Here is a 57,671-nt window from a genome sequence, read left to right on the forward strand (position 1 = left end):
CGCTGAACCGGTGACTCCCGTCGTTCGACGAAGGTAGAGGAAGGCGGCATAAGGTCATGCCAAGAAGACGCCTTCACGCGATCGCACCAGCCATCAGCCATCGCCTCTTTTCGAAAAGTCACGGACCTGCTCGACGGTCCAAAGCGGCTCGTCGGCATCCTGCGTTGCACGCTCACTCGCCCGCACCGCCATCCATCGACCATATTCGGGCTCGGGGTGCTCCTTTTCAAGCGCCTTAATCGCAGCGTAGGCCTCACGTCCGGGCACATCGACCAGCATATTGAACAAGGCGTTGCGACCGTCTTGCGCATTGTCACGAAGCGTCGGCGAATAGACACCCTTGTTAGTGCGATCGAAATCCTCGTCAGCCCGGACGAAGCGGTGCATCAGCAAATAGAGCCGCTTTAGATCGCCAGCGTTCCGATATGCGCCAACGCGCGTGCCCGTGCCGTGCCGATCGCCGACCAAAGCGACGATGAACAACTCAGCAAAGCTTGAAGCATCGGCCTGCGAGAGTACTTCGAGATGACGTTCCAGAGCAGAGATCGCCGCCGCTGAATCGGTATCGACCCAGAGCGCGAACCAACGCGGCCGCTGACCCTCCAGCACAGTATCAGTGGCCTTCCTTGCCGCAAGCGCTGCGAGAACGCCGGGGGCCGCACCGCTCCCCGTCAAGATGTTTAAACAATAGCGCAGCGCATCGTCATTGAGCACATCATGCGTGCTTAGCCAAGCCTGGACCAACGGCGCGACGTCGCTGTGCAGCCATGGCGCGTGATAGAGAATGTCGTGGACGATATAGTGGAGTGGCTGCTCGCCGACGCTATGTTCGAGCTCCCAGACAAGCTCGGTTGCCACGGCTTCAAAGCCGGCCTTCGGGAAGGCGCGATAAAGCGTCTCGAACCACGTTGGAAAGCCGTTCAGCTCCCAAGTGACATAGCGAAAAGCATGTTGCGCTTCCTCTTCGGTCAGCCGCTGCGCAAAGGCGCTGTCCTCTGCTGCCTCGATTGCGAGACCAGTCATCGCAAAGATCAGCGAATAGGGCGTCGAGCCGGTCTCACCGCCCTCCGATCGCAAGGTCGGCCGATAGGCCCGCCAGTGCGCGATCGCCGCATCGCGAAAGGCGCGAGCGACCGGCTCTCCAAACTCGGCGATCAATGTCCTCCACTTCGCCCCGTCCTCACGGCTGGTGGTCACTCCGCCATTCACGACACTCTCAAGCAGATGATAGTGATCGCTAGTGAACTCGCCTGGCTGAAAGCCTGCGGGATGCAAAACCCGATCGGGGTTAGCTATGAGAGCGCGGACCCAATCGCCACGATCCTTCTTCTGCTTACGTTCGCGCGCGTCGCTTTCGCGCTTCCACCGCCGGGTTTCCCTGTCCATCCTGACCATCGCGGGCGATGGCTTCGGATCAAGGTGCGCGTCCAGCGTCGCGGCGAGCACAGTGTCGTCAGCGACCACTGCGTGCAACTGCGCGAGCCAGGCCGACGGTCGATCCGCGTCCACATAGATTCGAAGACAGCGCGACAGCGCCACGGCTCGATCGTCCCCCTCCTTGGAGGTGACCCATTCGAGGCAGCGCTCGAAATCCTCTGCACCAAACCGCCAGAAGTTGCCGAGATAGGCCACTGGCCAGTCGTCGGTCAGCTTCTCGCCTTTGGCGGCCCTATGCGCGCGGCATACTGCGATCGAATTCCAATAGAGGCGATCGTTGAGCTCCGCCCAGCGCGGGACGTTCTTGTTCAGCGCGCTCTTATAGTCGTCGACATCGGCGCCCCGCTGAAACCGCAGGGCCGGCAAATTACGCAGCACCGCAATCGCTGCGGGCGTCAGCGCCTGCGCCGATCGTGCCGCGACCAAGCGATCGACGGCGTGGAGGGCGATCGGCATCAGCCACGCGAACTCTTCCGAGACATGACATTCGCCAAGCCTCACAAAGGGCTCGCGATCGAGGAAACCATTCAGCCCCTCAACCAGGCAGCCGAGTGGATGATCTTCGGCCGCGTCTGCCATTACCGGCAACTCATCGACGAACTGGTGAAGCGAAGAGCTCAGACCTCTATCGTTAAAGCGTTCGTGCGGCGCTGCGTGGGCGAGCATTCGCACCACCAGAGCCACGCTGGCCGTGGTCGGTGCCGCCCAATCGATCAGCTCCGCGAAAACCGCGTGGTCTAGGGCGCCAGGATCTTCGGCCATGGTCTTCCATAGCTTATCCTTCAGCGCTTCGTCCCCTACTGCCATGACGCCCCGGATCGCGGCGATTCGCGCATATTTGCCGCGCGAAGTGTCGGCCGCGACGTCGAACAGCGTCGGCGCACAGCTCGACATCTCACCCTGCCAGACAAGCCGACCCAGAAAGAAGACGACATCATCATTGTCTTGATGCTCGTTCAGCAGCGCCAACGCGTCGGGAGCTAGGTCGGGAGCGGCGATGCGTTCGATCGCACTATTTTGCATGAGACTCATCTTTCCCTTCCGACGGCAATCCGGTTGACGATATTGCGAAGCATGGTTTGACGAATCGTTAGCGGCAGGCGCGACGGATCGCCACCTTCGCTCGCAATCTCCGGCGCCAGGGCGAGGGCTTTGTCGCGCACCGCTTCATCAAACAGGATCAACCAGGCCAAGATCGGGCGCGTCCGCGGCACGATGATTTGCTCGCCATAGCTCTGGCGAAAGAAGAGGTCCTCTACGCGCGCGCGGGCGCCTGGTTGATTCAGCAGATCGTTCGCCCATTCCGCGCTCAGCAGCTCGCGGATCTCGCGGTGGCGAAATCGCACGCTGGTATAAACAATGTCATCGAACAGGCCAGTGCGGAGGAGAGCCTCGATCTCGGCGTCGGCCCAGCCCGTCAGTAAGGTGCGCGGGTCGATGCGATCGGCAGATTGAACACCTGCGGGAAGGCCAATGACGGTCTTGCCAGTCATCGTCACCGCGCCCGCCAAAATGCGGGCGCCATCCCGCATTTTGGCAGCATTGACGCGGACCGGGGCAAATGCGGCCGACCGCGGTTCGATCTGCAGGGCGATCATCCGCTGCAGCACTTCGAAGCGGCTCCCGAGGCGATGATCCGCTATCCAGACACTAATCAATGCCTTCAGGTCGAAGGGACGCTCGGCGAGGCTCAGCAGATTGGCACGCTTCACCGCGTCGACGAAGTCGGTGACGTCGTCCACGCCAGAATGGCCGGCGAACAGCGCGATCTGGTCCTCCGAAAGCACAGCAAGCCGATACAGCTTGAGCGTAGGGTCGCTCTCACGACTCGTGTCGTCATCCTCTTCAGCGGGCGCTGGCTCGCCATAGGGCAGATGCTGTTCGATCAGTGTCTGGTCGGGTAGCGCTCGCCAAGCATCCTCGCGACTGGTGATAAAGATGCGCGCGCGATCCAGCGCGGCGTATATTTTAGCGCCGAAGATGCGAACCGCATCCTCAAGCGCGCGTGGTGTCTCCAATTGGGCTTCGTCGACCGAGTCGAGAAAGAACCAAGCCTCGTCAGTTGAGGCCAGCCAGGCGGCAAACTCGTCCGCCGTGCCAACCTCGAACGACTGGTCGAACGTCGCGTCGATCTTCTCGATCCGGATGAAGAAGGCGTGACGGCCACGCTTCCTGATCCGACGCGCACGCGTCTGGGCTTCGAATGTTTTGCCGGCGCCTGGATCGGCAATTATCAAGACGCGAAACTCGTCCTCGATTTCATGCCACAGCTGAGGCTTACCCGGACCTGGCATGAGAAAATCCCACTTCTTCGAGTGAGGCGACATCGGCGAAAACCGCCGAATGAGCTCGACGATTTGCTCCGTCATGTCCGCGATCCGGCGTTGGCAGGGTAGAGGTTGGGGAACCAGCGCTCGGCCACTTCGACCGGAAAAGCCAGACGCAGGGGCGCACGATGGGTCGCTGCGGTCAGCATTCCCCGGTCGACCAGCCCCGCCGTGACATTGCGCGCGCCGCGCTCCTCGTAGCCGGTGAGCGCGGGAATCTTTGAGCGCTCGACCTCGCCACTCATCACGGCTTCGCGCAGTACGGCAAAGCTGCCACGGAGCAACCGCTTCGCCCTCACCTCCTCCTCGACGTGGATTTCAATGCGCATCAGCAGCGTCGCGGGTTCGAGCAGCTCACTCATGAAACGGATCTGATCAACTGAGCGTTCGAGGAAGAATTTGCAGAACGCGACCAGCCCGCGCTGAGTAAGGTTGCCACGCCCGTCGAGATCACCTTCACGCGGCCCATCTGCCTGCGCGAGCAACGTCTTGTAGCGGTCCTCATTGCGAGCTAAGCCCCGCGCCACTGACCAAAGACTGGTTCCGACCCCGAGCCGCTTGAACAAGGCATGTGACATCAGCCGAGCTACACGGCCATTGCCGTCGAGGAAGGGGTGGATCCAAAGCAGGCGATGGTGGACAGCACCGACAGTCTGAATTTGCCGGGTCCTGGTGAGCCGCGGCGATCCATAGGCCTTATCAAAACTCGACATAAAGCGGGGCAAGTCCTCATGCGGTGGCGGAATGTGTCGACCGACCTGCACGTCTCGCTTGCGCCATTCGCCGGGAACGATCTCGAGCCGCGCCCCCGTCTTCTTGTCGTCAACGAACAGCATCTCGGGCGGCAGCCGCGAACAAAACTCTTCATGCAGCCACGATGCGTAAGCCGCGGAAGCCGGCCAGGCATCGGGATCACGCCCAGTATCGATTAATCGCTGAACGTGGATGTGCGCGACTGCTTCCTGCTGCAGGTCACGCTTTTTGGGTTCGTTCGAAAAATCGTTGGCAAGTGCCCGGTCGATGTCGTGCGGATGAGTATCGTGCCCCTCGATCAGATTCGAGTAATAGCAGTTCATCGAGCGGACGAGATCGCCGATCGAGTCTCGCAAGATGGGATGAATTCGGGCCGCCAGTCCGCTCGCCTCTTCCATAAGCACCAAGATGTCATCATCAAGGAGTCGGACTGCCTCCTCAGGAACCATCGGCCCCATGCTTGTCGTATCCATGAGGGCAGTGTACCGGATCATATGCCGGATCTGCAATGACTTTTATATCAATAAATCAGTAACATATTGCACATTTCCTACTCGGTAGGACCGGATGGGATGCCGGTTTATTTGCCGGTTCGCGGGGGCCAGTCAAGTTCCGCCAGCGCTCTCGACGCCGTAGGGCTTGAAGTGCAATTAGGGGCGGACGGGCTGCGACGCGCGGCTGATCGATCGGCTGGAAGCGACAATTAGATGTCGCCAAGGCGAACGTGCCGGTCTCTGCCAAGTTCAACGATTTTGAGGCGGCTGGAAAGTCGCGATTTGCGCAGGACCAAACCGATAGCAACCGAGAGTGACAAGAAAGGCTGGTGGTGGCCGGTATTGGCACCTTGCTGTTCGTCCGGTCTTTTAGCTTGCGTCGCAGGCGGACCGCGCGTTGCGTTTGGCCGGCAAGGCCTCGCTCGCGACTGATTTTTATATTAGCCGACTGATCGTGAAGGTCGTCAGAAGGACCGTTTCACCCCGAGAGCGGTCGCTGACGTCGGCCGCCGCAGAATGACCGCTCAGGGTCGAGGATGTGTGAAAACGTGAAACTAGCCGGTTTGCGAGTGTCGCCTTACCCTTCGCGAGTTGCCGGCACGCCAATACGCGATCTGAACGTTCGAGTTTTCCGAATAGACGGTCCGACCCGCGTTTTCACACAGCCTCGGTCGTTAACCGCCGCTACGTCTACCCACCCGCGAACCACGAACGCTGGGCTCTCGAACGAGTGACCCAGCTCGCGGACCATAGCCATACTCGCCGGTGACGCATCATTGCTCATCGTCGAGCTACGTTGAACTTCCCAGCACCGATTTTCTCCCGATCTGCGCGTTGCTCATCGGCTCAATGGGGTATGCCTAAACGGACCAGCTTTAAGGAAGCGAAACAATGGCTCAATAACATTGAAGGGTTACGAGCCGTACGATAATATTGATCCATACACTCAAATGAGCCAAAAACCATGCGCAGACTGTACTACGGTCGGATTTCCACTACGGACGGGCAATCGGCGATCAGTCAGTATTCAGACGCCAAAGCACACGGTATCCACGAACAGGATGTGTTCATCGACGAAGGCGTAAGTGGCTATCACGTTGCTCCGTCGGCACGAGAACAGTGGCTTAAGGTGGAGCATGATTTGCGACACGGCGGCATCCTGATCGTTCGTTGGCTCGATCGCATCAGTCGACGATACGACGAACTTCATAGGACCATGCGTCGATTGATGGAGCTTGGCGTTCGTGTCGAATGCACGCTGAACGGCATGGTGTTCGACGGTCAAGCAGCAGATCCCATAGAAAAAGCGACGCGGGACGCCGTGCTCGCCTTCATGGCGGCGCAAGGCGAAGCCGACTATAAGAATCGTGCAGAAATGCAGCGCCGAGGTGTCGCCCTCGCGAAGGCTAACGGGAAGTACAAGGGCCGACCGCGCTCGACCGATTATTCCGCGATAAAGCGATGGCGTGTGGAACATGGAGCAACAATCGACCAAACAGCGCAAAATTTCGACGTTAGTCACGCAACCGTCAAGCGGGCCTGCGCATCCAGTTTTCCGGGATAACCCGTGCTATGCGGGATCTAGCGCATTCGTCTCCTGTGCAGCTCGCATCAAGTTCGGTAGCATAGTGCGAGGCCGTTCTTTAATGCCAAAATGAAAAATCTAGACCGCAATCCACAAGACTTCACCGCTGGCGACGAGCGAAAACGCACGGTCGAAGACATTCGTACGCATCGCGTGGCCGGCAATTTGGCAGGTGCAATACAAATTTGTATTGCCGCGAAAGCAAGATGGCCTCAAGATTTTTTCTTCGCAAAAATACTTGCAGACTTACACTTTCAAGAGGGCGCACACGAAACTGCATTTGTAGCATTGGCGGACTTTCTTGCACTTATTCCTCCGAGCCATCGACTCATCAGTGATTTTGCCACTCGCTATCATAGATTTCGACGGACTCTTCCACGCGACCAAATGTCGAAATATGCGGCGATGCTTTTGGACGCAATCAAGGAAACCAAAATTGACGTATCGGTCGCCCAATCTGCAAAAAAAATTATAAGCCCCGACGCAATTCTTCCCTTGGGCAACATGGAGGATAAGCGTAGTCGCGAATTTATCAAGCTGCTGCGCGATGACTCCAAGTTCGAAAACTTTGTAAAGCTTGAACGCGAATTTGAAGAGCACAACGCCCAACAGCTCGCCTACATTCTTGACGTGCATATCTTAAATCGCACGCGCAGCATCAAAACATACCGAATTGATTTATTTTGTGTTTCGACTTACGAGAAGCTCGGCCTTTTAGACAAAGCACTAAAGGTAACTACCGAACTTTTATCGGTAAAACTTAACTCAATCGCCATCAGATCTCTTTTCCGAATTTGCCGACTAAAAAAACACTATGCGCCTGCTGATGCGTTACTCGAAGAGCATCCCGCGCTCATAAGAGCAAACGATTTCAATGTGCTCTACGAATTCGTTTATTATTTCGAATTCAAGAATGATTTTCACATGGTGCAAAGTGTACTACGCACGCTAGACAAGAGTTTTGCTACGAACATACCGGTACTTCGAACCGTTAGAAATTTTTATATTCGCTTCGGCTTGCTTGATGAGGCGAAACGACTGGAAGGAGCTCTGTATCCTCGCGGCGCAAGAGCGGCCAAGAAGAAATATACAGCGGAAGTAGCCGAAACGGAGTTGGAGCTTTACTCGCAGTTGGAGCATCAGAAACAACTCGCCGCAATCAGTGATCTGACGACAGGCATATCGCACGAATTGGGCCAACCTATAACGAATATCCGATACACAATTCAATACCATAGACGATTATTCGCGAAGGAGCTGTCTATCGACGCCGTATCGAAGGTATTCGATTCCATATTGGAAGAGACCGCACGCATGGGCGGCCTCATCCGCAGACTGGCTCCGCTTACGTCGAGTCGCGGAGTAGTGGAGCAATTTGACGTTATGGATCGAATTCGCAAGCGCGTCGAAGGTGAGGAACCGCGATTACAGGAAGGAAAAATCAAGGTGCATATATCGCCGAAACATCCAATTCAGTTGACCGGCGACCCCGTTAAATTCGATCAACTTGTCAGCAATCTCTTACTGAATTCTATCGATGCCATCAACGAACGAAAGGAAACACGAGACAACAAAATAGACATATTGATTGAAAATAATGCTCAAGAAATTCGAGTCCTCTTCTCCGACTCCGGAATTGGCATTCCGTTCGGCAATCGAAACAAAATATTTGACCCATTTTTCTCCACCAAACCCCCTGGAAAGGGAGAAGGCCTTGGTCTCTTCATCGTGTGGAATTTATTAAAAATGTTGGGGGGACGCATATCTGTCGACTCAAAACACAGTGACGGAGCGAAGTTTATTATCAACATCCCTCATCATCCAGATAATCAAAGCTAGGACTCAATATGAACACCGTACTACTGGTGGAAGACGAAAGCAAAACAGCCGAAGTACTCAAACAAGCCCTTGAAAGTGAGGGCATCGACGTGACCTGGGTGTCCGAGGGAAACGCCGCCCTCGAACTTATGGATAATGGAAAATTTGATCTCATTATTCTAGACCTGAAATTACCGGGGATGACTGGCGATCAAACGTTGGAAGAAATTCGGAAAATCGACCCCTATATTGACGTAGTCGTCTACACAAATTACCAAGATCCCCCAGTTATGCAAAAGCTTATTAATCTTGGTGTAGAAGGTTACATAAGCAAAGGAGCGTCGGCGGATCTATGGGAAACCGTGGATAAGATAAAGGGAATACTCGATCCATTCACAGAAGATGAGCGAGAGAAACTTTTGAATTCCGTCCCGCCGGACACTTTTAAAGATATATAAACGGGTGTCTTATGCAGCGAAAGTACGTGCTGGATACGAATGCGTATGCCATCTTATTTCAAATGCCGCGCGGAGAGTCATTTTTAAGACTTCAAGAAAAAATTAAAATAGATGGCGTTTTGAAATTTTTTCTACCGGAAATAGTTTCAATGGAAATTCATTCCGTGATTGGGAAATATCGACGAGGAAGCGTGAGCGAAGCCAACACATCGTGCGGAAGACTTTTCTCCGGAAACGATGGAATTGCGTCGTGCATCAATATCTGCCATACAGCAAGGCGACCGCGAATGAAGGGCAAAGTGTTTAAGGCTTTGCAGAAAATGATGGACGATATCGAGAATCAAAACGGCGACATCCAGGCGACATTGCTTCCCTTGGGTCAATCTGAGTTGAATCGCGGGAAAGATTTTCTACGACAGCACGCACACCGATATTCGTTTGGATCTCACGATGCACTTGTTGCGGGCACAGTATCAGTAGCCCTGGCTGCAGGTGACTCGCTGACACTTGTCACGTCGGACAGAGGCCTAAAGGCGCTATGCAAAGACAACAATATCGATGTGTTTGATCCGCTTTTAGGTTGATGACTCCGACAAATCATCTGCGCCGGTGAAGCACTTTATTGTCATCTGCTAGCACTTCCGTCGCGCAGACGAAAGGCGGCACGGCGAATTCATTTGCGCGTAGCGTTCCAGACTGGGCCGCTTAGCGACGCTCGGTCGGAACGAGTCGGCCGCCGAACGATGGAGGGCTAGCGGACCGTTCCCAGTTTGTTCCCATATATAGATGTGTTGGGAACAACTTGGGAACAAATTAATCCAGGCAAATCAATCACCTGCCCAACTTGTTCCCAATGTTCCCACCGGTTCACACGCAGCGACACCAGAATGCGTATCGTCGGTGGGTACTTTTCCGGGAACCTTCGCCAATTCAAGGCTCGTAACCCGCTGCGGACAACGGTGTTCGACAGAGCGCGAGGCGGAAACGACATCATCGAACCCCTGAGAGTCTTGCTGGACGAAATGATCTGTTTTTCCGGGTACTTGGTCGGGTACTTTTTTAAAAAATATCCCGGAATATCCCGCCAATAAACGCTGATATACAGACACCGCCTCCGCCAGGACACCCTTCGAAACCCCGTCAGATCTAGCTTCCACCCCTCTCAAAGCCAATACCAGAAAGGGTTTCACGGATTTCAAGTGTTTCATCGTGTACCAAGCTGTAGCAGGCTTTACCACGTTTGGTGTGGGTAACTTTTCGGGGTAACTTGGTTTTTCCAAAAACGAGTTACCCACACGGAGTTACCCATGGCCCGACATCTTCTCTCGGCCTCGACATGCAAGACCGCCACGAACGAGGGCTTGAAGATCCGCAACGTTCATCCGTCTTACCTGCGCCAACAGCGGGAACACTATCGAATCCCGTGATTCCGTTGATTTATCGCATATCGGATCGGTCCAAGTGCGCGACCGCAAGAAGCATCTCGATAAGACCTCTGTTTCAAAATCACCCACAGGTAATTTTCAAAATTACCTACAGGTCATTTCCAATACAGAGGTCACGTGAGGCGACAGTCGGCCAACCGCGGCGCTTAGTGCGAAACGTCGAGGGGCGGCTTCCGCAAGCGATCCGGACACGCGTTTAACACATTTAAATCCTCGAATCTTCGCGCGTGCGCATGGGTCTCGCATCGGGTCGAACACCCCTGCCGAGCTCCCCCCATTGGTGCGTTCCAAACACCCATCCGATTTATTTTGAAAATGCGAGACACCATGTCATGCCGCATTCGAAGGACGGGGAATAATTTCTAGGCGATGACGAGTCCGGCACGCGAAGCCTGCGCAACGTCCCATGCCCTCAACGATCCATCGCATCAAACAAGTCAAATTCAAGACCTATCGGGGAACGTCTATGGGGTATCTGTCGCCAATCGGTTCCAGCTTTGCGAGCGTGAAGCGCATGGCGGACTTGCCCATGACGCTCGCGTCGCTGTGTCTGCTTCTGAGTGCATGCGGGGGCGACTCGCCGCCGACGTCGAGTACATCTGCGAGTACGCCGCCGATAACGTCCTATACGATCGGCGGGACGATCACCGGGTTGGCGACCAGCGAATCGATGACGCTGCTCGACAACGGAGGCGACACGCTGACATTGGCTGCCAATGGCGCTTTCACCTTCGCCACGCCTGTCGCGCCCAACCAAGCCTATGCGGTCACGATCAATACGTCGCCCATGTGGCAAAACTGCGTGATCACAAACGACAACGGTGTGGCCACGGCCAAGGTGACCCAAGTCAAGGTCACCTGCGCGGCCGCGTCAGCGCAGGTGTCGACTTTGGCTGGCCAGCCGCGCACCGCGGGATCGACCAACGGTTCCGGCACGGGCGTCCTGTTCGACTTTCCCAGTGGCGTGGCGGTCGACGCCAGTGGCAATGTCTACGTGGCCGATTCCTTTAGCAATGAGATTCGCCAAATCACTTCGGGCGTCGTGAGCACGCTAGCGGGCTCGCCCGGACCCGGCGCCGCGTTGGACGGCACCGGCTCGAGCGCTTCGTTCTACGATCCCACTGGCGTGGCGGTCGACGTCAGCGGCAATGTCTACGTGGCCGATCACGGTAACAACGAGATTCGCATCGTGACGCCTTTGGGCGTCGTGAGCACGCTGGCGGGCTCGACGACCGGCGGCGCGGCTGACGGCACCGGTGCGCTCGCCAGGTTCGCCGGTCCCAGTGCCGTGGCGGTCGACGTCAGCGGCAATGTCTACGTGGCCGATCACGGTAACAACGAGATTCGCATCGTGACGCCTGCGGGCGTCGTGAGCACACTGGCCCGCTCGTTCAATGGTCCCGAGGGCGTGGCGGTCGACGCCAGTGGCAATGTCTACGTGGCCGATAGCGGAAACAACGAGATTCGCAAAATCACGCCTACGGGCGTTGTGAGCACGTTAGCGGGCTCGACGACCTCGGGCTCGGCTGACGGCACCGGCTCGGGCGCTTCGTTCGACTATCCCGCTGGCGTGGCAGTCGATGCCAGCGGCAACGTCTACGTGGCCGACTACGGTAACAACGAGATTCGCAAAATTACGCCTTTGGGCGTCGTGACCACGCTGGCGGGCTCGACGACCCCCGGCGACGTGGACGGCACGGGCTCCGCCGCCGCGTTCGACGGTCCCTATGGCGTTGCGGTCGACGCCAGCGGCAATGTCTACGTGGCCGAATACGATGGCCAAGAGATTCGCGAAATCACACCGGGTCCGTAAGCAAGCGATGGTCGCGAACGTGCAGGCCGCTGCAACCTTCTTCACAGCGTTGTTAAACGTATCCGCCGCATAAACATTTCCACCGGTATCGACCGCTTCATCGAACACGTCGCCCCCACGAAAATGTATTCGTCGCTGACGCGGAGATCCGGCATTGCTATGCGACCGGTCTCTTTGGGTCATTCACGGCGGATAAAGATATAACACCGCGGTTGGGACATCGCATCGGATAGACGAGGAAGTCAGTATCGCTGAAGCCCAATACCAGCGAGGCGGAGCGGGTGGTTAGCGGAGGCGCCGACACCGACGCCGAACCACCAAGCTGAGGCACCCGCACAAACATACCCGCGTCCATCGACCCAACAATGAACGCAACCGCTCGCACGCCCTCGCAACTCCTCTCGTCCCTAAAACTAAACCGCCAACACCGTCACCGCCTTACTCACCAAATAAGGCTCAAACGCTTCCGGTCCGCCTTCCGATCCATACCCCGAATCCTTGACGCCGCCGAACGGCATCTCCGGCCACGGCGTCGCGCCCTGGTTGATCCAGAGCATGCCGACCTCAAGCGCTTGCGACAGCGCATGAACCGTACGCACCGAGCGCGTGAACGCATATCCCGCAAGGCCAAACGGCAACCGGTTCGCTTCCGCGATCGCGTCCTCGATACGATCAAACGATCGTATCGCCGCAACCGGCCCAAACGGCTCATTGTTGAAGACATCGGCTTCAAGCGGCACGTCCGACAACACCGTCGGCGCGAAGAAATTGCCGTCGCCGCCGAGACGCTCTCCGCCCGTCTCGATCTTCGCGCCCACCGCGCGCGCGTCGTCGATCACCTTGACCATCGCCGACACACGTCGTGCATTCGCGAGCGGACCCAGCGTCGTACCCGGCGTCAGCCCGTCGCCGATCTTGAGACGCTCCGCATGCGCGACCAGCGCACGCGTGAACGTCTCGCGAATGCTCGAATGCACGAGAAAACGCGTCGGCGAAATGCAGACCTGCCCCGCATTGCGATACTTCGCGCCGCCCGCGGCCTGCACGGCAAGCTCGACATCCGCATCCTCGGCCACGATGACCGGTGCATGACCGCCAAGCTCCATCGTGGCCCGCTTCATATGCTGACCGGCCAACGACGCAAGCTGCTTACCCACCGCCGTCGACCCGGTAAACGTGATCTTGCGAATCACCGGATGCGCGACCAGGTACTGCGAAATCTGCGCCGGATCGCCATACACCAACCCCACAACCCCCGCAGGCACGCCCGCATCGGCAAACGCGCGTATCAGCTCCGCCGGTGACGCCGGCGTCTCCTCAGGCGCCTTCACGATAAACGAACACCCCGTCGCCAGCGCCGCCGACAACTTGCGCACGACCTGATTGACCGGGAAATTCCACGGCGTAAACGCCGCCACCGGTCCCACAGGCTCCTTGAGCACCCACTGCTGCGCATTCGGATTGCGCGGCGGCACGATGCGCCCGTACGTACGCCGTCCCTCGTCGGCAAACCACTCGAGCACGTCGGCCGCGGCGCCGACCTCGATACGCGCTTCGGCAAGCGGCTTGCCCTGCTCGCGCGTCATCAACGCCGCAATCTCCTCGATCCGCTCGCGGATCAACCCAGCCGCCTTGCGCATCAACGCCGCGCGCTCGTGCGCCGGCGTCCGACGCCAAATCGCGAAGCCCGCCTGCGCCGCCCGCGCCGCATCCTCCAGATCACGAAGCCCGGCGCGCGCGACCTTGCCAATCACCAGACCGGTCGCGGGATTCACCACATCGAGCGTCGCGCCGCCCTCGGCATCACGCCACTGCCCATCGATAAACAACTGCGTATCGCGATATTGACCTTGACTCATCGTTCTCTCTTCGACTGACTGACTACCCATCGCACGAACGCGCATTACGGCGTCGCGACCAGACGCCCCTTCGCCGTGCCGTTCTTCAGCGCGTCGAGCGCGCCGCTGACCTCGCTCATCGGCATCGTCGTCATCGGGATCGGCGCAATACGACCCGTCTTGAGCAACTCGATCAGTTCGCGCATCTCGTCGATCGTGCCGACATAGGATCCCCGGAGCGTCATCTGACGCATCGGCAACAACGCGGTCGACAACGGCAACGTGCCGCCGAACAGACCGACGACGACAATGCAGCCGCCCTTGCCGATGATCGACGTCGCCGCCTTGAGCGTCGCGCTCGCACCGACGAAATCGACCACGTTCAGCGGCTTTCTCGACGAGATCTGCTTGAGCGCATCGAGATTCGGATCGTTGACGGAATTGATCACCGCATCGGCGCCCATCTCGAGCGCCGCCGACAGCCGCTCGTCGTTGATGTCGACCACGACGATCTTCGACGCAATCAAATGCCGCGCGAGATTCACGGCCGTGAGCCCGACCCCGCCCGCGCCGAAAATCACGAGCACATCGTCGGCGCTCGCCGCGGTCAGCTTGCGAAGCGCGCTATACGCAGTCAAACCCGAACACGCCGAAACCGCCGCGACGTTCGGATCGAGGTCGCCGTAATCGACGAGATAGCGCTCGTGCGGCACGACCACATATTCGCTGAAGCCGCCATGACGCCGCGTGCCGATCGGACGCGGCGTCTCGCAATTGACCTCCTCGCCACCCAGACACCGTACGCACGCACCGCAGCCGATCCACGGAAACACGGCAAAGCGCCGCCCGGACGGCACATGCGCATCCGGTCCCGCTTCCACGACCGTACCCGCGATTTCATGACCGAGCGTGAACGGCAGCTTGAGCCCCAGATCGGCCAGCACGGCGCGCTTGCCGTCGCCGAGATCGAAATAGCCGTCGCGAATGTGAACGTCGCTATGACAGACCCCGCACGCATCGACCTTGAGCAGCACCTCGGTCCCCGTCGGCGTCGGCCGCTCAGCAAGCACCGCCTGAAGCGGTTTGCCCCAATCGACTATCTGATAGCTCTTCATGAATCCGTTTGCTCCTGCCATGAAATGGAAAACCCGACGCGCGCCTCGATGGCGTTCGGCGACGCGTCAGAACATATGAACGATACCGAGCTGCACGCCGCGCACATCGGCGCCCGGCAACGGCGTCGGTCCCGCGGTCGCCGCGCCGTTGAGCGTCTGCGTCGCGATGCCGTCATTCCTCAAGAACGATATCGCAGCATAGACATTCGTCGCACGGCTGAAGTTGTAGACATACAGCGCCGAGAGCTGAAACGCGTCGCTGTTCTTGAGCGTGCGGTCCTGCATATACGCGCCGCCCAGATCGAACGAGCTCGCCGCATTCAGGTCATAGCGCGCCGACAGCGAATACGTCCGCGTATTGATCCCTTCGTCTTCCCAGTTGGCCGTGCTGAATCCGCCAAACACCGTGACGGGCGCGATCTTGTACGAGATCGAACCGAATGAAGAACGCCGCGACGGCATGCCGGCCGTGTTGTAGTAAGCCTGACCGTCATAGCCGGCCGAGAACGGACCGTTGTCGTACATCAGCGCGTATTCGACGCTCGAACCCGGCGACCGATAACCGCCGGCCGTCCCGAGCCCGACATAGACACTCGCGCGAAAACCCATGATGAACGGCGAGATATACGACACCGTATTGCTCGTGCGGATCGTATAGGTGCTCAAGTTGTTGATCCCCGACGCCTGCGTCACGGCGCCGAACGCGTCGCTGCGACCCTCGTAGATAAACAACGGCGAGTTTTGCCGGCCGAGCCGAACCTCGCCGAACGGCCCCGCAAGGCCGACCCACGCCTGCCGATTGAACGCGGCGGTCGGATCGACGGCCGCGCCGCTATTCGTATTGATCCCGTTCTCGAGGTCGAACGTGGCGGCATAGCCGCCGCCGAGATCCTCGTTGCCGCGCAAGCCGATACGGCTCGCCCACTGACCGCTCGATCCCATCGCGGCCGAATATCCGTGACCCGCGTCAACATAATCGACAAACGTATCGACCATGCCATACAACGTGACATCGGCATGCGCCGCCGTCGTAGCCAAACACAACAATGCAGCGCCCGTGAATTGACGACCCAACATTTTTTAACGTCTCCTATTCATGCCGGATTATTGGATTTATATGACGAATACCCCGTATTCGATTGAATCGAAATCACTCGGGAATTCGTAGAGCGCCGTTTTACCGAACTCATGCACAAGCGTCCACTCGCGTTTCCGTGCTTTCCGCTGTGCGAAATCGAGTTTCGAAGGATTGATACGGATGTTTCAAAGCGACGAAATGTCCGGATACGATTGCCTCGACGGTCGCTTGAAAAGGCGCCGCAGCGCCATGCCGCGCGGCTGCGCGACGGTGCGGCGCGGCGCCGGGCATCGCGCGAGATTTCGCTCTGCGAAAAGTGAATGTGAATGCGTTGTGCGCGCACGCCACGCGCCGTAGAGTACGACCCACGCTCGTCACCGCGAAAGGGCGACGGATATTATGGAGACAATATGTATTACCTGGCCCGACGGACGTTTGCGACCGAAAACGACTGGAAGCTTTTTAATAAGGTCGCGCACCGCATTCTTCCGATTATTTTGATCCAGTACATTATTTCGTTTCTGGATCGCATCAATATCGGATTTGCCAAACTCCATATGGCGGCCGATATCGGATTGAGCAATACGGCATTTGGCGTCGGCGCCGGAATATTCTTTGTCGGCTACTGCATTTTCGAGATCCCGAGCAATATGCTGCTCGCCCGACTCGGCGCGAAGCTCTGGTTGTCGGCCATCATGGTCGTATGGGGCGCCATCGAAATCTGCATGTTCGTCGTGCGCGACACCAGCTCGTTCTACACGATGCGCTTTCTGCTCGGCATCGCCGAGGCGGGTTTCTATCCGGGCCTCATCCTCTACCTCACCTACTGGTTTCCGGGCTTCGTGCGAAGCCAGGTGCAATCGTTCCTGAGTCTCGGGATCGCACTCGCCGGTCTCGTCGGCGGTCCGCTTTCGGGCTGGATCATGCAGACCTTCCACAACACGCTCGGTCTCGCCGACTGGCAGTGGCTGTTTATTCTGGAGGGCATTCCGGCCGTGCTGGTCGGCATCTTCTCGTGGTTCTACCTCGACAACGGCCCCTCGGACGTCGCGTGGCTCGATGAATCGGAACGCACGCAACTGATCCGCCAGCTCAAGGACGAGCAGGCCGACAGCCTGCGTCATGGCGCCGTCCACGACTATCGCGGCGCCTTGCTCAGCCCGACGATCTGGTGCTTGATCGGTGCGAATTTCGCCTTGCTGAGCCTCACCTACGGCATCTCGTTCTGGCTACCGCAAATCATCAAGGAACTCGGCGTCGCCGGCATGAAATCGAACGGACTCATGGCCGCGATTCCCTATGCGTTCGCGGGCGTCGTCATGTTCTTCGTCAGCCAGCATTCGGACATGAAACGCGAACGCCGCTGGCACTCGATCATCTCGCTCGTCTGCGCAGCCGCCGGTCTCGTCATGGCCGCGCTGTGCCGCGACGATACGGTGCTGTCGATGATCGGCATCTCGGTCGCGCTCGCCGGCACGCTCTCGGGTTTCAACGTCGTCTGGGCCATGCCGAGCACCTTGCTGTCGGCCGCGGCTGCGCCGGCCGGCATCGCGCTGATGGCGACCGTCGGCAACCTCGGCGGATACGTGAGCCCGTTTGCGATCGGCTGGCTCGCCGATACGACCGGCCAGATCTACACGGGCCTCTATTTCGTCGCGGCGATCGCGATCGCCGGCGCGCTCTGCATCGCGCTGATGCCCCGCGCACGCATCGACGCGACGCGCATGAAGGCATCGACATCGGCCTGATCGCCGAATCGCCGGATCGCCGGATCGCCGGATCGCCGGGGCGCCGGATCGGCTGATCACCAGGCGCCGGATCGTCGGCGCGCAATCGGATCGCCCCTGCGGCGATCCGCGCTCGCATCGCGGCGCTCGACCATCGAACGCAGTACGACCCCTCAGAGTTGCTCGGAGATCTTTCGCGAGACGTCGAGCAATTGGTCCAAATGACGATCGACGATCTGTTCGACGCTGAGCGCCGACGAGAACCACGTGATGCCGATCGATGCCGCGACGAATTCCTTGGCCATGACGGGCACCGCAATCGTGCCCGAAACCGGACGCACCGCGCCGTCTCGCAACGCATACCCGCGCGCGCGCGTCTGTTCGAGCATCGCGAGCACCGCGCCGCGATCCTGCGCGATCTGATCCTCGGGATGCGGACTCTGCCGCACGAGTTCAAGCAGCATCGCCTGCTCCTCGCGCGAACAAAACGCGAGATACGCGCGTCCGAGCGCGCGCGACACGAGGCTCAAACGCATATTGATCGACGAATGCAGCAGCGAGAGCGGCGAATACGGAATCGTGCTGTAGCGCACGACCAGCGCGTCGACATCGAGCATCGCGACCGCGATCGGCCATTTGATCCGCTCGGTCAGCTCGCGCACGAGCGGCGCGGCCACTTCGACCACGCGCGGCACGTGGTGATAGCCCGAGTTCAGCGCGTTGACGCCGTCGAGCAGCCGATATTCGCCCGGACGACCGCCGCGCGCGACGAGACCCAGCTCTTCGAACGTGCGTAGCAAACGCACGAGCGTCGGCTTGGGCAGCGACGTCAGTTGGTGAAGCCCATCGAGTGTCGAAACGGGGAGTTGGTTGAGCGCACGCAGCAAAACGATGGCACGCTCGACGGCCCGGATGGAGGAATCGCGGTCAGGCATCGATGACGGGATGGCGAACGGATCGGGCAGGCCCTTCGGCACCCCATCCGTTGAACGAAATGCCGGAATTATCGCAGCTTTCCGGTCTTCGCCGCGCGAAGACCGGAACGCATCGCAGCTCAGGCGCCCATCAGCGCCAACGCACCCTTGCGCAGCAGCGATTGATCCGAGCCGACGACGAACCACGTCGCACCCATCGCCGTGAATTCATCGATCTCCTTGATATCGCCGAGCGCGACGCCCGCGATCTTGCCCGCTTTGCGCGTCAGATCGAGCACATCGACCGTGGCCGACATCACATCGGGCGCGCGCGCATCGGTCAATCCGAACGACAAGGCCAGATCGGCGCGGCCGACGAACAAGCCGGCGACGCCGTCGACGGCGACGATCTCGCGAGCGGCATCGCATCCCGCGCGGCTTTCGATCTGGCAGATGACGGGGATCCCCTCGCCCGCCTCGACCGCCTTGCGCATGCCGAGCGCGCCATAGCCCGCGAAACGCGGCGAACTCGAAAAGCCCCGTTCGCCGCCGATGAAGCGCGTGCGCGCCACGACGGCCCGCGCTTGCTCGACGGAATCGACATGCGGCACGAGCAGTCCCGAGATGCCGAGATCGAGCGCCGACTGTATCGTCGCCGGCTGGTGGTCCGGAATTCGAATGAACAGCGGCATGCCGACCGAGCGCGCGGCCATGACCATGATGTCGACCAGCGCGCGATCGAACGGCGCATGTTCGGCGTCGATCACGGCGAAGTGCAAGCCCGCGCCACCGAGAATTTCGATGATCTGCGGGGATCCTGTCTTGACGAACGTGCCGATCTGGCACGCGGGGGAATCGAGCGTAACGGTTGACATGGAGTGAGCGGCAGGAGAACCGTCGACGACGGCGAAATAGACCAGGCGTGTTCGCGATATCCGCGTGTCGCGGTCGAAATACTCGCGCATGACGTCGCGCGATCCAAGCGCAATTCGGCCCAATTTCGCAGAGCGGAAAGCGGCGCGCGTGCGCAGGCTCGAACGCGTGCGGCATGCCCTGCGTCTCGCATGTTCCGCCTCGATGCGCCGCGGCGGCATGCTGATCGCGCCTTCGCGCCGTCATCGGCGGCACAGACCGGCCGCGTTCCGATTCCGTACTCGATTCCAAACTCGATTCCGCCTGCCGAAAAGTCCCGCCGAGAGGCTTGGTTGCGGGTCGCGCAACGTGAAATCATGCGAGGCATTCCCCGCCTGTCGGGCTCGCGTCGATCGGCTCGCAGCAACGAGCACACGTCGACGGGCACCCATCGACGGGCCGGCATCGATGAGCCCGCGCGCATGGGCGTGCTCAAGGATTCGTTATTGGAGACCCCTGGTTTTGGCACCCGCTTCCTCATCCCCTCAACGCAGCATCCGGCTGTTCGACTCGCACGCCCACCTCGTCGCCGACGACCAGCAACGCTATCCGCGCAACCCGATGAAACGCGCGGCCAATGCGCCGCCGCGATTGCCCGGCGTCATCGGTCTGCCCGGCGGCGCGCACGGCGCGAATCCGCACAACGAAGTCCCCGACGTCTCGCGCATGCTGCCGTGGATGCGCGACGAAAACGTCGAGGGCGCCGTCGCGGTCCAGAAACGCATGATCTATCGCTACGACAACAGCTATATCCTCGACTCGTCGGATGCCTACCCCGAGATCTTCTCGGCAGTCGTGATTCTCGACGCGGAGGATGCGCAGACGCCGACGCTCGTGCGTTCGTACATCGAAAAGAACGGTCTGTGCGGCGTGCGTCTGTTCGGCGGCCGCGAGCTCGACGGCACGATGCCCTGGCTCAATTCCGAACGCGCGCTCGATACATGGGCCGTCGCGAACGACCACGGCATCGTGATGGATCTCGAAGTGCTCGCGATCGGCGGCGGCGGTCCGTCGGTCCCCACGATCATCGAACTGGCGCGGCGCTACGCGAACGTGCGCGTCGTGCTCGACCATATGCTCGAGCCCGAGGTCGAAGACGAGAACTTCGGCTTTGACGCGCGCTTCGCGCCGCTCGCGGCCGAACCCAATATCTTCTTCAAGTTCACGTCGATCAATCTCGACATCTACCGCGAAACGCACACGCCGGCCGATCAGGCCTTGCGCGCAGCGGTCGACATGTTCGGCGCCGATCGCATCATGTGGGGATCGGACATCGGCACGTCGTCGGGGACCTACAAGGACATGGTTCAACGCATGCTCGACGCCACGCGTCTGCTCGACGAACGCGAACGGCATGCGGTGCTGTACGAGACCGGCAAGAAGGTCTTCGTCAAGGGCGGCGTACGCGCCTGAAGCTCAAGGACAGACACGCGATGTTTCTCGATCCGCTCGCCACGCCCGGCTTCAAACGTACGCTGTTCAACGCGATCGTCGCACCCCGTCCGATCGGCTGGATCAGCACGATCAACGCGCACGGGCAAACCAACCTCGCGCCGTTCTCGCATTTCAACCTGGTGTCGACGGCGCCGGCCGTCGTCATGTTCTCGTGCAACACGCCCGCGGACCGCGCCGAGAAGGACACCATCGCGAACGTGCGCAGCACGGGCGAATTCGTGACGAACCTCGTCACGTGGGAGCTCCGCGAGGCGATGAATCTGAGTTCGTTCAACGCGCCCTACGGCGTCGACGAATTCGAACTCGCGGGACTCGAGAAGGCGCCGAGCCTCAAGGTCCGGCCGCCTCGGGTCAAGGCGTCGCCGGCCTCGATGGAATGCAAGGTCCTGCGCATCATCGAGATCGAACCGATCGTCGAAGGCGACACGACCAGCCACGTCGTGCTCGGACGCGTCGTCGGCGTCCATCTCGACGAACGCCTCGTCGATGCTCACGGACATTTCGACACCCTGCGCGCCGAGCCGTTGACGCGCCTCGACGGCGATCGCTACGCGATATCGGGCCGCACCGACATGCTCGGGCGTCCGAGCCCGCGCCGCGACTGAATTCAATCTGGAGATTTCAATGACTCACCCCACGGATACCGGCGTTCGCGAGACAGCCGTCTACGATCTCGCGAACGGCACGGTCGCACGCGGACAAAACTTCTTCGTGCAATGGCTCGAAGGCGCCGGCACCCCGTTCGTCGCGAAGAGCGCGCATGAAATGATGGTGCTGCTGCCCGACGCCGGCGAAGGCGCCACGCTGCGGCTCGACGACGGGCACGAACACGTGATCCGCGGACGCAGCGTCGTCATCGTGCCGGCCGGACGCGTGACCCTCGACGTCGCGCCAGCCGGCCGCGCCGTGCTGATCGCGTCGTCGCGCCCCGATCTGGGTGACGGCGCCGCATTGAACGACGCCGACTACGCGTCGCCCGATGCGCGCATCATCGGCAGCGAGGCCGGGTATCGGCGCGCCGACGGCGTCGACACCTTGCGTGTGATCGACATCGACGCGATCACGCCGCCCGCCGACAAGCCGCGCCTGAAAATGCTGCAGACGGACACGCTCAGCATCAATTGGGTCGAGTATCACGACGCACGCGATCGCTCGAAGCTCAGCCCGCACAGCCATACGAACTTCGAACAGGGCTCGCTCGCGATCGACGGTCACTTCGTCCACCATCTGCGCGTGCAATGGGGACCGGACGCCAATCAATGGCGCGAGGACGCACATCTCGCGGCCGGTCCGGCCTCGATGATCGCGATTCCGGTCCAACTGATCCACACGACCGAAGGCGTCGGCGCCGGACGTCATCTGTTGATCGATGTGTTCTCGCCGCCGCGCAAGGATTTCATCGAAAAGGGATGGGTGTCGAACGCGGCGGACTATACGGTCGGGTAAGGGCGGCGCCCACGGCCTACGCGATCGTCCCGGCTCCGAGCTTGATATCGCCGCTCGCGGTCGCCACGGTCGCGGCCATCACGCGCAGCGCGGCCGCGAGCGTGTCGAGCGGCAGCGTCGGCTGACCCGGATAGCGCGCCGCCATCTCCGTCGAAAGCGGCACATGGACGAACCCGCCGCGCAAGGCCGGCCGCGCGGTCGCGATGTAGTGCCGCAGCGCATAAAACATCGCGTTGCACACATACGTGCCCGCGGTCTGCGAGATCGAGGCCGGAATACCCGCCTCGCGCAGATCGCGCGCGATCGCCTTGATCGGCAGCGCCGAAAAGTACGCCGCCGGTCCTTCCTCGATGACAGGCTCGTCGATCGGTTGATGTCCCGCGTTATCGGGGATGCGCGCGTCGACGATATTGATCGCGATACGCTCGATCGAGATATCGGCGCGGCCCGCGGCGAGTCCCACGCCGATGACGACGTCCGGATTCGTCTCCTCGATCGCGGCAATCAACGCCGCCTGTACCGTGCCGACCACGCACGGCAATCGGCGCGCGACGATCGTCGCGTCGCCCATGCGCTCGCCGTCGACACGCAGCGCGGCTTCCCAGGAAGGATTGACGGCATCGTCGCCGAACGGCTCGAAGCCCGTGATCAAGATCGTCTTCATCGATTCCCTGCGTGTTCTACGAGCCCCGATACCGCGCTCGGGGAAAGGACGTTTCTTCGATGCGGTGCCGGCCGCCGTGATGCCGTGATGCCGTGATGCCGTGATGCCGTGATGCCGTGATGCGGATGATATCCATGCGACCCACGGCGCCAAAATGTATCAGACGCTCGCACGTTAAAAATCCCAAGCATGTGCGTCCGCGGATCAATCCGAGCGACGGCCCCTGCTCGCACCCGCCTATTGCCCCGACTTCCGATGCTCGCGATATGCGGCGGCAATCGTGCGCAGCGCCTCGCGCGACTTCGGATCCGACAGACTCGAATGCAGCACGATCTCCGATGAAGGCAGCGCGGGCAATCCGAGCTGCGCGCCGACCTCGACGACGCCGAGCGGCGCGACCCGATGCGCGAACGCGCCGACAGCCAGCCCCGCCGACACCGCGGCCGCGACCGCCGCCACGCCCCCGCCGATAAACACCTCGGTCCACGCGAGTCCCGCCGCGTCGAGCTTGCGCGTCGCCATCGCACGGATGCCGCACGCCGCCGACATCGACGCGAGCCGAACCGGCGCCCCCGCCCGATGCACGAACCCCGGCGACGCAAACCAGCCGAGCGGCTCGAGCGCCAGCACCTCGCCACTTCGACGGTCGTCGTCGCGCCGCACGATCACGGCATCCAGCGCGCCGCTCTCGAACGCGTCGAGCAACTGACGCGACGACTCGATCCGCACCTCGATCAGCAGCGACGGATCGAATCCATGCAAGCGCGCGAGCAACACCGGCAGATCCGGCCCGGCCACGTGCTCGCTGATCCCGAGCGCAAACCGCCGCGGACTTCCCGTGAGTTCGGCGACCGCGCGCTCATGCGCCGCGACAAACTCGCGCGCCGCCTCCAGAAACGCCGCACCGCGCGCCGACAAACGCACGCGCCGCGGGGTTCGCTCGATCAGTTTATGACCGAGCCGATCCTCAAGCCGCTTGAGCTTCACGCTGATTGCGGCCTGCGACGTGTCCATCGCCTCCGCCGCGCGCGTGAAGCTCTGAAAGTCCGCCACCAGCGTGAACGCACGCACCGCGTCGACATCGAGCATCACCATCTCGATCATCCCAATGTGTTATCACTGATATATTCAACCATCCGATTGAGTTATGGTCAACGGTCCTTCATAGTGCGCCTCACATGCCGCGCTTTCGCATCGACGGCCACGCGGCCGGACCCGCGATCGGCGGCGCGCTCCATCGAAGGACCCACGATGACCCCGCTCGAAAAAACCTCGCAGGACGGCTTCGCCGACGCGCACGCCACGGCACACGCCAATACGCACGTCGATACGCACGTCGATACGCCCGTCGCCGCACACATCGATATGCACGTCGCTACGCACGTCGCCGACCCCAGGCGATGGATCGCCCTTGCGGTTCTGCTCACGGGCGCCTTTCTGCCGATTCTCGATTTCAACGTGGTCAATCTCGCCTTGCCGGCAATCGGACGCAGTCTCGACGCCACGCCGGGCGAGATCGAATTCATCATCTCGGCCTATGCGGCCACCTATGCCGTGTTCCTGATCACGGGCGGGCGCCTGGGCGATCTATTCGGCCGCAAACGGATGTTCGTCACGGGCGTCGCGGGTTTTACGCTCGCGTCGGTTCTCTGCGGCCTGGCGCCGTCCGCGCGGGCGCTGATCGCCGCGCGCATCCTCCAGGGACTGACGGCAACGATCATGGCGCCGCAGGTGCTCGCATCGATCCGCGTGCTGTTCCCGCCCGCCGAACACACGCGCGCGTTCGCGCTCTACGGCGCGACGTTCGGCCTGGCCAATATCTGCGGGCAGGTGCTCGGCGGCGCGCTCGTCTCGCTCCGCCCATGGGGCCTGAGCTGGCAAGCGATCTTTCTCGTCAACGTGCCGATCGGCCTCGTCGCGTTCGCCGGCGGCCTCGCATTCTTGCGCGACTCGCGCGCGGATCACGCGCAGCGTCTCGACGTCGGCGGCGTGGCGCTGCTCTCGTGCACGCTGGGCCTGCTCGTCTATCCGCTCGTCGAAGGCAGGGAGACCGGCTGGCCGGCATGGCTCGTCGCGATGCTCGTGGCCGCGCCGGGCGCGTTCGCGCTGTTCGTCCGATTCGAACGCCGTCTCGCGGCGCGCGGCGGTTCGCCGCTCGTCGATCTCGCGCTGTTCGGCGAACCCGGCTTCGCGGTCGGCGTCGCCATGGCGTTCGCGCTCTACACGCTGTCGTCGTTCTATCTGACGTTCTCGGTCTATCTGCAGGGTGGCCTGCATCTGACGCCGCTCGACGCCGGTCTGGCGACCTTGCCCTACGCCGTCGGCTATTTCATTGCGTCGCTCGCGTCCGCGAAGGTCATGGATCGGCTCGGCACGCGCGCGCTGACACTGGGCTTCGCGCTTCAGGTCGTCGGCTTCGGCTTGGCCGCCCTCGCCGTCTCGCACCTCGTCGCGGTCCATCTCCAGATCGGCCTCGCCCTCGCCGGACTCGGATTCGGCACCGTCATGCCGTCCGTCATCAAGGCGATCGTCGGCGGCATCGCGCCGAAGCATGCCGGACTGGCCTCGGGAATCGTGATTTCCACGTTTCAAATCGCGTCGGCGCTCGGCGTCGCCGTGGTGGGCACCGTGTTCTATAGCGAACTCGGTGAAAGTCGCGACGCGGCCGCATTCGGCCACGCGTTCAGTGTCGCGCTCGCCTGCAACGTCGGACTGCTCGCCGTGGGCGGCGCGCTCTCGCTGTGCTTGCCCGGACCGAGGGCGAATATCACCGACGCGGCGCGTGCGCGCGCCGGACACCGCTAAACCATCATTTAGCCATCATTTAGCGATCACTCAGCCGCCACTCAGTCACGGCTAAACCGCGGCCGAAGCGCCACGCAACCGCCGATGCGCGAACCGGAGTGGCGTCCATGACCGCCTAACCCGCCTGCGTCTTGTTCAGACCGTAATATCCGCCGATCTCGGTCGTCAGCAGCTCGCTCGCGGCCTCGGGCGAGACCTCCCACGATTCGGTCGAGGCGCGGTGGATCAGCGTGCCGATCCAGCCGGCGACCTTCGGACCGATCGTCCGATGCCGTTCAACGTGCGACGCGTCGTCGTTCATCGCGCGTCGGAGCTCGATCAGTTCCTGTTCGGTCACGCCGACACTCTTCAGCGTATCGACCAAGGTTGCGAAGTCGTGCGTCATACCTGCCTCGTGCGCTAGCCGTCTTTTTTTGATCATACGGCACGAAAATCGCCGCTGCATGCGGCATTCGCAGCGTCGCACCCGCACAACTGGCTTTTCTCCGCCCCCATCGGCCCGAATCAGCCGCCCTTTTCCCCGTCTATTCAACGCCTAGAATCCGTCGCCGATCGCCGATACTGGTGATATCGGATAGTGGGTCCGTGCTGCGCGATGGCGTTCCGGCCCGCGCGCGCGCCCGTTCCGTGCACCCGATGCTCGTCATTCGTACCCTCAAACGGTCCGCCGCATGAAATCGCAACCGACGTCCCTTTATCGCCACGCCCTGCGCGGCGTCCCCGCCCGCCTCGTCGCGGCGCTCGCCCTCACGCTCGCGCTGCCCGCGGGCGCGGTGTTCGCGTCATGGGTCACGATCGCGCAGATTCCCCGACTCAACGTCCGCGTGAGCATGCAGTCCGAGGGTCACGTGCCCCGGCCCGTGCACAAGAACCTCGTCGAGTCGTTCTTCGAAAGCCCGCCGCCGCCGGCCTCGGCCTGGTTCCTGTTCTCGTACCCAACGCCCGTCGCGACGGCCGAATCGTTCACGTTCCGCTCGTACAAGGAACACGTCGTGGCGGACTGCGATCACGGCACGATCGGCATGGATCAGTTCATCGCATTCGGCGGCGCCGAGGGCGACGGCGACGGCGTATCGAGCTGGACCGCGCCCGACGCGCCGCTCGACCTGCGCCCCGTGATGCCCGGCACGGTCGGCTCGATCATGTTCGACGCGATCTGCAACGGCATGCCGCCGTTCCCCTACAAGGACGTGCTGCTCCAGGCCGGGGCCGCCCCGGCACCCGCGGCCACGGCACCCGAAGCCGCTTCGGCGTCGGCCGTCCCGTCGGGACCGTCGCATCCGGCCACGCAGCTCCAGTAACATCCCAGCGACAATGCGGCAGCGCGGACGACGCGCCTGCCGCGCAAGGCGATTCGACGGCGACCGCCGTCGATTGCCGAACGGTCGTTGGTCGTTGGTCGAATCGTCGTTGGGGGCCCGCAGGCTCGGCGTCTTTCGAAGGCCATGACCGGCCGGCGTAGCGCAAACACCGATGCCGACGACACGGCATCGGGCGGCTGCATTGACTATGATCGAAGCACGGTCCCATCCCGGATGCTCACGATGGACATGGCCCGCCGCATCGTCCCGTCTTGCCCGATCGCGATCGCCCTCGCGGCGCTCGCGGTGATCGCGTCGTGCCTCGGCGGATGCACCGAGCCCCCGGCGGCCAAGACGTTTATTCAATCGCTCTATCTCGGCCCCGAAAAAGCCAAGCAGATCCGCGCGGACGACTACAAGACCCAAGTCGCACAGCACATCGAAACGGTCAATGCCGACGAGATCACGCCCGGGCGGCCCCAGGCGATGCTCCGCTCGGTCGTCGTCGTGACGTTCGTCGTCGATCGAAACGGCAAGATCCTGCGTTCGTCGGTCTTCCGCACGAACGGCGACGACGCCGCCGAACACGAGGCGATCACGACGCTGCGCCGCTCGGCGCCGCTGCCGCCTCCGCCGTCCACGGTGCTCAACGCGGCGGGGCAGGTCGAACTCATGGAAGGATGGCTGTTCAACACGGACGGCCATTTCCAGCTCCAGTCGCTCGCCGCGCCACAGCAGGACGGCGGCGACTCGAACTAGCGGCGCGCCTCGCCACGAAGACACGAAGACACGAAGACACAAGGACGCGGCCGCCCGACGCGGCGCACGCAAACCGACGTTTGAACGCGCGCTCAGACCGGCGCTTCGTGGGTCCCGAACAGATCGTCGGTATCCGAATCGAACCAATCGAACAGATCGGTCTGTTCCTCGATCTCGGCCGTCGCGATAAAGCCCCGGATCGGCCCTTCATCGTTCGGCAGCACGATCGTGTTGCGGCCGACATGCTTCGCGCGGAGCACGCGTTCGTCGGCGTCGCGCAGCAGCAAATCGGCGTCTTCGAGCCGGCCGAATGCGAGACCGATGGAGATCGTGATCGACACCGCATCGTCGCCGGCCTCGAACGCTTCGCCGCCGATCGCATGCCTGAGCCGCTTGGCCGCGGCATGGACGTCGTCGATCTCGCGGCACGGCACGACGACGACGAACTCCTCGCCGCCGAAGCGGCACACGAAGTCGCCGGGGCGCACGGTCGCGAGCAAACGCAGCGCGATCTTCTGCAACACCTGATCGCCGATCAGATGACCGAAGCGATCGTTGATCTTCTTGAAGTGATCGACGTCGACGACGAGCACGCCGACGGTCCGATGATGCGTCTGCGCGAGCCGGTCGAGCCGCTGTTCGAGACCGCGGCGATTGATCAGATTGGTCAACGGATCGCGCTCGGCCTGATCGGCGAACGCGCGCGCCTGTTCGAGATAACGGTCGCGAATCGCGCACGTCGCGGCCGCCACGAACACAAACGTCAGCAACGTACCCGTCACGGCCTCGAACACGGCCGCCGAGCCCGGTTGCGTGAGCATCGTCAGCCATCTCGGAGAACGCTCGAACACGTCGAGCATCACGCGCAACGCATGACAGACCGAGCCGCCCGCCGGCAGCAGCGAGGCCACCGCCGCGACACCCGGCAACGCGGGATGCCGCTCGCTGACGCGCCGGAAGAATCGCGCCTGCCACGCGCACAGACTCAGCACGACGACACGCCATGCATCGACGACGAGATCGCGCGCGGCGTGATCGCCGATCCGCGCGAAGAACAGATAGATCGCGACGACGATGAGCGTCGCCATCGGCAGCGGCACGACGGACTCGCTGCGACGCTGGAGTTCGTGCTGTGCGCGATAGAGGAAACAGGGGGCGACGATCAGCGCGAGGCCGCCGACGACCGCCAGCGCCGATTGCCACGCATCGGCGCCCGGGTGCACCGTCACGCGAATCATCGCGCCGGCAAGGGACAACAACGCACTGATCAGAAACGGCTTGAGCCCCGGCAACGCACCGTTCGCCCATCGGTATAGCAAGACGATCAAGACCTGCAAACCCAGCACGATCGCCAGCCAGACCGCCGCATTTGCACCGCCGACGGGATCCCAGTTCATCTGGTTTATTGTCTTATGAATGGTCGTGGCGGGAATCTAACATAATTACATGACTTGTAAATAAACCGCGAATTGTCGTCCCCGCCCTAGCGCTTGAACCGAGGGAAAATCCTTAGGACACACGGGTTTGCCTATATTTTTGATCGGCATTTTGTCCCTCTATACTTGAGACACGAACAGGATCAGGCAAGCGCCGTTCGAACGGCGCATACGCATAACGTGCTTTCGAGAGGGCACCGACATGATGCTTCCCCACCTGACCAATGCCGATATCGTGACGATGATCGCGCTCGCTTTGCTCGGCACGCTTATCGTCGCATTACGCTCTCAGCATTTGACGATCTTCGGCGTATGCGTGCGTGCGCTGCTCGTCGATATCGGCGCCGTGCTGATCGTGCTCGCCGCATTATTCCTGCCGGAACTGGTGCTCTGAAACGGGGGCTCTGAAGAAAGCGTTTAAGGTCGCGCTCTATAATCGGGCTTTGCCAAGACGCATAGACCGATGTTCGAGCGCATTCAGTATTTCCAGGGACGCACCTATCGCCACGCACGCAGGCTGACGCGCAAATACGGCGTGTTCTGGGTCGGCGCGATCGTCGTCGGCCTCGTCGCCGTGCTTTATGCACGCCTCATCGATTTCGGCTTCGATCTGTTCCTGCGCGTCGCACACACGCACTTCTGGCTTCCGCTGCTCATCACGCCCGCGGCATGCGCGGCCTCGGTCTGGCTCACGCGACGCTTCTTCAACGGCGCCGAAGGCAGCGGCATCCCGCAAGTCATCGCGACGCTGCAAGTCGGCGGCCGGACGATGGGAGAACGCCTGCTCTCGCTCTGGATCGCGGCCGGCAAGATCGCGATCTCGTTCATCGCGATCCTCGGCGGCATGACGATCGGCCGTGAAGGACCGACGGTTCAGGTCGGCGCGGCGATCATGTTCAATCTGCGCCGGCTCTATCCGCGCGCGAATCCGCTCATCGATCGGCAACTCGCGCTCGCGGGCGCGGCCGCGGGGCTGTCGGCCGCGTTCAATACGCCGCTCGCGGGCATCGTCTTCGCGATCGAGGAACTGAGCCGCAGCTTCGAGGCGCGCGCAAGCGGCGTGGTCATCACGGCCGTCGTCTTCGCGGGCATCGTCGCGCTCGGTATCAACGGCAATTACACGTACTTCGGCACGCTGAACGTCGCGGGTCCGTTCCCGCGCACGATGGCCGTCGCGGTCGTCGTCACCGCCATCGTGACGGGGATCGCGGGCGGGTTGTTCTGCTGGCTGCTGCTCAACACGCGGCGCTGGATACCCGAGCCGCTTCAGCGCATGCGCGCCGACCAGCCCGTGCGCTTCGCGGCGCTCTGCGGTCTGATCGTCGCGATCGTGGGCATCGTCGCGGGCGGTGCGACGTTCGGCAGCGGGTATACGGAAGCGCGCGACCTGCTCGACGGCGGCCACGCGTTGTCGATGTTCTATCCGGTCCTCAAGTTCGCCTCGATGATCGGCTCGTATCTGCCCGGCATCCCGGGCGGCATCTTCGCGCCGTCGCTGTCGATCGGCGCGGGCATCGGCAACGTGCTGCACACACTGTTCAGCTCGATGTCGTTGCCGATGCTCGTGGGTCTCGCGATGGTCGGCTATCTCGCCGGCGTCACGCAGTCGCCGATCACCGCGTTCGTGATCGTCATGGAAATGATCAACGGTCACGCACTCGTGATTTCGCTGATGGCGACCGCGTTGATCTCGAGCCGGATCTCCCGGTTCTTCGCGCCGCCGCTCTACGAAGCGCTGTCCGAACGCTATGCGGCATCGGCCCACGTCCGCCCCGAGCCCGCACCCGCGCCGGAGCCCGAACCGGAATCCGATCCGCATGCAAGCACGGCGCCCGAACAGCCTCCGCATTGAGGCGCGGCATCACGCTCACCGATAGTAGTAGCCGGGACCGGGGCGATAGTAATACCCGCCGCCGGCCGGCACGACGATGCATCCGCTGAGCAGCGAGGCGAGGACCACGGCAGCCGTCAGCACGATGAGCTTTTTCATGAGCGTTCTCCACTTGGACTTGAATCCGTCTTCGACGGGGGTGTCCATTTAATGTGTGAACGCTCGCGGCGGCCGACAGCCCGACTATTACGCGGGCCCCGGCTTTGTGAGCGATTATTGCGACGCTTGGGCACACAATCCGAAAAATCGTGTGCAAACAATCGCTCGCCGGTCTCGATCGCCGTGATCGGACTAACGTTTCGTTACGAATGCTAGGCCTGCGGAATCTCGATCTTGACTTCGAGCACTTCGAGATTGTCCTGCCGCTCGAGCGACACGCGAATGTCATCGTTCGAGATCTTCACGTACTTCGAGATCACCGCGACGAGCTCGCGCTGCAAGGCCGGCAGATAATCGGCGCTCGTATTGCCCGCGCGTTCGTGCGCGATGATCAATTGCAGACGCTCTTTGGCGACCGTCGCCGACTTCTTTTTCTCGCCCAGCAAAAATGAAAGTATCGACATACGCCCCCCTTACTTGCCGCCGAAGATGCGCGACAGCAACCCGGGCTTCTGATAGTCGGTGAAGCGCATCGGCTTTTGTTCGCCGAGGAAACGCGTCACGACGTCCTTGTACGACTCCGAGACGTCCGAGTTGTCGATATGAATCGCGGGCACACCCTGGTTCGATGCGTGAAGCACCGATTCCGATTCGGGAATCACGCCGATCAGATCGATACGCAGGATCTCCTGGATATCGCCGAGCGAAAGCATCTCGCCTTCGACGACGCGCTTCGGGTTGTAGCGCGTGATCAGCAGGTGTTCCTTGATCGGGTCCTTGCCCTCGATCGCGCGTTTGGTCTTCGACGCGAGGATGCCGAGGATCCGGTCCGAGTCGCGCACCGACGACACTTCGGGGTTCGTCACGATCAGCGCTTCGTCGGCGAAATGCATCGCCATCAGCGCGCCCGATTCGATGCCGGCGGGCGAGTCGCAGACGATGTATTCGAAGCCCATGCCGATCAGGTCTTCGATGATCTTGCCGACGCCGTCGAGCGTCAGCGCATCCTTGTCACGCGTCTGCGACGCGGGAAGGATGTAGAGGTTCTCGCACTTCTTGTCCTTGATCAGCGCCTGGTTCAGGTTCGCTTCGCCCTGGATCACGTTGATCAGGTCGTACACGACCCGGCGCTCGCAGCCCATGATCAGGTCGAGATTGCGCAGGCCGACGTCGAAATCGATGACCGCGGTCTTCGCGCCGCGCAGCGCGAGGCCCGACGCAAAGCTCGCGCTCGTCGTGGTCTTGCCGACACCGCCCTTGCCCGAAGTCACCACAATGATTTTTGCCATTCCTGGTCCTGTTATGGATCGATGATGAGTGTGAAGTCGCGGGGACTCGAATACCCCGCCGACGGTCAATTCAGACGCAGTGTCTCGAACAGCAGCTTCTCCTGATCGAGCCTCACCTGCACGGGCTTGCCGAGTACGTCGGCCGGCAGTGCGTTTTCGGTGGTGCGGTAGATGCCCGCGATCGAGATCAGCTCGGGTTCGAGACACGTGCAGAAAATGCGTGCCTCATGGTTGCCGTGCACGCCGGCCAGCGCGCGCCCGCGCAACGGCGCGTAGATATGGATATTGCCCTCGGCGATCACCTCGGCCCCGTAGCTCACGAGACCCAGCACGACGAGATCGCCCTTCGAGTAGACCTGTTGCCCCGAACGCAGCGGCTTGTCGATCACGAGCGTGGGCCGCACGATGGTCTGCGCGTCCGCGGCCGCGATCGAAGGACTCGCGGCATCCGCGCCGACGGGCGCCGCCGCGGGCTCGCCGATCGGCAACTCGCTCTGCGCCGGGGTGGGCGTCGGAGCCGCCGCATCGGACTCGTGCGCGCCTTTCGGGTCCTTGGCGTCCTTCGCGTCATGAAGCCCGCGCCGGTCGCGCGATTCGACGAGCGGCAGACTGCCCGCCGCGGCCCAGGCACGCTGCGCATCGTGCGCGACGACACCGATCGGCCGCATGCGGACCTGTTCGAGCAGCGCGACGAGCGCCGCCATGTCGATGCGCTGCTCGGCCTCGAGACGCCGCACGTCGATCGCGACGACGTCGTTCGCGAAGAATTCGGGCGTCGCCTCGAAACGGCGCGTGAGCTCCTTGCTCAACGCATCGAGATCGGTCGTCTTGACCGAAAACAGCAGCGTGTCCACCGAGCCGCTGCGCAATTCGAAATACGGCGTCTTTTTCTGCGACATAAGAGGCTTGAAAAAATGTGCGGGTTATTTTACAGGGCTCCGCTCGGAACCAAGAAAAAAAGCAAGCGAGGCGTCGCTCCAGGGGCATTCGGCATCCGTGCGCCGATGCCGCCGATTGACATGTCATGTCACATCTTCGACTTATCCGCACAAACCCTGATACGGCATCCGAAAGCGTGCGCCGTTATGTCAGGGGCGAGCCGGCTCGAACGGCTGCCGGCACGATCGCGCTATACGGGGAATTGAAAGCATGCTGAAAAACATCACTATTCGCGGTGGCCTGACCTTGGTCATCGGGATCTTTGTTGCCTTCCTGGTCGTCGTGATCGGGGTCGGGTTCGCGGGCCTCAAGCTCGCCAACACCGGGCTGCATCAAGTGCAACACAACTCGTCGGCGCTTTCGAGTCTCAAGACCAGTTCCGAAAAGCTGCTCAAGGTCCGCCTCGCGCTCGGCACCTACGAGACGCTGTTCAGCGTCGGCAAGCAGACCGACGATCTGCTGCCCGCCGCGCACAAGGTTCTCGTGGAGTCGAACAACGATTTCGCCCAATACATGAACACGCCGTTCTCCTCGCCCGACGAACAGGCACTGGCCGACACCGTCGCCAAGGCGCGCAAGACGCTCGTCGACGACGCGATCGAGGTCGAATTCAAGGCACTCAACGACAACGACTTCACGACGTTCCGCAATATCCAAGGCCAGACGGCCAACGATCTCTACGCCAAATACGCGACCGCGATCAGCGCGCTCGAAGACTATCAGGTCAGCAACGAGCAGAAGGAAGCCGACGTCGCGGGCAAGCGGTTCACGATCGCGTCGTCGCTGTTTCTCGCGATCGGAGCGATCACGATCCTCGTCGCGCTGATCGCCCGCGTGATGCTCTCGGCCGCGCTCGTCAAACCGGTCCAGCACACGATGGCGCATTTCGACCGCATGGCGGCCGGCGACCTCAGCGTCGACATCCGCGGCGGCGGGCGCAATGAAATGGGACAACTCCTGATCTCGCTGCAGAAGATGCGCGAGGGTCTGATCACGACGGTCTCGCAAGTGCGCGCGAGCACCGATGCGATCCATCTCGGCACGAACGAGATCGCGTCGGGCAATATCGATCTGTCGCGCCGGACCGAACAGCAAGCCGCCGCGCTCGAAGAAACGGCGGCGAGCATGGAAGAGCTCTCGGCCACGGTCAAGCAGAACGCCGATAACGCGAAGCAAGCGAGCCGCCTGGCCCACAATGCGTCGGATACCGTGACACGCGGCGGCAACGTCGTGGGCCGCGTGATCGAAACGATGAACGGCATTTCGGAGGCGTCGCGCAAAGTCGCGGAAATCATCGGCGTCATCGAGGGCATCGCGTTCCAGACCAACATCCTCGCGTTGAACGCCGCGGTCGAAGCGGCGCGCGCGGGCGAACAGGGCCGCGGCTTCGCGGTCGTCGCGTCCGAAGTGCGCAGCCTCGCCCAACGTTCGGGCACGGCCGCGAAGGAAATCAAGGACCTCATCGGCGCATCGGTCGCGCGCGTCGAGCAAGGATCGGCGCTCGTCAGCGAAGCCGGTTCGACGATGAAGGAAGCGATGACCTCGGTCGGACGCGTGACCGACATCATGGGCGAGATCGAAGCCGCCGCGCGCGAGCAAAGCGACGGCATCGAACAGGTCAACAAGGCGATCACGCAGATCGACGAAGTCACCCAACACAATGCGGCGCTCGTCGAAGAAGCAGCCGCGTCGGCGAAGTCGCTCGAGGAACAAGCCGCGATCCTGCGCGAAGCGGTCGCCGTGTTCCGCGTCCGCGCGAGCGATCGCGACGGCCTCGCATCATCGGGCGGATCGAGCGGCGCCGCCGCGCGTGAAGGCGGCTTCGCGAAGCGTGAACTGAGTCCTGCCTGATCGGAATCGCGCGCGTGGCGGCACGTCACCGCGCCGTATCGAACGCAATGGACACGGTGCACGCGACACACGCAGCGCGCGGCGCCCGGCCGATCCGACTTGTCCCCAGTTCATGTTGAAAGGCTTGTGGACAAGCGCAGGGATAAGTCTTCAAGTCCTTGATCGCGCGCATGAAACATGGCGCGATTCAAATTCGTGCGGCGTGCGCGGCGTGCGCTCCGCGCGGAGTTGTCCCCAGGAAATGTTGACAGCGTTGTGGACAACCGCTCGCATAACTTCCCAAGCCCCTGATCCGGCACGCGAAATCTGACGCGGCGCGAAAGCGTGCGCGCGCATCGGGGAGGCACGCACGCGGTCGCCAGCAGGCGGACATGACTTGCGCGGCGCGCGCCCGTCGCGGCTCGTGCAAAAGACGTTTCGGCGGACTACTATCTGCGTCTCGCCTTCTCGTTCGATCGATCCGTCATGTCCGATTCGCGCGCCGCCAATCCCCTGCTGCAACCCTGGAACACGCCGTACGATCTCCCGCCGTTCGTCGACGTCAAGCCCGCGCATTTCGCGCCCGCCTTCGAGGTCGCGATGGCCGAGCATCTCGCCGAACTCGATGCCATTGCATCGAATGCGACGGCGCCCGACTTCGCGAACACGGTCCAGGCCTTCGACGAAGCGGGCCGTCTCTATACGCGGATCGCGCATCTGTTTTCGAACCTGACGTCGAGCGAGACCTCGCCCGAACTGCAAAGCGTCGAAATGGCGCTCGCGCCGCGGATCGCCGCGCACGAGAACGCGATCTACATGCACGCGGGCATCTTCGAGCGCCTCGCGACGCTCCATGCGAAGCGCGACGCGCTCGGACTCGACGCCGAACAGCACCGCCTGCTCGAACGCAAGCATCTCGAGTTCGTCCGCGCGGGCGCGCGGCTGTCGAACGATGATCGCGCGCGCTACGCGCAATTGACCGAAACGCTCGCGACGCTCTCGACGCAGTTCGCGCAGAACGTCCTCGCCGATGAGGCGGCGTTCGCGCTCCCGCTCGTCGGTGACGCCGATCTCGCGGGCCTGCCCGCGTCCGTACGCGCGGCTGCGCGTGCGGCCGCGGCCGAACGCGGTCTGCCGGAAGGCAGCCATGTGATCACGCTGTCGCCGTCGATCGCCGAGCCGTTCATGACGTTCTCGACGCGCCGCGATCTGCGCGAAACGATCTGGCGCGCGCGCGTCGCACGCGGCGCGCAGGCGGGCGCACACGACAATCGCGCGATCGCCGCGCAGATCGTGGCGCTGCGTCAGCAACAAGCGTCGATGCACGGCTTCGCGACGTATGCGGCATTCAAACTCGACGACAGCATGGCGCGCACGCCCGAAGCGGTGAACGATCTGCTGATGCGCGCATGGCGTCCCGCGCTCGAAAAGGCCGACGCCGATCGCCAACGCCTCACGCAGATGGCCGTCGAACTCGGCGAGCCGACGCCGATCGCGGCATGGGACTGGCGCTATCTCGCCGAACGCGTGCGCCAGACGCGCTACGACCTCGACGATGCCGAACTCAAGCCGTACTTCTCGCTCGACAATATGATCGCGGCGATGTTCGACTGCGCGAACCGGCTCTTCGGCCTGCAGTTCATCGAACGCCAGGGTGTCGCCTTGTATCACCCCGATGCGCGGCTCTGGGAGGTCCACGATCGCGCGGGCCGGCAGATCGGCACGTTCATCGGCGACAACTTCGCGCGCCAGACCAAGCGCGGCGGCGCGTGGATGAGCGTGTTCCAGAGTCAGTCGGGCATCGGCGGCGGGACGTTGCCGATCGTGATCAACAACAATAATTTCGCGAAGGCCGAACGCACGCTGCTGAGCTTCGACGACGTGCGCACGCTGTTCCACGAGTTCGGCCACGGCCTGCACGGCCTGCTCTCGAACGTGCGCTACGAAGGCCTCGCGGGCACCCAGGTGCTGCGCGATTTCGTCGAACTGCCGTCGCAGATCTTCGAGAACTGGGCCGAGGAACCCGAGGTGCTCCGCCGCCACGCGCGGCACGTCGAGACGGGCGAACCGATCCCGCTCGCGCTGCTCGACAAGCTCAAGCGCGCGCGTCAGTTCGATCAGGCATGGGCGTCGATCCAGTATGTCGGTCCCGCGCTCATCGATATGGCGCTGCATGCGCTGCCCAACGGCACGCCCGTCGATCTCGCGGCATTCGAAGCCGAACAGTGCGCGAAACTCGGCGTGCCCGCCGATATCGGCCAACGTCACTATTTGCCGCACTTCCAGCATCTCTTCGCGGGCGCGGGCTATGCGGCCGGCTACTACGTCTATATGTGGGCCGAAGTGCTCGACGCCGACGGCTACGATGCGTTCGTCGAACAGGGCGATCCGTTCGACGCGGCGACCGCGCAGCGCCTCCATCGTTATATTTACAGCTCGGGCAATTCGCTCGAACCCGGTGCGGCCTATCGCGCGTTTCGCGGCCGCGAGCCGAAAGTCGAACCGATGCTCGCGAAACGCGGCCTCATCGACATCGGCGAGGCCGCGGCCGTCGGCGCCTGAATCCCCTTAAAACATATCGCTTGCAGGAGACCCCCATGTCGATCTCGATCTACGAAATGTCCGTCCCGGTGTTCATCCGCGGCCTGCGCGTGCTGTCGACGCTCATCGACAAAGCCGAGGCCTACGCGGAAGCGAATCAGCTCGCGCCCGCCATCCTGCTCGATGCGCGACTCGCGCCCGACATGATGTCGTTGACGGGTCAGGTCCAGCGCGCGAGCGACACGTCGAAACTGTCGGGCCAGCGGCTCAGCGGCGTCGCGGCGCCGCGCTTCGAGGACAACGAGACGACGTTCAACGAGCTTCAGCAACGTATCGCCAAGACCGTCGCCTATCTCGAGACGCTCGATCCCGCCTCGTTCGCCGACGCGGAGAGCCGCGTGATCCAGCTCAACTTCGGCGAGTTCAAGCCGAACTTCACCGGCGTCAGCTACCTGCTGACCTTCGCGATCCCGAACTTCTTCTTCCATGTGACGACCGCGCACGACATCCTGCGTCATAACGGGCTGCCGATCGGCAAGCGCGATTTTCTGGGCCCGTTTAACTGAAACCCTGTCGGATACAGTGATCTGAAACCATGACACGTACGATTCGATGGGGGATCCTCGGACCCGGACGGATTGCCGAGCAGTTCGCGCAAGGCATTCAGGCGTCGTCCGATGCCGAGCTGCTCGCGATCGGCTCGCGATCGATCGACAACGCGCATCGCTTCGCGGACCGCTTCGGCGTCGCGCGCCGCTATGGCAGCTATGCCGAGCTTGTCGCGGACGCCGACATCGACGTCATCTATATCGCCGTCCCGCACCCGCAGCATGTGAGCGCGGCGCTCCTTTGCCTCGACGCCGGCAAGGCCGTGCTCTGCGAGAAGCCGTTCACGGTCAACCTCGGCGAAGCCGAGCGCGTCGTCGCGAAGGCGCGCGACGCACGCGTGTTCCTCATGGAAGCGCTCTGGACGCGTTTTATCCCGGCCGTTGTGCACGCGAAGGCGCTGATCGACAGCGGCGCGATCGGTACGCCGAAAATGGTGCAGGCCGATTTCGGCGCGGTCTTCAATGTCGACGATACGCATCGCGTGATGGATCCCGCGCTTGCGGGCGGCGCGCTGCTCGATATCGGCATCTATCCGATCTCGATCGCCACGTTCTTCCTCGGCCCCGTCGAGGACGTGCAGGCGAGCGCGTCGATCGGGCATACCGGGGTCGACGAGCAAGTCGCGGTCAGCATGCGGCATCGCGACGGCGGCATCAGTCTGTCGGGCGCGACGATCCTCGCGCGCTCGCCGTTCGATGCGGTCGTCACGGGCACGACGGGGCGCATCCGGCTCAACGGCGAGCTGTGCCGTCCACGCAGCCTGACGCTCACGCGCGGCGACACCGACGAGCACATCGACTTGCCGTATGAAGGCAACGGCTATCAATTCCAGGCCGATCACGTCAACGCATGCCTGCGCGCGGGCCGGCTCGAAAGCGCGCTGCTGCCGCTCGATCACTCGCTCGCGACGATGAAGGTGCTCGATCAGGCGCGCGCGCGCATCGGCCTCAGATACCCGTTCGAGTAGCGGCGCCCCAGATCGGGTCCTCGGCGAAACGCTCGGCGAGAAAATCGATGAGCGTGCGCAGAATCGCGGGCATGTGCTTGCGCGACGCATAGACGGCATAGATCGTCATCTCGTCGGGACGCAGATCGGGCAGCAACGCGACGAGCTTGCCCTCGCGAACGAGCTGCTGGACCGCATAAGCGGGCTGCATCGTGATGCCCGCGCCGGCCACCGCGGCCTCGCGCAGTACCGTGACCTCGTTCGCGCTGAGATTGCCGGTCACGGGCACGGCGATCGTGCTGTCTGTGCTGTCTGCGCCGTCAGTACCGTCTGCGCCATCGCGGCTGTCACCCGCTTCGCCACGCGAGCGAAGGCCCTCGCGTTCCCGCTGCTCACCCGCGGCCCGATCGCGCGGCGCGAAGCGCCAGAAGCTTTTGCTGAAGTACGTGTAGGTCAGGCAATTGTGGCCGCTGAGGTCCTCGGCGCGCGTCGGCGTGCCGTATCGCTCGAGATAGGCGGGCGACGCGCAGACGATCGACGGGCAATGGCCGAGCGGTCGCGCGATCAGCGCGGGATCGAGATCGTTCGTCACGCGGATCGCGAGATCGACACGTTCCTCGACGAGATTCACGAGCCGATCGACCAGCAGCATATCGATCGACGTGCCCGGATACTGCTCGACATAACGCACGAGAAGCGGCGCGAGATACGCATGTCCGATCGACATGCTGCACGTGAGCCGCAGCGCACCGCGCGGCACCGCATCGTCGTCGAGCGCACACCGCATCTCGCCGGCGACGTCGAGCATCTTCCGGCAACGCGGCAGCGTCTCGTTACCCGCGTCGGTCAGGCTCAGGCGACGCGTGGTCCGGTGCAGCAGGCGCGCGCCGACCCACGCCTCCATTTCGTTGAGGTAGCGCGATACCATCGCGCGTGACATGTCGAGCGCCTGCGACGCGGCGGTCAAGCTCCCGCGGTCGACGACTTCGACGAACACCTTAGCGGCGATCAGACGATCCATATGAATTCGAACGATTAATGCAACAAAGACGTCGGAATTATCGTCTATTTCGGATCGAATCTCGCGGCTAAGATAGCCGCTGCCTACATTCAAGGAGTCGATATGAAAGTTGCACTGATCGGTATCACGGGCCGCCAGGGCTCGCGTCTCGCGACGGAGTTGCTGAGCCGCGGCCATGAAGTGACGGGCATCGCGCGCAAGGCATCGGACGTGGCGCCGCAGAAGGGCCTCACGGTCAAGCAGGCCGACGCGACGCAACCGTCGACGCTCGTGCCGGTGATCGCCGGACATGACGCGGTGATCAGCGCGAGCCGGTTTCAAAGTTCGGATGCGAACGCGCTGACGCGCGCGCTCGCGGATGCGGGCGTCAAGCGCCTGCTCGTCGTGGGCGGCGCCGCGAGCCTCGAAGCCGCGCCCGGCAAACGCCTGCTCGATTCGCCCGACTTCCCCGACGCCTATCGCCCCGAAGCGACAGCGGGCGCCGCGTTTCTCGAGGCCCTGCGCACGGGCGACCAGACCGTCGACTGGACCTTCCTGTCGCCGCCCGCGCTGCTCGAACCGGGTACGCGCACGGGTCAATACCGGCTCGGCACGGACAATCTGATCGTCGCGGCGAGCGGCAAGAGCGCCATTTCGATGGAGGACTATGCGATCGCGCTCGTCGACGAACTCGAAAAGCACGCGCATAGCCGCAAGCGGTTCTCGGTCGGGTATTGAGCAGGACGCCGGACCTAAAAAAAGGGAACGCATCGGCGTTCCCTTTTTTTGACTCGATCGGTGACGTCCGGCCGAAGCCGGTCCGCTCAGCAGCCCGTCTGCTTGACGCGCTCGACCGCGAGCCCGAACGCCGGCCGCAGCTTCGTCCCGACGACGTTGCCGAAGAACGCGCAGACGAGCCAGAGCCAGCCGTGCAGGCTGCCCGATACGATGCCGCTGAAGTACGCGCCGATATTGCAGCCGTACGCGAGCCGCGCGCCATAGCCGAGCAGCAGGCCGCCGACGACGGCCGCGATCAGCGAGCGCAGCGGCAGACGCCAGACCGGCGCATAGCGGCCGGCCAGCGAGGCGGCGATCATGGCGCCGATCACGATGCCGATATCCATGACCGACTTCACGTCATGGCTGATCGGCGCGGCGAGCGCGGCCGCGTTCGGTCCGGTGCTCCACACGGGCCAGCTCGCGACGTCGACGCCGAATGCGGCAAACGCCTTCGCGCCCCAGAGCGCGAACGCCGACGTGATGCCCCACGGACGGCCCGACAAGGCCAGCGTGACGAAGTTGAGGATCGCGAGCACGACGCCGCCGGTGACGAGCGGCCACGGGCCATGCAGCCAAGGCGATGCGCTCGGCACGCGCTCGCTGACGAGGCGGCCGTGGCGGCGCTTTTCGATGACGACGGTCAGCGCGGCGATCGCCGCGAACACCACGAGGTTCAGTGCGATCGCCGGGCCGACGCCGAGCGTCTTGACGAGCGAGATCGGCGCGAGATGCGGCAAGGCCGACCAGAACGGCAGATGCGCGGTCCCGACGACCGAGCCGACGACGAACGCGATCAGCGTGACGACCATGCGTGTGCTGCCGCCGCCGACCGTGTACAGCGTGCCCGACGCGCAGCCGCCGCCGAGCTGCATGCCGATGCCGAAGATGAACGCGCCGAACACGACGGATACGCCGACCGGCGAGATCTCGCCCGCGACGGGATGACCGAACAGCGTGCCGGCCGACAAGGCCGGGAAGAACAGCAGCACGCCGACCGCGAGCATGACCATCTGCGCGCGCAAGCCTTCGCCGCGGCCGTCGGCGATGAATACACGCCATGCGGACGTGAAGCCGAACGCGGCGTGATAGAGCGTGATGCCCAGCAACGCACCGAGCACGTAGAGCGCGGCCTGCTTGCCGCTGACGGCTTGCGCGAGGTAGAGCGCGCCGAGCACGACGAGCGCGAGCGCGACGGCGAGCGGCTTCGGATTGAGGTTGACGAGCCGGCGCGGCGCGGCGCCGAACGACGTAGAGAGATCGGACATGATGAGCGGAAGCGGACCGCGCACATCGCGGCTCGACGATGCGCCGGTCGGGCCGGGCAGTCGCCGCGCGGGCGGAAGGCCGCATCAATTCGTTGAGTGAAGGACCGCGAGTATATCGAAATGTCGCGCCCGGCCGGCCGCGGGCGCGCCGCCGCCCGGCTCGGCGGCATCCCGGCGCGCGCGCCGCGCGACGGGCGGCGAAGCCCGCCGCGCAAGGCTCTGCGCGAACTCGCGCCGATCCGGCATCGATCGCCACATAACCCGTTTGTATATCGATATTTCGAATATGACTCGGTGGGCGGCCTCAAAGCGAAACCGACACCGGGTATCGCGCACGTTCGCCGCGCAATGCGCGGTACCGGTCAATGCGTCCCTTCGCTGCCGCGTCCGCCAACCGCATCGCCGTTGTCATGCGGCGCGCCCTCGTGGCCGCTCGTCTCGTCATACCCTTCGACATCGGTCGCGATGCCGAGCGCCTTGTCCCACTGCGGCTCGGACTGGAACCGCGCGCGCAGGAAATCGACGAACACCTTGACCTTGCTCGTCGAGCGATGCGACGTCGGATAGACGGCCGACAACCAGAGCGGCGGCGCCGCGTAGTCGGGCAGCACGCGCACGAGCCGCCGTTCGAGCAGATCGGCCGCGGCGACCATCGTCGGCAAATAGACGACGCCCGCGCCCGCGCGCGCGAATTCGAGCAGCAGATGCACGCTATTGGTCTTGAGCACCGGCGTCAGCTCGATCTCGAAGCACTCGTTGCCCTTCATGAGCGGCCACTTGTCGCCCCACGGGTAGTACGCGTACCGCGCGAAATCATGGCGGATCAGATCGAGCGGCGTTTCGATGACGGGCTCGTCCTTCAGATATTGCGGCGCCGCGCAGAGCACGCCGCGCACCGGGAACAGCCGGCGCTCGACGAGCGAGTTCGACGCGGGCGGATAGATCTGCAACGCGACGTCGAAGCCCTCCTGCACGGGATCGACGATCCGGTCGCTGACCGTGATCTCGAACTCGATGCGCGGATACGTCGCCCGAAAGTCGATCAGCGTGCGCGAGAAATGGCCGAGCGCGAATCCCGGCAACACGTGCACATGCAAGGTGCCGCTCAACGCGAGCGTCTCGACCTGCGAGCGCGCGGACAAGTCGTACGCGCGCTTGAGCAACTCCGCGCAATCCTTGTAGTAGCTCTCGCCGATCTCCGACAGACGCACCGCCCGCGTCGAGCGATGAAACAGCGCGACGCCGTAGTGCTCTTCGAGCTGTTTGACGCGCGCGGTCACGAGCGATTTGCCAATGCCGAGCTGCCGCGCGGCGTTCGCGAAACTCTCGGCTTCGGCGGCCTTCACGAAGGCCTCAATGCTAAGAAATAGGTCCATGGTCGCGCGATTGTGCGGAGCCGCAATTGAAGCTGTCAATTAGCATGCGCCCTTGTTTTCAGGCCTTTTCGCGCGCCGTAACAGACGAATTCGATCAGCGAACGCGCGCGCATCGACCGTTCGAATTTTTCGCCGCCCGCGTTCGGAATTCCTGACCCTCGATCGATTGCGCTGCGCCGTACGCGTCACTACCCTTCGATCACAGATACCGTGCAATCGATAGCCCGGACAACCTGGAGGACGACATGCAGCAAACCACATTCGGCAGTCTGGAGCACTTCCAGAAAGGCTCGATCGAGATCATCAAGGGCAAGGCCGAGCACTACGCCTTCTCGAACATCTACGAAGTCGCGAGCGGCGCGCCGCCGTATCAGAAGACGGTCGTCGGCAAGAACCTCAAGTTCGTCATCGAATCGCTGCGCGCCGAAGGCGACTCGCCGTGGTATGCCGCGGCCCATGATGAATTCGTCGTCGTCATGGACGGCGACGTCACCGTGCACTACATCAAGCCCGATGTCGCGGGCTCGCTCGCACCGGCCGACTCGGAAGGCACCTATACGCTCGACGGCGCGCCGCAAGGCAAATCGATGGGCTATGTGAAGCTGGGCCGCGGCCACCAGGCCATCCTGCCCGCCGGCGTCGCCTATCAGTTCCGCGCGGCCAAGCCCGGCGTGCTGATCGTGCAGACCATTCTCGGGCCGAATTCGGTCGAGAAATGGAACGACATCTGCCTGCAGTGACGCCGCATCGCCCAGCGATCCCCCGACCCAATCCGAACCGCTGTCGCGAGCGCGACAGCGTACAACGAGGCTCATGATGGATATGTCCACCCTTCCCCAAAACGTGCGCGCGAGCCAGCCCGACGCCATCACCGGCTACCGCACGTTCCAGCTCGGGCACTTCGAATTCTCGCGCGACGCCTATTTCGTCACGGTCAAATGGCCGGCCCAAGGCACGCAGCACTCGCACCAGATGCACGCCGACGCGTTTCTGCGCGCGATGATGCGCGATATCGCATGGGGCTTCTTCTACGGCTGGGTCAACTTCGACGAAGTGCTCGGCACACGCAATCACTACGGCAAGGTCGATCTCTACGCGGGCTCGTTCAACGCGAGCTACAAGGCGGCCGGCGTCGATTTCCTCGAACAGTTCGATACGCCCGTCATCATGGCGACGTTCAAGGCCATCATGAAGGACTGGGTCAACGAAGGGTTCGATCCGTTCGCCGCACCCGAGGAAACCGGGACCGCGTTCGGCGCGAAGCACGGCGACAACGTCGCCGCGATCGAACGCACGCGGATCGCGACCAAGCGCATGCCCGGCCTCGAAGGCGACTCGCCGCTGCGCGACGACTTCCCCGTCAACCGCCAGTTCAACGACGTCGCGCAAGACGAGCCCGAGATTCATGCCGAACCCGGCTTCGAAAAGGAATTGCACGCGTTCAATCTGTTCAAGTACCTGTCGCGCTCCGATGTCACGTGGAATCCGTCGGTCACGTCGGTCTGCAAGGAAAGCCTGTTCTGCCCGACGACCGAGGAGTTCGTGCTGCCCGTATTCCACGGCAACGACCGCGTCGAATGGTTCCTGCAGATGTCCGACGAGATCGTCTGGGACGTCGCCGACAAGAACACCGGCGAACCGCGCGCACGCGTGACGATGCGCGCCGGCGACATCGCCGCGATGCCGGCCGACATCCGGCACAAGGGTTACTCGCAGAAACGCTCGATGCTGCTCGTCTGGGAGAACGCCACGCCTAACCTGCCCAAGCGCTACGAGAGCGGAGAACTGTCACCGTACCCGGTACAGTTCTAAGCCCCCATCCGTCAAGATCGACAACCGCCCGGCCGTGCCGGGCGGCGGGATGCGCTCGCGCGCGCGATTCGAATGATGTCGCCGCGCGCCGGCTCCGGCGTCCCGCCACGCTGAAAGAGAACGACTCATGAATACCGCCCGCAGTGCCGAATTCGACGATCGCGCGTCCCGCATCCAGACGCAATTGTTCATCGGCGGCCGCTTCGTCCCCGCGCAAAGCGGCGAGACGCTCGCCGTGCTGAATCCGCACGACAATTCGAAGCTCGCGGATATCGCACTCGCCGGCAAGGCCGACATCGATCGCGCGGTCTCGGCCGCGAAAGCCGCTTTTCCGGCCTGGAGCCGCATGGCCGCGGCCGATCGCGGACGCCTGCTGCTCAAGCTCGCCGACGCGATCGAAGCGAACGCCGAACGCCTCGCGCGGCTCGAATCGCTCGACACCGGACACCCGATCCGCGATACGCGGTTTCTCGACGTGCCGCGTACGGCCGCGACCTTCCGCTATTTCGGCGGCATGGCCGACAAGTTCGAGGGATCGGTCATTCCGGTCGAACAAGGATTTCTGAACTATCTGCTGCGCGAACCCGTCGGCGTCGTCGGCCAGGTCGTGCCGTGGAATTTCCCGCTCATGTTCACGAGCTGGAAGATGGCGCCCGCGCTCGCGGCCGGCAATTGCGTCGTGATGAAGCCCGCCGAACTCACGCCGCTGTCGAGCCTGGCGATCGCCGAGCTCATGGCCGAAGTCGGCTTCCCCGACGGGGTCGTCAATATCGTGCCGGGCCTCGGCGGCGTGGCCGGCCAATATCTCGCCGAACATCCCGACGTCAGCAAGATCACATTCACGGGTTCGACGAAGATCGGGCGCGAGATCGTGCGCGCGTCGGCGGGCAATCTCAAGAAGGTCCAGCTCGAACTCGGCGGCAAGGGCGCGAACATCGTCTTCGAGGATGCGAATCTCGACGCGGTCCTGCAGGGCTCGGCGTTCGCAATCTTCCATAACCAGGGGCAAGCGTGCATCGCGGGGTCGCGGCTCATCGTGCACCGCTCGCTCGTCGATGCGTTCACCGAACGCTTCGTGCGTCTCGCAAGCTCGATTCGCGTCGGCGACCCGCTCGACCCGAACACCGAAATGGGACCGCTGACCTCGCCGCAACATCGCGACCGCGTGCTCGCCTATATCGACATCGCACGCGAGGAAGGCGGCGAGATCCTGCTCGGTGGCAAGCCTCCGGCTCACGCGTCGCTCGCGAACGGCTGCTATGTCGAGCCGACGATCGTGCGCGCGAAGCCGACCGATCGCGTATGCCAGGAAGAGGTCTTCGGACCGTTCGTCACGATCAATACGTTCGACACCGAAGCCGAGGCGCTCGCGATCGCGAACGGCACCGAATACGGTCTCGGCGCGGGATTCTGGACGCGCGATCTCCAACGCGCGCACCGGCTCGCGCGCGACATCCGCAGCGGCATGGTCTGGATCAACACGTACAAGCGCGTGAACCCGGGCTCGCCGTTCGGCGGCGTCGGCGCGAGCGGATACGGCCGCGAAATGGGCTTCGACGTCATGCGCGAATACACGCAGGCCAAGTCGGTCTGGGTCAACGTCGATGCGCAAACCCCGCCCTGGTATCCGCGCTGAGCTCGCGAACCATGAACGATTTCATCTATCACGCCCTGCCCTCGCGCGTCGTGTTCGGCGCGGGGAGCCTGCGCCACCTCGAACGCGAACTCGATCTGCTCGGGCTCAAGCGCGCGCTCGTGCTGTCGACGCCGCAGCAGCGCGCGCAGGCCGAGGCCATCGCGGCGCGGCTCGGCGCGCGCGCGGCCGGCGTGTTCGCCGACGCGGTCATGCACGTGCCGCTCGCCGTCGCGCGCGAGGCGCGCGCGGTCGCCGAACGCGTCGGCGCCGATTGCGCGCTCGCCGTCGGCGGCGGCTCGACGACGGGTCTCGGCAAGGCGATCGCGCTCGACTCGGGCCTGCCCGTCATCGCGATCCCGACGACGTATGCCGGCTCGGAAATGACGCCGATCTACGGCATCACCGACGACGGCATCAAGAAGACCGGACGCGATGCGCGCGTGTTGCCCAAGACGGTGATCTACGACCCGGAGCTCACGCTCTCGCTGCCGACATCGATCTCGGTCACGAGCGGCATCAATGCGATCGCGCATGCGGCCGAGGCGCTCTATTCGCAGGACGCGAATCCGATCACGTCGATGATGGCGGAGGAAGGGATCCGCGCGCTCGCGTCGAGTCTGCCGTGCATCGTGCGGCGGCCGACCGATCTCGCCGCGCGCGGCGACGCGCTCTACGGCGCGTGGCTGTGCGGCGCGGTGCTCGGCGCGGTCGGCATGGCGCTGCACCACAAGCTCTGTCATACGCTCGGCGGCAGCTTCAATCTGCCGCACGCCGAGACGCACACGATCGTGCTCCCGCATGCGCTCGCATATAACCGCGACGCCGCGCCCGATGCGATGCGGCGCATCGCGCGCGCGCTCGGCGCGAGCGACGCCGCGCAGGGCGCATACGACCTCGCGAAGGCCAACGGCGCGCCCGTCTCGCTGCGCGAGATCGGCCTGCGCGAGAGCGATCTCGACACCGCGCTCGACATCGCGTTGCGCAATCCGTACTGGAACCCGAGACCGATCGAACGCGCACCGCTCGCGGCGCTGCTGCGCGACGCCTACGAAGGCAGGAGACCCACGCTCGCCGACGCGGATGCGGCGGCGGCAAGCGTACCGCGGTAACCCCGGCACAAAGACGACACGCCAAGACGAAACGTCCACACAACAACCAGGAGACAAAGATGAACACGCACCTGAACACGCACGAGAGTCCCGCCCCGCACGACGACGCTCCGGACACGACGCTCGCGAGCGAACGGCGCCGCCGGATGCTCAAGCTCGGCGCGAGCGCGATGGTCGCCGGCAGCCCGCTGCTCTCGACGCTCGCGCGCGCGGCGTCGGGCCGCACGATCAAGATCGGCTATGTCTCGCCGCAGACCGGTCCGCTCGCGCCGTTCGGCGAAGCCGACCGCTTCACGATCCAGCAGATGCAGACGGTGCTCAAGAACGGCATCCGCGTCGGCGGTGCAATGCTGCCCGTGAGCATCATCGTCAAGGACAGCCAGTCGACGCCGAATCGCGCGGGCGAGGTCGCGAGCGATCTGATCCTGCGCGAGAAGGTCGACATCGTGCTCGTGAGCGGCACGCCCGAAACGGCGAACCCCGTGAGCGACGTCTGCGAACTCAACGAAGTGCCGTGCATCTCGACGGTCGTGCCTTGGCAACCCTGGTTCTTCGGCCGCAAGGGCGATCCGAAGAAGGGCTTCAAGTTCACCTATCACTTCTTCTGGGGCCTCGAAGACGTGATCGGCGTCTACACGGGCATGTGGCAATCGGTCACGACCGACAAGGTCGTGGGCGGCCTGTTCCCGAACGACGGCGACGGCAACGCCTGGGGCGACGCGAAACTGGGCTTTCCGCCCGTGCTCGCGAGCAAGGGCTTCACGCTCAAGGACACGGGCCGCTTCCAGAGCATGACGCAGGACTTCTCGTCGCAGATCTCCGCGTTCAAGCAGGTCAACGCGGACATCATCACGGGCGTCGTGATTCCGCCCGACGCGAAGAACTTCCTCGTGCAGGCGCGCCAGCAGGGACTCAAGCCGAAGGTCGTCTCGATCGGCAAGGCGCTGCTGTTCCCGAGCACGCTCGAAGCGCTCGGCGATCTCGGCGAAGGCCTGTCGACCGAAGTCTGGTGGACGCCGATGCATCCGTTCAAGTCGTCGGTCACGGGTCAGACGGCCCGCGCGCTCGCCGACGACTACGAGAAGACGACGGGCAAGCAATGGACGCAGCCGATCGGTTTCGCGCACGCGCTGTTCGAAATCGCCGTCGATACGCTCAAGCGCACGAAGGATATCGATTCGAACACGTCGATCCGCGACGCGCTCGCGGCGACGAAACTCGACACGGTCGTGGGCAATGTCGCATGGGGCACGGGGCCGGTGCCGAACGTCGCGAAGACGCCGCTCGTCGGCGGTCAGTGGGTCAAGGGCCAGAAGACGCGCTTCGATCTCGCGATCGTCAACAATCAGCTCGCGCCGTCGATCCCCGTTTCCGGTCCTTTGAAGCTGCTGTCATGACTGCGCTGCTGTCGCTTCGCGACGTCTCGAAACGCTACGGCGCGCTGACCGTGACCGATCACATCAGTTTCTCGGTCAGCGAAGGCGAGACGCTCGGCATCCTCGGCCCGAACGGCGCGGGCAAAACGACGCTGTTCAATCTGATCAGCGGCGACACGCGCGCCGACTCGGGCACCGTCGAATTCGACGGACGCGAGATCGGCGCGCTCGCGCCCTATGCGCGCTGTATCGCGGGCATCGGGCGCTCGTATCAGGTGCCGCGGCCGTTCGGCAATATGACGGTCTTCGAGAACCTGCTCGTCGCCGCGACGCATGGCGCGCAACACAGCGAGGACGACGCGTACGCGCTATGCGTCGACGTTCTCGAACACACGGGCCTGCGCGCGAAAGCGAACCGGCACGCGGGCTCGCTCACGCTGCTCGACCGCAAGCGCCTCGAACTCGCGCGCGCGCTCGCGACGCGTCCGAGGCTGCTGCTGCTCGACGAAATCGCGGGCGGCCTCACCGAAGCCGAAACGCATACGCTCGTCGCGGAGATCCGGCGCGTCAAGCAGCAAGGCGTCACGATCGTCTGGATCGAGCACGTCGTGCACGCGCTGCTCGCGCTCGCCGATCGCCTGCTCGTGATCAACTTCGGCAAACACCTGGCCGAAGGCGCGCCCGATGCGGTCATGAACGACCCCGAGGTGCGCCGCGTCTATCTCGGACTGGAGGCCGCCGCATGAACACCTTGCTTGCGACGCACGGACTCACGGGCGGCTACGGCGATTTCCAGGCGCTGTTCGGCGTCGATCTCGAAGTCCGCGAGGGCGAAGTCGTCGCGCTCATCGGCGCGAACGGCGCGGGGAAATCGACGCTGCTCAAGACCGTGACGGGATTGCTGCCCGCGCGCGCCGATCAGGTCACGTGGCGCGGCGAGCCGATCGGCGGCGCGCGCGCCGAACGCATCGTCGGTCTCGGACTCGCGCTCGTGCCCGAAGGCCGGCGTCTGTTTTCGAGCCTCAGCGTCGAGGAGAACCTGCTGCTCGGCGCACAAGCGAATCGCACGCGCGCACGCAAATGGCATCTCGATTCGGTCTACGCGCTGTTTCCGATTCTCAAGGAGAAGCGTCGGCAGCCATCGACATCGCTCTCGGGCGGCCAGCAGCAGATGGTCGCGATCGGCCGCGCGCTGATGAGCAATCCGCGCCTGCTCATGTGCGACGAACTCTCGCTCGGGCTCGCGCCGATCGTCGTGCGCGAGATCTACGACGCGCTGCCCGCGCTCGTCGAGGACGGCATGAGCGTGCTCATCGTCGAACAGGACGTGCAGCTCGCGCGGCGCGTCTCGCAACGCTTCTACTGCCTGCAGGAAGGCCGCGTCTCGCTGAGCGGCGCGTCGGCGAGCGCGTCCGACGCCGACATCGCGAACGCCTATTTCGGAGTCGCCGCATGATCACCTTCGTCGACATCATCGTGCAAGGCGTGCTGCTCGGTGCGCTCTACGGGCTCTTCGCGATGGGGCAATCGCTCGTGTTCGGCGTCATGCGCATGACGAACACCGCGCACGGCGACTTCATCGTGCTGCTCGTGTTCGGCCTCGTCGCGCTCACGGGCTATGCGCATCTGCCGCTCGCGCTCGCGATCGCCTTGCTGCTCGTCATTGCGTTCGGATTCGGCTTCGCGCTTCAGTACATCGTGCTCAATCGCGTCGCGGTCCGCGATCCGCTGCCGTCGCTGATCGTCACGTTCGGCCTGTCGATCGTGATTCAGAACGTGCTCCAGCAAATCTTCTCGGCCGATCCGCGTTCGATCGCGACCGGCGGCTTCGAGTCGGCGAGCGTGTCGTTCGGCGCGCTGACGCTCGGGTATCTGCCGCTCGTGACGCTGCTCGTGACGATCGCCTTGACGTTCGCGATGCAGTGGTTATTCGGCAAGACCGGCCTGGGCCGCGCGTTTCGCGCGACATCGGACGATCGCGACATCGTACGGCTCATGGGCATCTCTCACCGCCGCACGTTCGCGCTCGCGATGGCGATCGCGTTCGTCCTGATCGGCGTCGCCGCGACGCTCTACGCGATGCGCACGGCGGTATCGCCGAGCGACGGTCCGGCATTGCTGCTCTATGCGTTCGAGGCCGTGATCATCGGCGGCATGGGGTCGTTCTGGGGCACGTTCGCGGGCGGTATCTGCCTCGGCATCGCGCAGCAGATCGGCTTTCATATCGATCCGGGCTGGGGCATCTGGCTCGGCCACGTCGTGTTTCTCGCCGTCCTCGTCGCGCGGCCGCAAGGGCTGATGCCGCGCACGCGCTGATCGAACACGCCATGAACGAACTCAACGCGCGTCCCTACGCGGACGCGCCCCTGGATGAATGAAGCCATGATGGATGCCGTACGTCCCCGTTTCGAAGTCCGCCGCGCGACACGCGCGAGCCGGATCGCGAGCCTCGTGTTGATCGCGCTCGCCGTCGTCGTCGCGAGCATGCCGTTCTGGGCCGGGCGCGATGCGCTGCGCGACTTCATCGAAATCGCGTCGTATTTCGTGTTCGCGATGATGTGGAACCTGCTCGCCGGTTACGGCGGCATGGTGTCGATCGGCCAGCAAGCGTATTTCGGACTCGGCGGATATCTGATGCTCGCGCTCGCGAATTTCGCGGGCCTCTCGCCGTTCGTCTGCGTGCCGATCGCGGCCGTGCTGACCGCGATCATCGCCGTCCCCGTGTCGCGGATCGCGTTCCGGCTCTCGGGCGGTTACTTCGCGGTCGGCACATGGGTGATCGCCGAAGTGTTCCGCCTCGGCATCGCGAACATCTCGGCGCTCGGCGGCGGTTCGGGCACAAGCCTCACGGGCCTCGGCGACATCGCGCGCAGCACGCGCGAGTCGATCACGCTGTGGCTCGCGCTCGCGATCGTCGTGCTCGCAACAGCGCTCGTCTATCGCTTCCTGCGTTCGAAAGCCGGCCTCGCGTTGACGGCGATCCGCGACGACGCGGTGGCCGCGAGCAGCCAGGGCGTCCATGTCGCGGGCACGCGGCTCGTCGTCTATCTGTGCGCGGCCGCAGGCGCGGGGCTCGCGGGTGCGCTCTATTTCGTCGGCAATCTGCGGATCTCGCCCGATGCGGCCTTCTCGGTCAACTGGACCGCGTTCGCGATCTTCATCGTCATGATCGGCGGCCTCGGCACGCTCGAAGGGCCGATCGTCGGCACGCTGCTGTTCTACGTGCTCAACAAGTTCCTGTCCGACTACGGCACGCTGTACCTGATCGGACTCGGCCTGCTCGCGATCGTCGTGACGCTGTTCTTTCCGCAAGGCCTCTGGGGCTATGTGTCGCGACGTTTCGGACTGCAATTTTTCCCGGTCGGACGACGGCTCGTGATGCTCGAGCCCGGCGCACCGAACGACGCGTCCGCACAGGTTCCGCTTCAGCCGGCTTTACAGCCGATCTCGCAACCGACCTCGCCACCGACCTCGCAGTCGCCCTCGCAATCGAGTCCGCTGCCCCGTACGCGATGAAGACGAAGATGACGCATGCGCTCTGCGCGCTCGACGCGATCCCCGACGGCGGCGGACGCGCCGTTGCGCTCGATTCGAAAACATCATGCGTGGTGCTGCGCCGCGGCGACGCGGTCTGGGCCTATGAGAACCGGTGCCCGCATTTCTCGATTCCGCTCGATTTCGAGCCCGGTCAATTCTGCACGTACGACAGCGCCTTGCTCATGTGCGCGCATCACAGCGCGATGTTCCGCTTCGAGGACGGGCATTGCATCGACGGGCCCTGCGAGGGCGCGGCGCTCACGCGCATCGACGTCGAATGCCGCGGCGACACGGTCTATCGCGTCTCGGACACCGACCCCGTCTGAACGTCCGCCTCATGCTCGGCACCCCGTGGATCACGTACCTCACGTCGATCACGCGCGACGCATCGGCGACACACGCAAGCCCGACTCGTCGCGGCCGTTCGGCGCTTGCCCGTGCAGCCCGCGGGCATCGTGACGCGTTCGCGCACGGGCTCCGCCCGAGATCCGCCGCATCTGTCCCGTCTTCGATAAAATGCCGCCAGCGGTGATACGGCCGCCCATAAAAACAAGGTCGGACGGATCAACGGGGTTGGACGGTATGAATCAGCACGCGAGCTCGCGAGGCGTCACGTCGACGATGTCGATCGGCGTCGAGCATAGTTACTTCGACGCATGCGCGGCCGTGAGCGCGGGGTCGCGCGGCGCACCGTCCGGCATGCTGTTTAGTGCCTCGCGCGCAACATCGCAAGCCGCTTCGCGCACCCCGTCATCCGCATCGAAATCCTCGCGCGCGGACGCACCCGGCCATCCGCTGCTCGCCTGGCGCGAGCGCGTCGGCCACGTGATCGACGTGCTGCCGAGCAAGGCGGACCTCGAAACCCCGACGTTCAGCGCGTCGATCGACCGTTTCGGCGTCGGCGACCTCACGTTCACCGACTGCCGCTCGGGCGCGATGCAGCTCGATCGCTCGATTGCGCGGATCTCGAACGATACGCACCGCCGCATGGCGTTTCACGTGTTCCTCGAAGGCGGCACCGACGATGTGATCGTGCATCGTACGTCGCGGCGCGCGTCGCCCGGCGCGGCCACCTTGCTCGCGCTCGACCTCGGGCAACCGGTGCGCATGCGCCGTCAGGCCTGCCGCGTGCTGACGGTGTTCGCGCCGGCTTCCGTCGCGGCCGAAGTATTCCCCGATCCCGGCTTCATGCACGGGCGCGGCATGCGCGCCGACACGCCGCTCGCGCGCCTGATCGTCGATCACCTGGCCTCGTTGAGCCGCAATATCCGGCAAATGGATGCGCATGCGATCGACGTGTCGATTCGCAGCGGCGTGCAGTTGCTGACCGAAGCGTTTTGCCTGCAGGCGGGACTGCGCGGCAATGCGCGCGCGGCCAAGCGCGCGGCGATGTTCGAGCGCGTGCGTCGCTACATCCAGGCGAATCTGTTCGACGACGACCTGTCGCCCGAGCGGGTCCTCGGCGTGCTCGACCTGCCGCGGCCGACGCTCTACCGGATGTTCGAGCATGAAGGCGGCATGGCCACCTATATCCGGCATTTACGGCTGCGCCACGCGGCCGACGACCTCGTGCGCCGCGCCGATCTCAGCGTGACCGAAATCGCGTACGGGGCGGGGTTTTCGAGTCCCTCGGATTTCACGCGTGCGTTTCGGCGCGCGTTCGATATGACGCCTCAGGACTTCCGCGCGATGTCGCGGATCGACGCCCCGCTCGTCACGACCGCGACCGGCGCCGCCTAGCGCGCAGGGCTTCGCGAGCCGGCGAGTCCGCGCGCTCAGGCGCGTACGCGCCGCTCGTCGAACAGCCCGCACGCAATGAAGCTCACGAGGCAGGCCGGCGCGACATACCAGGCGACCGACATCGGATCGCCGGTCCAGCGGACCAGCGCGGTCGCGGCGAATTGGGCCGTGCCGCCGAAGATCCCGACGCCAAGCGCATACGACACCGCGAATCCCGTCGCGCGCGCGCGAGCCGGCATCCCTTCGAGCACAAGCACCGTGGCGATGCTGGCCCCGAGTCCGATCAACGCGCTGATCGCCGCAACCGCGGCGAGCACGGCCCCCTCGCCCCGCGCATGCACGATCACGAAAAACACGGGATAGACGAGCAGCGTCGTCAGACCCGACGTCGCGAGCAGCAGCGGCTTGCGGCGCGTGAGCCGATCCGCGAGACGGCCCGACAACGGCGCGACGATGACGAGCACGAGCGCCGAGAGCGCCGCGCACCGGAATCCGACGCGCTCGGGGAAATGCATGACACGCGTCAGATAGCTCGGCATGTAGACGACGATCGCGTAGAACGGAATCGTGCGCCACAGCATCATGAGCGTCGCGAGCGCGACGGGTCTGATCAGCGCGCGGTCCGCGGCCTCGTCGTCGCGCGGCGCGTGCGTGCGCGTTTCGGGCAGTCTGAGCCGCACATAGAGTCCTGCCGGCGCGACCAACGCGCCGAGCGCGAACGGCATGCGCCACCCCCACGACGCGAAGCTCGCGGGGGTCAGCGCATGCGTGAGCGCGAGCCCCGTACAGGCGCCGAGCAAGGCCGCGGCACCTTGTCCCGCGAGTTGCCAGCCGATCGCGAAGCCGCGGCGCGCGACGGGGACGGTATCCATCGCGTACGTCGCGGCGGCGCCCACCTCGCCCCCGGCGGCGAGCCCCGCGAGCAGGCGCGCGATGACGACGACGATCGGCGCCGCGACGCCGATCGCCGCATACGCGGGACACAGCGCGATCGCCGCGGTGCTCAGCGCCATCAGCATGCTCGTCACGACAAGGGCCGCGCGGCGTCCGCGACGGTCGGCATGGCGGCCGATCCAGATCGCGCCGAGCGGGCGCATCAGAAAACCGACGCCGAAGGTCCCGACCGCGAGCAGCAGCGACGTCATCGGATTCGACGACGGGAAGAACTGTTCGCCGATCGTGCCCGCGAACAAGGCGAACACCGTGAAATCGAAGAGTTCGAGGCAACTGATGAACGACGTCGCGGCGATGACGGTCGACATGCCGTCATCGCGACGCGTGTTCGGCATGCAGGAAGGCGATATCGAGTTCAACGTCGTGCGCCGAATCCGGAGGGACGGTGGAAGGACGACAATGGGGCCCCACGATTGCGCAGGCGCCCCGTCTCTGCTTCGAACGGACAGGTCAGCCGGCCGGGCGCAAGCGCAGGTGCGGCGCGCCGTCGGTGGTCGCGCCGCCGAACGCGGCGCGCGCCTGCTGGCCGATGCGGAACACGGCGACGGCATCGCTGAGGCGCTGCGCCTGATCCTCGAGCGACGCCGCCGCGGCGGCCGCCTGTTCGACGAGCGCCGCGTTCTGCTGCGTGACCGTATCCATCTGCGAGATCGCGATATTGACCTGATCGATGCCGTTGCTCTGTTCGGTCGACGCGACGGCGATCTCGCTCATGATCGCGCTCACGCGACGGATCGCCGAGACGATCTCGGACATCGTCGAACCCGAGCGTTCGACGAGCGACGCGCCGCTTTCGACGCGCTGCGTCGACTCGACGATCAGCCCCTTGATCTCCTTGGCCGCGGTCGCGCTGCGTTGCGCGAGCGAGCGCACTTCGCTCGCGACGACGGCAAAGCCGCGGCCCTGCTCGCCCGCGCGCGCGGCCTCGACCGCCGCGTTCAGCGCGAGGATGTTCGTCTGGAACGCGATGCCCTCGATGACGCCGACGATGTCGCCGATGCGCCGCGAATCGTCGACGATGTTCTGCATCGTGCCGACGACGTCGCGCGCGAGATCGCCGCCTTCGGCCGCGAGGCCCGACGCGCCCTCCGCAAGCGAGCTGGCCTGACGTACGTTGTCGGCGGTCTGTTTGACGGTCGACGTCAATTGCTCGATGCTCGCGGCCGTCTCTTCGAGCGATGCGGCCTGTTCCTCGGTGCGCTGCGACAGGTTCGTGTTGCCCGCCGCGATTTCGCTGACGCCGACGTGAATCGACTCGGTGCCGGTGCGCACGACGCCGACCGTCGAGATCAGCGACTCCTGCATCGTGCGCAGCGCCTCGCTGAGCTTGCCCATCTCATTCGTGCTCTTGACCTCGACCTG

At 63.5% G+C, this 57,671-nt stretch carries 52 protein-coding genes (1 of these 52 only partly in view); 30 read left to right on the forward strand and 22 right to left on the reverse strand.

Annotated elements, in window-relative coordinates; genetic code table 11:
• Window positions 1–93: 93 nt before the first annotated feature.
• The 3 genes from D7S86_RS09675 to D7S86_RS09685 are packed head-to-tail and all read right to left on the reverse strand — an operon-like array spanning window position 94 to window position 4,975.
• The gene (locus D7S86_RS09675) at window positions 94–2,469 is read right to left on the reverse strand and encodes a hypothetical protein (RefSeq protein ID WP_121085794.1); all 2,376 of its coding nucleotides are present in this window, start codon (window positions 2,467–2,469) and stop codon (window positions 94–96) included.
• Window positions 2,466–3,806 carry an NACHT domain-containing protein gene (locus D7S86_RS09680; protein ID WP_121085796.1) on the reverse strand — a complete coding sequence of 447 codons (1,341 nt, stop codon included), beginning with the start codon at window positions 3,804–3,806 and terminating at the stop codon, window positions 2,466–2,468. The genes D7S86_RS09675 and D7S86_RS09680 overlap by 4 nt, the downstream gene beginning before the upstream one ends.
• Window positions 3,803–4,975 (reverse strand): Fic family protein, encoded by a 1,173-nt coding sequence (locus D7S86_RS09685; protein WP_240648062.1) that lies wholly within the window; start codon window positions 4,973–4,975, stop codon window positions 3,803–3,805. Before D7S86_RS09685 ends, D7S86_RS09680 begins: the two co-directional genes overlap by 4 nt.
• A gap of 1,000 nt (window positions 4,976–5,975) precedes the next feature.
• Between D7S86_RS09685 and D7S86_RS09690 the strand changes: the two genes are divergently transcribed.
• From D7S86_RS09690 to D7S86_RS29060, 4 genes are all read left to right on the forward strand, one after another.
• Window positions 5,976–6,575, forward strand: coding sequence for a recombinase family protein (locus tag D7S86_RS09690; protein WP_121085798.1), 600 nt, complete (start codon window positions 5,976–5,978; stop codon window positions 6,573–6,575).
• A gap of 90 nt (window positions 6,576–6,665) precedes the next feature.
• Window positions 6,666–8,435 carry a sensor histidine kinase gene (locus D7S86_RS09695; RefSeq protein ID WP_121085800.1) on the forward strand — a complete coding sequence of 590 codons (1,770 nt, stop codon included), beginning with the start codon at window positions 6,666–6,668 and terminating at the stop codon, window positions 8,433–8,435.
• An 8-nt stretch (window positions 8,436–8,443) separates the two neighbouring features.
• A complete protein-coding gene (locus tag D7S86_RS09700; RefSeq protein ID WP_121085802.1) occupies window positions 8,444–8,872 on the forward strand; it encodes a response regulator in 429 nt (142 codons plus the stop codon).
• A gap of 26 nt (window positions 8,873–8,898) precedes the next feature.
• Window positions 8,899–9,456, forward strand: a complete 558-nt coding sequence (locus D7S86_RS29060; RefSeq protein ID WP_147432283.1) for a hypothetical protein — start codon at window positions 8,899–8,901, stop codon at window positions 9,454–9,456.
• A 243-nt stretch (window positions 9,457–9,699) separates the two neighbouring features.
• Here the strand turns inward: D7S86_RS29060 and D7S86_RS29065 are convergent, their stop codons facing one another.
• Window positions 9,700–10,167: a hypothetical protein gene (locus D7S86_RS29065; RefSeq protein ID WP_147432284.1), complete on the reverse strand. Its 468-nt coding sequence runs from the start codon at window positions 10,165–10,167 to the stop codon at window positions 9,700–9,702.
• Window positions 10,168–10,723: 556 nt separating this feature from the next.
• Here D7S86_RS29065 and D7S86_RS09715 point away from each other — a divergent pair.
• Entirely contained in the window at window positions 10,724–12,130 is a 1,407-nt protein-coding gene (locus D7S86_RS09715; RefSeq protein ID WP_205962781.1) for an NHL repeat-containing protein, read from the forward strand.
• Window positions 12,131–12,543: 413 nt separating this feature from the next.
• Here D7S86_RS09715 and D7S86_RS09720 read toward each other — a convergent pair whose 3' ends face one another.
• The 3 genes from D7S86_RS09720 to D7S86_RS09730 form a co-directional block, all read right to left on the reverse strand.
• Complete coding sequence (locus tag D7S86_RS09720) at window positions 12,544–13,989, reverse strand: NAD-dependent succinate-semialdehyde dehydrogenase (protein ID WP_121085808.1); 1,446 nt, start codon at window positions 13,987–13,989, stop codon at window positions 12,544–12,546.
• Between the two features lie 44 nt (window positions 13,990–14,033).
• The gene (locus D7S86_RS09725) at window positions 14,034–15,083 is read right to left on the reverse strand and encodes an alcohol dehydrogenase (RefSeq protein ID WP_121086108.1); all 1,050 of its coding nucleotides are present in this window, start codon (window positions 15,081–15,083) and stop codon (window positions 14,034–14,036) included.
• A 66-nt stretch (window positions 15,084–15,149) separates the two neighbouring features.
• Window positions 15,150–16,160: a porin gene (locus tag D7S86_RS09730; RefSeq protein WP_121085810.1), complete on the reverse strand. Its 1,011-nt coding sequence runs from the start codon at window positions 16,158–16,160 to the stop codon at window positions 15,150–15,152.
• Window positions 16,161–16,571: 411 nt separating this feature from the next.
• Here D7S86_RS09730 and D7S86_RS09735 point away from each other — a divergent pair, with 411 nt between their 5' ends.
• Window positions 16,572–17,909, forward strand: a complete 1,338-nt coding sequence (locus tag D7S86_RS09735) for an MFS transporter (RefSeq protein WP_121085812.1) — start codon at window positions 16,572–16,574, stop codon at window positions 17,907–17,909.
• A 152-nt stretch (window positions 17,910–18,061) separates the two neighbouring features.
• Here D7S86_RS09735 and D7S86_RS09740 read toward each other — a convergent pair whose 3' ends face one another.
• Both D7S86_RS09740 and D7S86_RS09745 read right to left on the reverse strand, forming a co-directional pair.
• Window positions 18,062–18,865 carry a DNA-binding transcriptional regulator gene (locus D7S86_RS09740; RefSeq protein ID WP_240648063.1) on the reverse strand — a complete coding sequence of 268 codons (804 nt, stop codon included), beginning with the start codon at window positions 18,863–18,865 and terminating at the stop codon, window positions 18,062–18,064.
• A 77-nt stretch (window positions 18,866–18,942) separates the two neighbouring features.
• Window positions 18,943–19,677 carry an HpcH/HpaI aldolase family protein gene (locus tag D7S86_RS09745; RefSeq protein ID WP_121086112.1) on the reverse strand — a complete coding sequence of 245 codons (735 nt, stop codon included), beginning with the start codon at window positions 19,675–19,677 and terminating at the stop codon, window positions 18,943–18,945.
• A gap of 499 nt (window positions 19,678–20,176) precedes the next feature.
• On the opposite strand from D7S86_RS09745, the gene D7S86_RS09750 reads away from it, so the two are divergent.
• The 3 genes from D7S86_RS09750 to D7S86_RS09760 are packed head-to-tail and all read left to right on the forward strand — an operon-like array spanning window position 20,177 to window position 22,615.
• Window positions 20,177–21,127: an amidohydrolase family protein gene (locus tag D7S86_RS09750; protein WP_240648064.1), complete on the forward strand. Its 951-nt coding sequence runs from the start codon at window positions 20,177–20,179 to the stop codon at window positions 21,125–21,127.
• A gap of 20 nt (window positions 21,128–21,147) precedes the next feature.
• On the forward strand, window positions 21,148–21,774 hold the full coding sequence (locus D7S86_RS09755; RefSeq protein WP_121085816.1) for a flavin reductase family protein: 627 nt from the start codon (window positions 21,148–21,150) through the stop codon (window positions 21,772–21,774).
• Between the two features lie 19 nt (window positions 21,775–21,793).
• Window positions 21,794–22,615 carry a cupin domain-containing protein gene (locus D7S86_RS09760; protein ID WP_121085818.1) on the forward strand — a complete coding sequence of 274 codons (822 nt, stop codon included), beginning with the start codon at window positions 21,794–21,796 and terminating at the stop codon, window positions 22,613–22,615.
• A 16-nt stretch (window positions 22,616–22,631) separates the two neighbouring features.
• On the opposite strand, the gene pcp is transcribed toward D7S86_RS09760, so the two are convergent.
• Window positions 22,632–23,279 carry a pyroglutamyl-peptidase I gene (gene pcp / locus D7S86_RS09765; protein WP_121085820.1) on the reverse strand — a complete coding sequence of 216 codons (648 nt, stop codon included), beginning with the start codon at window positions 23,277–23,279 and terminating at the stop codon, window positions 22,632–22,634.
• A 237-nt stretch (window positions 23,280–23,516) separates the two neighbouring features.
• On the reverse strand, window positions 23,517–24,374 hold the full coding sequence (locus D7S86_RS09770) for a LysR family transcriptional regulator (RefSeq protein WP_121086114.1): 858 nt from the start codon (window positions 24,372–24,374) through the stop codon (window positions 23,517–23,519).
• 156 nt (window positions 24,375–24,530) lie between these two features.
• Between D7S86_RS09770 and D7S86_RS09775 the strand changes: the two genes are divergently transcribed.
• Window positions 24,531–26,084 carry an MFS transporter gene (locus tag D7S86_RS09775; protein ID WP_240648065.1) on the forward strand — a complete coding sequence of 518 codons (1,554 nt, stop codon included), beginning with the start codon at window positions 24,531–24,533 and terminating at the stop codon, window positions 26,082–26,084.
• Between the two features lie 115 nt (window positions 26,085–26,199).
• On the opposite strand, the gene D7S86_RS09780 is transcribed toward D7S86_RS09775, so the two are convergent.
• Window positions 26,200–26,469: a hypothetical protein gene (locus D7S86_RS09780; RefSeq protein ID WP_121085822.1), complete on the reverse strand. Its 270-nt coding sequence runs from the start codon at window positions 26,467–26,469 to the stop codon at window positions 26,200–26,202.
• Window positions 26,470–26,755: 286 nt separating this feature from the next.
• On the opposite strand from D7S86_RS09780, the gene D7S86_RS09785 reads away from it, so the two are divergent.
• Both D7S86_RS09785 and D7S86_RS09790 read left to right on the forward strand, forming a co-directional pair.
• Complete coding sequence (locus D7S86_RS09785; protein WP_121085824.1) at window positions 26,756–27,385, forward strand: surface-adhesin E family protein; 630 nt, start codon at window positions 26,756–26,758, stop codon at window positions 27,383–27,385.
• 243 nt (window positions 27,386–27,628) lie between these two features.
• On the forward strand, window positions 27,629–28,144 hold the full coding sequence (locus D7S86_RS09790) for a TonB family protein (protein WP_240648066.1): 516 nt from the start codon (window positions 27,629–27,631) through the stop codon (window positions 28,142–28,144).
• 92 nt (window positions 28,145–28,236) lie between these two features.
• On the opposite strand, the gene D7S86_RS09795 is transcribed toward D7S86_RS09790, so the two are convergent.
• Window positions 28,237–29,541 carry a GGDEF domain-containing protein gene (locus D7S86_RS09795; protein ID WP_121085828.1) on the reverse strand — a complete coding sequence of 435 codons (1,305 nt, stop codon included), beginning with the start codon at window positions 29,539–29,541 and terminating at the stop codon, window positions 28,237–28,239.
• Between the two features lie 241 nt (window positions 29,542–29,782).
• On the opposite strand from D7S86_RS09795, the gene D7S86_RS09800 reads away from it, so the two are divergent.
• Both D7S86_RS09800 and D7S86_RS09805 read left to right on the forward strand, forming a co-directional pair.
• The gene (locus D7S86_RS09800; protein ID WP_240648067.1) at window positions 29,783–29,974 is read left to right on the forward strand and encodes a hypothetical protein; all 192 of its coding nucleotides are present in this window, start codon (window positions 29,783–29,785) and stop codon (window positions 29,972–29,974) included.
• A gap of 69 nt (window positions 29,975–30,043) precedes the next feature.
• Window positions 30,044–31,432, forward strand: a complete 1,389-nt coding sequence (locus D7S86_RS09805; RefSeq protein WP_121085830.1) for a chloride channel protein — start codon at window positions 30,044–30,046, stop codon at window positions 31,430–31,432.
• A gap of 15 nt (window positions 31,433–31,447) precedes the next feature.
• On the opposite strand, the gene D7S86_RS30410 is transcribed toward D7S86_RS09805, so the two are convergent.
• The 4 genes from D7S86_RS30410 to minC form a co-directional block, all read right to left on the reverse strand.
• Entirely contained in the window at window positions 31,448–31,570 is a 123-nt protein-coding gene (locus D7S86_RS30410; RefSeq protein ID WP_276313334.1) for a hypothetical protein, read from the reverse strand.
• A 212-nt stretch (window positions 31,571–31,782) separates the two neighbouring features.
• Window positions 31,783–32,034, reverse strand: coding sequence for a cell division topological specificity factor MinE (gene minE / locus D7S86_RS09810; RefSeq protein WP_121085832.1), 252 nt, complete (start codon window positions 32,032–32,034; stop codon window positions 31,783–31,785).
• 9 nt (window positions 32,035–32,043) lie between these two features.
• Window positions 32,044–32,859 (reverse strand): septum site-determining protein MinD, encoded by an 816-nt coding sequence (minD, locus tag D7S86_RS09815; RefSeq protein WP_121085834.1) that lies wholly within the window; start codon window positions 32,857–32,859, stop codon window positions 32,044–32,046.
• 65 nt (window positions 32,860–32,924) lie between these two features.
• Window positions 32,925–33,758 (reverse strand): septum site-determining protein MinC, encoded by an 834-nt coding sequence (minC, locus tag D7S86_RS09820; protein WP_121085836.1) that lies wholly within the window; start codon window positions 33,756–33,758, stop codon window positions 32,925–32,927.
• A 250-nt stretch (window positions 33,759–34,008) separates the two neighbouring features.
• Between minC and D7S86_RS09825 the strand changes: the two genes are divergently transcribed.
• The 4 genes from D7S86_RS09825 to D7S86_RS09840 all read left to right on the forward strand — a co-directional run bounded on the left by D7S86_RS09825 (window position 34,009) and on the right by D7S86_RS09840 (window position 39,745).
• Window positions 34,009–35,649, forward strand: a complete 1,641-nt coding sequence (locus tag D7S86_RS09825; RefSeq protein ID WP_121085838.1) for a methyl-accepting chemotaxis protein — start codon at window positions 34,009–34,011, stop codon at window positions 35,647–35,649.
• Between the two features lie 465 nt (window positions 35,650–36,114).
• Complete coding sequence (locus tag D7S86_RS09830) at window positions 36,115–38,190, forward strand: M3 family metallopeptidase (protein WP_121085840.1); 2,076 nt, start codon at window positions 36,115–36,117, stop codon at window positions 38,188–38,190.
• A gap of 35 nt (window positions 38,191–38,225) precedes the next feature.
• Complete coding sequence (locus D7S86_RS09835; protein ID WP_121085842.1) at window positions 38,226–38,735, forward strand: DUF1993 domain-containing protein; 510 nt, start codon at window positions 38,226–38,228, stop codon at window positions 38,733–38,735.
• 29 nt (window positions 38,736–38,764) lie between these two features.
• Entirely contained in the window at window positions 38,765–39,745 is a 981-nt protein-coding gene (locus D7S86_RS09840; protein WP_121085844.1) for a Gfo/Idh/MocA family protein, read from the forward strand.
• Here D7S86_RS09840 and D7S86_RS29780 read toward each other — a convergent pair.
• Window positions 39,726–40,745, reverse strand: a complete 1,020-nt coding sequence (locus tag D7S86_RS29780) for a LysR family transcriptional regulator (RefSeq protein WP_166444112.1) — start codon at window positions 40,743–40,745, stop codon at window positions 39,726–39,728. The genes D7S86_RS09840 and D7S86_RS29780 overlap by 20 nt on opposite strands.
• Window positions 40,746–40,847: 102 nt before the next feature.
• On the opposite strand from D7S86_RS29780, the gene D7S86_RS09850 reads away from it, so the two are divergent.
• Window positions 40,848–41,462, forward strand: a complete 615-nt coding sequence (locus D7S86_RS09850; protein WP_121085846.1) for an NAD(P)-dependent oxidoreductase — start codon at window positions 40,848–40,850, stop codon at window positions 41,460–41,462.
• An 86-nt stretch (window positions 41,463–41,548) separates the two neighbouring features.
• On the opposite strand, the gene D7S86_RS09855 is transcribed toward D7S86_RS09850, so the two are convergent.
• Together D7S86_RS09855 and D7S86_RS09860 are read right to left on the reverse strand one after the other, a co-directional pair.
• Window positions 41,549–42,769, reverse strand: coding sequence for a YeeE/YedE family protein (locus D7S86_RS09855; protein WP_121086120.1), 1,221 nt, complete (start codon window positions 42,767–42,769; stop codon window positions 41,549–41,551).
• A 362-nt stretch (window positions 42,770–43,131) separates the two neighbouring features.
• On the reverse strand, window positions 43,132–44,145 hold the full coding sequence (locus D7S86_RS09860; protein WP_121085848.1) for a LysR family transcriptional regulator: 1,014 nt from the start codon (window positions 44,143–44,145) through the stop codon (window positions 43,132–43,134).
• A gap of 245 nt (window positions 44,146–44,390) precedes the next feature.
• Here D7S86_RS09860 and D7S86_RS09865 point away from each other — a divergent pair, with 245 nt between their 5' ends.
• From D7S86_RS09865 to D7S86_RS09915, 11 genes are all read left to right on the forward strand, one after another.
• Window positions 44,391–44,885: a cupin domain-containing protein gene (locus D7S86_RS09865; RefSeq protein WP_121085850.1), complete on the forward strand. Its 495-nt coding sequence runs from the start codon at window positions 44,391–44,393 to the stop codon at window positions 44,883–44,885.
• 76 nt (window positions 44,886–44,961) lie between these two features.
• On the forward strand, window positions 44,962–45,957 hold the full coding sequence (locus tag D7S86_RS09870; protein WP_420813214.1) for a hydroxyquinol 1,2-dioxygenase: 996 nt from the start codon (window positions 44,962–44,964) through the stop codon (window positions 45,955–45,957).
• A 172-nt stretch (window positions 45,958–46,129) separates the two neighbouring features.
• The gene (locus tag D7S86_RS09875; RefSeq protein ID WP_121086122.1) at window positions 46,130–47,593 is read left to right on the forward strand and encodes an aldehyde dehydrogenase family protein; all 1,464 of its coding nucleotides are present in this window, start codon (window positions 46,130–46,132) and stop codon (window positions 47,591–47,593) included.
• Window positions 47,594–47,604: 11 nt separating this feature from the next.
• Complete coding sequence (locus tag D7S86_RS09880) at window positions 47,605–48,702, forward strand: maleylacetate reductase (RefSeq protein WP_121085854.1); 1,098 nt, start codon at window positions 47,605–47,607, stop codon at window positions 48,700–48,702.
• Window positions 48,703–48,761: 59 nt separating this feature from the next.
• Complete coding sequence (locus D7S86_RS09885; protein ID WP_240648068.1) at window positions 48,762–50,099, forward strand: ABC transporter substrate-binding protein; 1,338 nt, start codon at window positions 48,762–48,764, stop codon at window positions 50,097–50,099.
• Window positions 50,096–50,824: an ABC transporter ATP-binding protein gene (locus D7S86_RS09890; RefSeq protein ID WP_121085856.1), complete on the forward strand. Its 729-nt coding sequence runs from the start codon at window positions 50,096–50,098 to the stop codon at window positions 50,822–50,824. The genes D7S86_RS09885 and D7S86_RS09890 overlap by 4 nt, the downstream gene beginning before the upstream one ends.
• On the forward strand, window positions 50,821–51,534 hold the full coding sequence (locus D7S86_RS09895; RefSeq protein ID WP_121085858.1) for an ABC transporter ATP-binding protein: 714 nt from the start codon (window positions 50,821–50,823) through the stop codon (window positions 51,532–51,534). Before D7S86_RS09890 ends, D7S86_RS09895 begins: the two co-directional genes overlap by 4 nt.
• Window positions 51,531–52,394 (forward strand): branched-chain amino acid ABC transporter permease, encoded by an 864-nt coding sequence (locus D7S86_RS09900; RefSeq protein WP_205962782.1) that lies wholly within the window; start codon window positions 51,531–51,533, stop codon window positions 52,392–52,394. Before D7S86_RS09895 ends, D7S86_RS09900 begins: the two co-directional genes overlap by 4 nt.
• A 66-nt stretch (window positions 52,395–52,460) precedes the next feature.
• Window positions 52,461–53,594: a branched-chain amino acid ABC transporter permease gene (locus D7S86_RS09905; protein ID WP_205962783.1), complete on the forward strand. Its 1,134-nt coding sequence runs from the start codon at window positions 52,461–52,463 to the stop codon at window positions 53,592–53,594.
• Entirely contained in the window at window positions 53,591–53,941 is a 351-nt protein-coding gene (locus tag D7S86_RS09910) for a Rieske (2Fe-2S) protein (RefSeq protein ID WP_240648069.1), read from the forward strand. Before D7S86_RS09905 ends, D7S86_RS09910 begins: the two co-directional genes overlap by 4 nt.
• A 256-nt stretch (window positions 53,942–54,197) precedes the next feature.
• Window positions 54,198–55,355 (forward strand): AraC family transcriptional regulator, encoded by a 1,158-nt coding sequence (locus D7S86_RS09915; RefSeq protein WP_240648070.1) that lies wholly within the window; start codon window positions 54,198–54,200, stop codon window positions 55,353–55,355.
• A gap of 35 nt (window positions 55,356–55,390) precedes the next feature.
• On the opposite strand, the gene D7S86_RS09920 is transcribed toward D7S86_RS09915, so the two are convergent.
• Both D7S86_RS09920 and D7S86_RS09925 read right to left on the reverse strand, forming a co-directional pair.
• Window positions 55,391–56,617: an MFS transporter gene (locus D7S86_RS09920; protein WP_240648071.1), complete on the reverse strand. Its 1,227-nt coding sequence runs from the start codon at window positions 56,615–56,617 to the stop codon at window positions 55,391–55,393.
• A 142-nt stretch (window positions 56,618–56,759) separates the two neighbouring features.
• Window positions 56,760–57,671 carry the 3' portion of a methyl-accepting chemotaxis protein gene (locus tag D7S86_RS09925; protein ID WP_121085862.1) on the reverse strand. 717 nt of this gene lie beyond the right edge of the window, so 912 of the gene's 1,629 nt are visible here — the last part of the coding sequence; its start codon lies beyond the right edge, outside the window — the gene reads right to left on this strand; its stop codon occupies window positions 56,760–56,762.

The organism is Pararobbsia silviterrae (genome assembly GCF_003628125.1).
In the GTDB taxonomy this organism is placed as follows: Bacteria; Pseudomonadota; Gammaproteobacteria; order Burkholderiales; family Burkholderiaceae; genus Pararobbsia; species Pararobbsia silviterrae.

Coding starts and splice junctions, on each gene's coding strand:
- D7S86_RS09780 (WP_121085822.1), bottom strand. CDS start 26,469: ATGACGCACGACTTCGCAACCTTGGTCGATACGCTGAAGAGTGTCGGC.
- D7S86_RS09870 (WP_420813214.1), top strand. CDS start 44,962: ATGGATATGTCCACCCTTCCCCAAAACGTGCGCGCGAGCCAGCCCGAC.
- D7S86_RS09910 (WP_240648069.1), top strand. CDS start 53,591: ATGAAGACGAAGATGACGCATGCGCTCTGCGCGCTCGACGCGATCCCC.
- D7S86_RS09735 (WP_121085812.1), top strand. CDS start 16,572: ATGTATTACCTGGCCCGACGGACGTTTGCGACCGAAAACGACTGGAAG.
- D7S86_RS09755 (WP_121085816.1), top strand. CDS start 21,148: ATGTTTCTCGATCCGCTCGCCACGCCCGGCTTCAAACGTACGCTGTTC.
- D7S86_RS09920 (WP_240648071.1), bottom strand. CDS start 56,617: ATGTCGACCGTCATCGCCGCGACGTCGTTCATCAGTTGCCTCGAACTC.
- D7S86_RS29780 (WP_166444112.1), bottom strand. CDS start 40,745: ATGGATCGTCTGATCGCCGCTAAGGTGTTCGTCGAAGTCGTCGACCGC.
- D7S86_RS09720 (WP_121085808.1), bottom strand. CDS start 13,989: ATGAGTCAAGGTCAATATCGCGATACGCAGTTGTTTATCGATGGGCAG.
- D7S86_RS09725 (WP_121086108.1), bottom strand. CDS start 15,083: ATGAAGAGCTATCAGATAGTCGATTGGGGCAAACCGCTTCAGGCGGTG.
- D7S86_RS09675 (WP_121085794.1), bottom strand. CDS start 2,469: ATGAGTCTCATGCAAAATAGTGCGATCGAACGCATCGCCGCTCCCGAC.
- D7S86_RS09855 (WP_121086120.1), bottom strand. CDS start 42,769: ATGTCCGATCTCTCTACGTCGTTCGGCGCCGCGCCGCGCCGGCTCGTC.
- D7S86_RS09795 (WP_121085828.1), bottom strand. CDS start 29,541: ATGAACTGGGATCCCGTCGGCGGTGCAAATGCGGCGGTCTGGCTGGCG.
- D7S86_RS09730 (WP_121085810.1), bottom strand. CDS start 16,160: ATGTTGGGTCGTCAATTCACGGGCGCTGCATTGTTGTGTTTGGCTACG.
- D7S86_RS09695 (WP_121085800.1), top strand. CDS start 6,666: ATGAAAAATCTAGACCGCAATCCACAAGACTTCACCGCTGGCGACGAG.
- D7S86_RS09785 (WP_121085824.1), top strand. CDS start 26,756: ATGAAATCGCAACCGACGTCCCTTTATCGCCACGCCCTGCGCGGCGTC.
- D7S86_RS09800 (WP_240648067.1), top strand. CDS start 29,783: ATGATGCTTCCCCACCTGACCAATGCCGATATCGTGACGATGATCGCG.
- D7S86_RS09680 (WP_121085796.1), bottom strand. CDS start 3,806: ATGACGGAGCAAATCGTCGAGCTCATTCGGCGGTTTTCGCCGATGTCG.
- D7S86_RS09685 (WP_240648062.1), bottom strand. CDS start 4,975: ATGGGGCCGATGGTTCCTGAGGAGGCAGTCCGACTCCTTGATGATGAC.
- minC (WP_121085836.1), bottom strand. CDS start 33,758: ATGTCGCAGAAAAAGACGCCGTATTTCGAATTGCGCAGCGGCTCGGTG.
- D7S86_RS09775 (WP_240648065.1), top strand. CDS start 24,531: ATGACCCCGCTCGAAAAAACCTCGCAGGACGGCTTCGCCGACGCGCAC.
- D7S86_RS09835 (WP_121085842.1), top strand. CDS start 38,226: ATGTCGATCTCGATCTACGAAATGTCCGTCCCGGTGTTCATCCGCGGC.
- D7S86_RS09850 (WP_121085846.1), top strand. CDS start 40,848: ATGAAAGTTGCACTGATCGGTATCACGGGCCGCCAGGGCTCGCGTCTC.
- D7S86_RS09715 (WP_205962781.1), top strand. CDS start 10,724: ATGCCCTCAACGATCCATCGCATCAAACAAGTCAAATTCAAGACCTAT.
- minD (WP_121085834.1), bottom strand. CDS start 32,859: ATGGCAAAAATCATTGTGGTGACTTCGGGCAAGGGCGGTGTCGGCAAG.
- D7S86_RS09830 (WP_121085840.1), top strand. CDS start 36,115: ATGTCCGATTCGCGCGCCGCCAATCCCCTGCTGCAACCCTGGAACACG.
- D7S86_RS09770 (WP_121086114.1), bottom strand. CDS start 24,374: ATGGTGATGCTCGATGTCGACGCGGTGCGTGCGTTCACGCTGGTGGCG.
- D7S86_RS09880 (WP_121085854.1), top strand. CDS start 47,605: ATGAACGATTTCATCTATCACGCCCTGCCCTCGCGCGTCGTGTTCGGC.
- D7S86_RS09825 (WP_121085838.1), top strand. CDS start 34,009: ATGCTGAAAAACATCACTATTCGCGGTGGCCTGACCTTGGTCATCGGG.
- D7S86_RS09840 (WP_121085844.1), top strand. CDS start 38,765: ATGACACGTACGATTCGATGGGGGATCCTCGGACCCGGACGGATTGCC.
- D7S86_RS09690 (WP_121085798.1), top strand. CDS start 5,976: ATGCGCAGACTGTACTACGGTCGGATTTCCACTACGGACGGGCAATCG.
- D7S86_RS09900 (WP_205962782.1), top strand. CDS start 51,531: ATGATCACCTTCGTCGACATCATCGTGCAAGGCGTGCTGCTCGGTGCG.
- D7S86_RS09745 (WP_121086112.1), bottom strand. CDS start 19,677: ATGTCAACCGTTACGCTCGATTCCCCCGCGTGCCAGATCGGCACGTTC.
- D7S86_RS09915 (WP_240648070.1), top strand. CDS start 54,198: ATGAATCAGCACGCGAGCTCGCGAGGCGTCACGTCGACGATGTCGATC.
- D7S86_RS30410 (WP_276313334.1), bottom strand. CDS start 31,570: ATGAAAAAGCTCATCGTGCTGACGGCTGCCGTGGTCCTCGCCTCGCTG.
- minE (WP_121085832.1), bottom strand. CDS start 32,034: ATGTCGATACTTTCATTTTTGCTGGGCGAGAAAAAGAAGTCGGCGACG.
- D7S86_RS09805 (WP_121085830.1), top strand. CDS start 30,044: ATGTTCGAGCGCATTCAGTATTTCCAGGGACGCACCTATCGCCACGCA.
- D7S86_RS09885 (WP_240648068.1), top strand. CDS start 48,762: ATGAACACGCACCTGAACACGCACGAGAGTCCCGCCCCGCACGACGAC.
- D7S86_RS09790 (WP_240648066.1), top strand. CDS start 27,629: ATGGACATGGCCCGCCGCATCGTCCCGTCTTGCCCGATCGCGATCGCC.
- D7S86_RS09700 (WP_121085802.1), top strand. CDS start 8,444: ATGAACACCGTACTACTGGTGGAAGACGAAAGCAAAACAGCCGAAGTA.
- D7S86_RS09860 (WP_121085848.1), bottom strand. CDS start 44,145: ATGGACCTATTTCTTAGCATTGAGGCCTTCGTGAAGGCCGCCGAAGCC.
- D7S86_RS09865 (WP_121085850.1), top strand. CDS start 44,391: ATGCAGCAAACCACATTCGGCAGTCTGGAGCACTTCCAGAAAGGCTCG.
- D7S86_RS09890 (WP_121085856.1), top strand. CDS start 50,096: ATGACTGCGCTGCTGTCGCTTCGCGACGTCTCGAAACGCTACGGCGCG.
- D7S86_RS09895 (WP_121085858.1), top strand. CDS start 50,821: ATGAACACCTTGCTTGCGACGCACGGACTCACGGGCGGCTACGGCGAT.
- pcp (WP_121085820.1), bottom strand. CDS start 23,279: ATGAAGACGATCTTGATCACGGGCTTCGAGCCGTTCGGCGACGATGCC.
- D7S86_RS09905 (WP_205962783.1), top strand. CDS start 52,461: ATGATGGATGCCGTACGTCCCCGTTTCGAAGTCCGCCGCGCGACACGC.
- D7S86_RS09760 (WP_121085818.1), top strand. CDS start 21,794: ATGACTCACCCCACGGATACCGGCGTTCGCGAGACAGCCGTCTACGAT.